The sequence below is a fragment of the Roseateles sp. genome (assembly GCF_039595295.1).
Taxonomy (GTDB): Bacteria; Pseudomonadota; Gammaproteobacteria; order Burkholderiales; family Burkholderiaceae_C; genus Roseateles.
Genome location: NZ_JBCNLU010000009.1, coordinates 54,451 through 110,020, shown reverse-complemented (window position 1 = coordinate 110,020; position 55,570 = coordinate 54,451). Strand labels below are relative to the sequence as shown.

The following is a 55,570-nucleotide window of genomic DNA, read 5'->3' as shown; positions in this document are numbered from 1 at the left end:
GCCCAGGTCGCAGCGGAACTCGGACTGTCCAATCTGCACGCGGAGCACTCGCGGGTCGAGAAGCTCAAGACGGCACCCTTTGACGTTGTCACCTCGCGGGCCTTCGCCTCGCTGGCCGACTTCACCGAGTGGACCCGGATGCACCTCAAACCGGGCGCCGTGTGGGCGGCCATGAAGGGCCAACATCCAGCGGAGGAGCTCGACGAGCTCGCCCAACGCGCCCCCGATCTGTCCGTGTTCCACGTGGAACAGCTGCAGGTTCCGGGTCTGGACGCACAACGCTGCCTGCTCTGGATTCGTCCTGCGCCTGCCATCGGTTAAGCTCCGCCCCTCTCCCGCGTCCCGTTTCCACCAGCCTCCCGACCCTTCATGGCCAAGATCTTTTGCGTTGCGAACCAAAAAGGCGGCGTCGGCAAGACGACGACCACGGTGAATCTGGCGGCCGGCTTGGCGAAGGTCGGGCAACGCGTCCTGGTGATCGACCTGGATCCGCAGGGCAACGCGACCATGGGATCGGGCATCGACAAACGCGCGCTGACCCTCACCGTCTATGACGTGCTTTTGGAATCCTCGACCATCGCCGAGGCCCGTCAGCGCAGCGAGAAGGCCGGCTATGACGTGCTGGGCGCCAACCGCGAGTTGGCCGGCGCGGAGGTGGAATTGGTCGAGCTGGACCGTCGTGAGCAGCGCCTGAAGAGCGCCTTGGCCGCGGCGGCCGCGGACTATGACTTCGTCCTGATCGATTGCCCGCCGTCGCTGTCGATGCTCACGCTGAACGGCTTGTGCTCGGCGCACGGCGTGGTGGTGCCGATGCAGTGCGAGTACTTTGCGCTCGAGGGCCTGACCGACCTGGTCAACACCATCAAGCAGATCCACGCCAACCTGAATCCGGACCTGCAGATCATCGGCCTGCTGCGCGTCATGTTTGACCCCCGCATCACGCTGCAGCAGCAGGTGAGCGAACAGCTCAAGGCGCACTTCGGCGACAAGGTCTTCGACACCGTCATCCCACGCAACGTCCGCCTCGCCGAGGCCCCCAGCTACGGCCTGCCGGGCGTCGTCTTCGACGGCAGCTCCAAGGGGGCGCAGGCCTTCGTCGACTTCGCCAAGGAGATGGTGAAGCGCGTCGGCGCCATGCGCTGAGCGTCGACAACACGTCCCGCCTCCATGACCCCGCCGCCGCCCGAGCTGGACGCCCTCGCCCGCCGGGCGGAGCTCGCCGGACTGAACGCCGCCTCGGCGCCACGTGAAGCGCGGGTGGACGGATGGCTGCTCAGGCTCTCACCCGGCAAGGCCAAGCGCTCCCGCTGCGTGAATGCGATCGAAGGCGGCACCCTGCCCCTCGATGAGATCCTGCGCCGCTGCCGCGCCAGCTTCGATCAGGCGCAGTTGCCGCTGATGCTGCGCCTCACCCCGTTCAGCCAGCCGGCCGACCTCGACGAGCGCCTCGCCGCCATGGGCTGGACCGCCTTCGATCCGGCGGACGTGATGGTGTTGCCGTCGCTCGACGGCTTCCGCGATGAGGCGGGACTGGCGCCACTCTCCCCTGCGGAATATGCCGAGCTCATCGGCGGGCTGCGCGGGTCGAGCGCCGTCGAGATCGACGCCCACGCTCGTCGGCTTGAACAAGCCAGCGTACGGCATCAAGCTTTCAAGCTGGAGCGCGACGGCGTGCTGCTCGCCTGTGGACAGGTCGCCATCGATCCTGGACCTGATGGCAGCAGCGCGGGCGGCATCGCCGGGCTGTTCGACATCTTCACGCCGGAGGACCAGCGCGGTCAGGGCCACGGCTTCCGCTTGTGCGCCGCATTGCTGGCCGTGGCACGCCGCCAGGGCGCCGCAAACGCCTATCTGCAGGTCGGGACAGCCAACGAGGCCGCGAAGCGCTTGTACGCCCGTCTGGGCTTTCTGCAGGCCTTCCGCTACCACTTCCGCAGCGACGACCCGCGCGCCTGGGCCTGAGGCCTCTGGGCCTTCGCCGTCAGTCGCGGGGCTGCCAGACCTTCAGCAAGGTGTGCCGGGTGAAGCCGGGCACGAAGTCGTGCACATGGCTGATGCAGGCGTAGCCGAGGTGCTCGTAGAGCTCGGCGGTCTCGTCCAGCAGGGTCTCGATCAGCGCATCCACGCAGCCGCGCTTGAGCGCCATCGCCTCGATCTGACGCAGGCAGTCGCCGCCCAGCCCCTGACCCCGGCGGTCCGCATGGACCCAGAGATAGCTCACGTAGAGCCGTTGGAATTCGGTCCGGCCGAAGGCGCCGGCGATCAGCTCGCCGCCGTCGTAGAGCGCGACCGCGATGTCCCGCGCGTCGCTGCCTTGGGTTTGCTGGCGGCCGTAGGCGACGACCGCGTCGCGGATGGCGTCCAGGTCCGAAGCCGGGACCGCGTCGTCCCGACGCCAGTCCCGTGGCGCGGCCTGAGACGCCTCGCTCATCAGATGTTGTTCACATCCGGGCCGGTCAGGCCCAGCGACTCGTCGACGCCCAGGTGCACGTTCATGCTCTGGACCGCCGCGCCGCTGGCGCCCTTGCCCAGGTTGTCCAGGCGGGCCATGACCAGGATCTGCTGATCGTTGCCGAAGACGAACAGGTCGACGTTGTTGGTGTCGTTGCAAGCCTGCACGTCGAAGAAGCCGCCGGCCAGCGTGTCGGCATCGCGCAGCGGTTTCACGTGGATAAAGCGCTCGCCCTCGTAATGCGCGGCCAGCGCATCGCGAACCTGCTGCGGCGTGGTGCCGGCGCGCAGTTGGCTCAGGTGCAGCGGCACCGTCACGCCCAGGCCCTTGTAGAACTTGGCCACGATGGGCATGAACACCGGCGCGTGCTTCAGGCCGGTGTGGGCCATCATTTCCGGGATGTGCTTGTGGGCCAGGCCCAGCGCATAGGGACGCGGCGAATCCAGCTTGGTGTTACCGCCCGCCTCGTACTCCGCGATCATGGATTTGCCGCCGCCGGAGTACCCGGTGATCGACGTCGCCGTAATAAGCGCATCGGGCGACAGCAGGCCGGCATCGACCAGCGGACGCACCGCCAGGATGAAGGCGCTGGCATGGCAGCCCGGGTTGGCGATGCGCTTGGACTCGCGGATCGCGGCACGCTGGCCCTTGCTCAGCTCCGGCAGACCGAAGGCCCAGCCCGCGACCGTGCGATGCGCCGTGCTGGCGTCAATCAGGCAGGTCTTGGGATTCGTGATCATCGCGGCCGCTTCGCGGGACGCGGCGTCCGGCAGGCACAGGAAGGCGACGTCGGAGGCGTTGAGCAGGCGGGCGCGCTCGGCGGCGTCCTTGCGCTTGTCGGCGTCGATGCGCAGCACCTCGATGTCGGCGCGTTGCGCCAGATACTCATTGATGCGCAGGCCGGTCGTGCCTTCCTGCCCGTCGACATACACCGCGTACTTCATCGCCGCTCCTGCAAAATCCGCTGCCGTCGGGGACCCTTCCCCACCGGTTCCAAGAAAGCGCGAAGCATAAGGCCATCCGATGTCAACACATGCCATTCCGTCGAATGACCTCGACGCCGCCGCCCTCGCGGATCCGCCCTCCGCGGTGCCCGCGTCGCCGGTCTATCTGCTGCCCGGCTGGCTGAACTCCGACCCCGATCACTGGCAGAGCGAATGGCAGCGTCTGCACGGCGATACCCGCGTCGATCAGAACGACTGGGAATGGCCGCGCCGCGGCGATTGGATGGCGCGTCTGGACGAGGTGCTGCAGCAAGATGGGCGTCTGGTCGAGCAGCCGGCCTTGCTGGTCGCGCACAGCCTGGGCTGCCAGCTGGTGGCGGCCTGGGCCGAGCACTCGGCCCAGACGCGGCGGGTGGCCGGCGCGCTGCTGGTCGCGCCGCCCGACACCGAGCGCGACGAGACCCCGCCCCAGCTGCACAACTGGCGTCCCATCCGGCGCGGCCGCCTGCCCTTCCGTTCGATCGTGGTCGCCTCCACCGACGACCCCTTCTGCGCCCCCGAACGCGCGGCCGGCATGGCGGCGGATTGGGGCGCGGAATTCGTGCTCGCCGGCGCGCTCGGCCACATCAACACGGCCACCGGTCTGGGCGCGTGGCCGGAGGGCCGCGAGATGCTGCGGCGAATCGCGGACAATCGCGCCCCATGGTGACGAAGAAACCCAAAGGCCTGGGCATGGGTCTGGAGGCCTTGCTGGGCCCCAAAGTGAGCGACGCGCCCGCCGCGCGCGAAGGTGAACCCGGGGTGCTGCCGCTGGCGCAGATGCAGGCCGGCAAGTACCAGCCGCGCACGCGCATGGACGAGGGCTCGCTGTACGAGCTCGCGGAGAGCATCAAGGCGCAAGGGATCATGCAGCCGATCCTGGTGCGCCCGATCGCCGCGAATGGTGCGGTGCGCTACGAAATCATCGCCGGCGAGCGCCGCTTCCGCGCCGCGCGCCTGGCAGGACTGGCCGAGGTGCCGGTGCTGGTCAAGGCGGTGCCGGACGAAGCCGCCGCCGCGATGGCGCTGATCGAGAACATCCAGCGCGAGGACCTCAACGCGCTGGAAGAGGCGCAGGGCCTGAAGCGCCTGGTCGACGAGTTCGGCCTGACCCATGACCAGGCCGCGCAGGCGGTGGGCCGCTCGCGCAGCGCCGCGTCGAATCTGCTGCGTCTGCTCAATCTGGCCGAGCCGGTGCAGAACATGCTGATGGCTGGCGACATCGACATGGGCCATGCGCGCGCGCTGCTGGCCTTGGACGGCGCGCATCAGATCACCAGCGCCACCGAGATCGCCGCCAAGAAGCTCAGCGTGCGCGAGGCCGAGAAGCTCGTGCAACGTCAGCAAGGCGCGGGCCGCCAGGCCCCGCTGCTGCGCGTGAAATCGGACAAGAGCCGCGACGTGCTGCGGCTGGAGGAAGAGCTCTCCGACCTGTTGACCGCGCCGGTGGAAATCCGCGTCAAGAAGAAGACGAAACGCGGCGAGCAGGGCGAGGTCTCGATCGGATTCGGCTCGCTCGACGAGTTGAATGGCTTGCTGCAAAAGCTGCGTCGGGAGACGCCCGAGGCCTGAACGCCAAGCGCTGATCGCGCATGAGCTTGCGCGATCGGCGACCTGTTCAACGGCAGGTCCAAGACGCAGGATGGCACGCCTCATGCATGCCTGTCTCCTGCGTATTTCCCACAGGCGAGTGAAAGGGCCCGACCTGCGGGGGAGCGTCAACTGCGCCGCTTCACAGACGTTGAACAAGGGAGTACAAGGGTCATGTCTTGCCACCTCGCCGCGTGCGACGGGCGTAGCATGACTGCTTCAAGCCCGCGCCGCCGACGGGGTTGTCCATCGCGAGGACACTCACCGGCAGGGCACCCGGACCGACATTGGGTCGGCCGTTTGCTGATGACACGCTGAGCCCGGAAAGCTCTGATGACGCCTTGAGTCATGGACGTCGCCAGAACTTCCTGGACGACGCGGGGCCCGTCCTTGCACGGCCCCGCATCGCCTCCCCACGAACTACTCTGGAGGTCAGCATGGATGTGATCAGCCATTTCGCGGCACGCTACGAACGCAGCAAGGTCGAGGAACTCACGTTGGAGGAGTACCTCGAGGAGTGCAAGCGCGATCCCCTCGCCTACGCCACCGCGCCCGAGCGCATGCTCAAGGCCATCGGCGAGCCGCAGATGCTGGACACGCGCAACGACCCGCGCCTGTCGCGCATCTTCCAGAACAAAGTCATCAAGATCTATCCCGCCTTCGCCGAGTTCTTCGGCATGGAGGACGCGATCGAGCAGGTGGTCAGCTACTTCCGCCACGCCGCGCAAGGGCTGGAGGAGAAGAAGCAGATCCTGTATCTGCTGGGCCCGGTGGGCGGCGGCAAGAGCTCCATCGCGGAGCGGCTCAAGCAGTTGATGGAGCACGTCCCCTTCTATGCGCTGAAGGACAGTCCGGTGAACGAGACGCCGCTGGGGCTCTTCGATCCGGTCGAGGACGGCCCGCTGCTGGAGCGCGAGTACGGCATCCCGCGCCGCTATCTCAATCGCATCCTGAGCCCGTGGGCGGTGAAGCGGCTCGACGAATACGGCGGCGACATCCGCAAGTTCAAGGTCATCAAGCGCCTGCCCAGCATGCTCAAGCAGGTGGGCGTGGCCAAGACCGAGCCCGGCGACGAGAACAACCAGGACATCAGCTCGCTGGTGGGCAAGGTCGACATTCGCAAGCTCGAGACCTATGCACAGGACGATCCGGATGCCTACAGCTATTCCGGCGGCCTGTGCCTGGCCAACCAGGGCCTGCTGGAGTTCGTCGAGATGTTCAAGGCGCCGATCAAGGTGCTGCACCCGCTGCTGACGGCGACGCAGGAAGGCAACTTCAAGGGCACCGAGGGCTTCGGCGCGATTCCCTTCGACGGCATCGTGCTGGCGCACAGCAACGAGAGCGAGTGGAAGACCTTCCGCAACAACAAGAACAACGAGGCCTTCCTCGATCGCATCTACATCGTGAAGGTCCCGTACTGCCTGCGCGTCAGCGAAGAGGTGAAGATCTACGAGAAGCTGATCCGCAACTCCTCGCTGGCCGAGGCCGCCTGCGCGCCGGGGACGCTGAAGATGATGGCGCAGTTCGCGGTGCTCACGCGGCTGAAAGATCCGGAGAACTCCAGCGTCTTCAGCAAGATGCAGATCTATGACGGCGAGAACCTGAAGGACACCGACCCCAAGGCCAAGTCGCTGCAGGAGTACCGCGACTACGCCGGCGTCGACGAGGGCATGGCCGGCATCTCCACCCGCTTCGCCTACAAGATCCTGTCCAAGGTCTTCAACTTCGACTCGACCGAGGTCGCGGCCAATCCGGTCCACCTGATGTACGTGCTGGAGCAGCAGATCGAGCGCGAGCAGTTCCCGCAGGAGGCCGAACAGAAGTACGTCGGCTTCATCAAGGAGGTGCTGTCCCCGCGCTATGCCGAGTTCATCGGCAAGGAGATCCAGACCGCGTATCTGGAGAGCTACAGCGAGTACGGCCAGAACATCTTCGATCGCTACGTCACGTATGCCGATTACTGGATCCAGGACCAGGAGTACCGCGACACCGACACCGGCGAGGTCTTCGATCGCTCGTCGCTGAACGCGGAGCTGGAGAAGATCGAGAAGCCCGCGGGCATCAGCAATCCCAAGGACTTCCGCAACGAGATCGTGAACTTCGTGCTGCGCGCGCGCGCCAACAACGCCGGCAAGAACCCGGCGTGGACCAGCTACGAGAAGCTGCGCACGGTGATCGAGAAGAAGATGTTCTCCAACACCGAGGAACTGCTCCCGGTGATCAGCTTCAACGCCAAGGCCAGCGCCGACGAGGCCAAGAAGCACGAGAACTTCGTGCAGCGCATGGTGGACAAGGGCTACACGCCCAAGCAGGTTCGGCTGCTCTGCGAGTGGTATCTGCGCGTGAGGAAGTCGAGCTGACCGGGTGACCGGTCGGGTCCCGCGCCGGCGCCAGGCAACAGCGTCGACGCGGGGCACACGTTGGGACCAGGCCCGGCAGTCCGGGCGGACGGAACAGAACCAGCGGGGTCCACATGACCAGCCTTCAACAGATCATCGATAGACGGCTGTCGGGCAAGAACAAATCGATCGGCAATCGTGAGCGCTTCCTGCGTCGCTACCGCGACCAGATCCGGGATGCGGTGCGCCGCGCGGTGGACAAGCGTGGCATCCGGGACATGGAGCGCGGCGAAGATGTCCACATCCCCAAGCGCGATCTGAGCGAGCCCGTCTTCAGCCACGGCGACGGCGGCACGCGCGAGGTCGTGCGGCCGGGCAACACCGAGCACATCCGCGGCGATCGCGTCGCCAAGCCGCAAGGCGGCCAGGGCGGCGGCGGTGGATCGCAGGCCAGCGACTCCGGCGAGGGCGAGGACGACTTCGTCTTCCACCTCAGCAAGGAGGAGTTCATGCAGGTCTTCTTCGAGGACTTGGCGCTTCCGAACCTGGCGCGCACCACGCTCGCCGAGACGCCCGAGTACAAGACCGTGCGCGCCGGCTATGTCACCGACGGCACGCCGACGAATCTCCACGTGGTGCGCTCGATGCGCGGCGCGCTGGGGCGGCGCATCGCGCTGGGCATGGAGAAGCGGCGCGAGCTGCATGAGCTCGAGACCCGGCTGCAGACCTTGAAGCAGGAAGAAGACGGCCGGCGCCCCGAGATCCAGGCGCTGATCGCCGAGACCGAGGCCCGCATCGTGCTGCTCAAGCAGCGCCTGAACGCGATCCCCTTCCTCGATCCCATCGACCTGCGCTTCCGCAACCGGATCAAGGTGCCGCAGCCGACGACGCGGGCGGTGATGTTCTGCCTGATGGACGTGTCGGGCTCGATGGACGAGAGCCGCAAGGACCTGGCCAAGCGCTTCTTCATCCTGCTCTATCTCTTCCTGACCCGGCATTACGAGAAGATCGACGTGGTCTTCATCCGCCATCACACGCAGGCGCAGGAAGTCGACGAACAGAACTTCTTCCACGCCACCGAAACGGGCGGCACGGTGGTGTCCTCGGCGCTGGTGCTGATGGAAGAGATCATCCGCGCCCGTTACCCGGCCGGCGACTGGAACATCTACGGCGCCCAGGCCAGCGACGGCGACAACTGGCATCACGACAGCGGCCGCTGCCGCGAGCTGCTGGCCGACAAGATCCTCCCGCTGTGCCGCTATTACGCCTACGTGCAGGTGGCCGAGGCCGAGCAGAACCTGTGGGAGGAATACGCCAAGCTGCAGGACGAAGTGCGCCACTTCGCGATGCGCAAGGCGGTGGAGGTCGCGCAGATCTATCCGGTGTTTCGCGACCTGTTCAAGAAGGAAGGGGCGAGCGCATGAGCGCCGGCCCGGAGGGTGACACGATGAGCAGCCTGGAAAACCGCCGCAACGTCGGCATCGGCATCGGTCAGAACGAGTACGGGGGCCGCCGCGTGCGGGCGCCGCTCACCAAGATGCGGCCGCTGGAGAAGCGCCCCGAGCGGCCGCTGCCCTCCCCCAGCGACTGGACCTTCGAGCTGATCGAGGAGTACCACGAAGTCATCCGCGCGACCGCCGAGCGCTATGGGCTGGACACCTATCCGAATCAGCTCGAGGTCATCACCGCCGAGCAGATGATGGATGCCTACGCGTCGGTCGGCATGCCGGTGAACTATCGGCACTGGAGCTACGGGAAGGAGTTCATCTCGACGGAGCGCCATTACAAGCGCGGCCAGATGGGCCTGGCCTACGAGATCGTCATCAACTCCGATCCCTGCATCGCCTACCTGATGGAGGAGAACACGATGGCGATGCAGGCGCTGGTCATCGCGCATGCCTGCTACGGTCACAACAGCTTCTTCAAGAACAACTACCTGTTCCGGATGTGGACCGATGCCTCGTCCATCATCGATTACCTGGTCTACGCCAAGCATTACATCGCCGACTGCGAGCAGCGCTACGGACTGGACACCGTGGAGGCAACGCTCGATTCCTGCCATGCGCTGATGAACCACGGCGTGGACCGCTATCGGCGGCCGGCCAAGCTCTCGCTGGCGCAGGAGCAGGCCATGCGCAAGGAGCGCGAGGCTTATGCACAACGACAGGTCAACGACATGTGGCGCACGCTGCCGCGCCGCCCCGAAGACGAAGCCAAGGCCGAAGAACGGCGCCGCTTCCCCGACGAGCCGCAGGAGAACCTGCTGTACTTCATCGAGAAGAACGCCCCGCTGCTCGAGCCCTGGCAGCGAGAGGTCGTGCGCATCGTCCGCAAGATCGCGCAGTACTTTTATCCACAGCGCCAGACGCAGGTGATGAACGAAGGCTGGGCGACCTTCTGGCATCACAAGCTGCTCAACACCATGTACGACGACGGCTACCTGTCGGACGGGATGATGATCGAGTGGCTGAAGTCGCACACCAACGTCGTCGCGCAGCAGCCGATGGCGCAGCTCAACCCGTACGCGCTGGGCTTCGCGATGTACACCGACATCAAGCGCATCTGCGAGGCGCCCACCGCCGAGGACCGCGAGTGGTTCCCCGCGATCGCCGGCAGCGACTGGCTACCGACGCTGGATCACGCGATGCGCAACTTCAAGGACGAGAGCTTCATCGCGCAGTACCTGAGCCCCAAGCTGATGCGGGACTTCCGGCTGTTCTCCATCCTCGACGAGGAGCATCAGGCCGAGTACGAGATCTCGGCGATCCACGACGAGCAGGGTTATCAACATGTCCGCGAGGCGCTGTCACGCCAGTACGACTTGTCCACACGCGAGCCCAACATCCAGGTGTGGAACGTGAACCTGCGCGGCGACCGCTCGCTGACGCTGCGCCATCAGCAGCACCAGGACCGGCCGCTGCATGACGACGCCCAGGAGGTGCTCAAGCATGTGGCGCGGCTGTGGGGCTTCGGCGTGCAGATGGAGAGCGTCAACGCCCGCGGCGACGTGACACGCAAGTGGAGCGTGCCGGCGCCGCAGCATTGAGGCGCCGGGACGGGGGACGGGTCAGACGAAGATCTTCCCCGGATTCATGATGTCGTTCGGATCGAGCGCGCGCTTGATCGCGCGCATCTGATCGATGGCGCCCTGCCCCGCTTCCTGCACCAGGAAGTCCTGCTTGTGCAGGCCGATCCCGTGCTCGCCGGTGCAGGTCCCCTCGAGCGCGATCGCCCGGGCCACCATCTGGGCGCTCAGGCGCTCGGCGGTCTCGCGCTCCTGCGGCAGATCCGGATCGATCAGGTAGCCCATGTGGAAGTTGCCGTCGCCCACATGGCCGACGATGAAGTACGGCAGCCCGCTGGCCTCGACCTCGGCCACCGACGCATTGATGGACTCCGCCAGCCGAGAGATCGGCACGCAGGTGTCCGTCGTCACCGCGCGGCAACCCGGCTTCATCTGCAGCGCCGACAGGTAGGCGTGATGCCGAGCGGTCCACAGGCGGGTGCGGTCCTCCGGCGTGGTCGCCCATTCGAAGTCGGTACCGCCGTGCTCGGCGGCGATCTCCTGCACCAGGGCCGCCTGCTCGGCGACGCCAGCCTCGGAGCCATGGAACTCCATCAGCAGCATGGGCGCCTCGCGCAGCGTCAGCTTGTCGTGGCGATTGACGGCGCGGACCGCGTGCGCGTCCAGCAGCTCGCAGCGCGCGATGGGCACGCCCATCTGGATGATTGCGATCGTCGTGCGGACCGCCGCATCGATGCTCTCGAAGGAGCACACCGCTGCCGACACCGCCTCGGGCAGTGGATAAAGCCGCAGCGTGATCTCGCAGATCGCGCCGAGCGTGCCTTCGCTGCCGACGTACAGTCGCGTCAGGTCGTAGCCGGCGCTGCTCTTGCGCGCCCGCGACCCGGTGTGGATCACCTGTCCCTGCGGCGTCGCGACGGTCAGACCGAGCACGTTCTCCTTCATCGTCCCGTAGCGGACCGCGTTGGTCCCGCTCGCCCGCGTAGCCGACATGCCGCCGATCGAAGCATCCGCGCCCGGATCGATGGGGAAGAACAGGCCTTGATGGCGGATCTCCGCGTTCAGCTGATGGCGCGTCACGCCGGCCTGCACGGTGACGGTCAGGTCCTCGGCGTTGATGCGCAGGATCTTGTTCATCCGCGACAGGTCCAGGCTGACGCCGCCCTGCACCGCCAGCAGATGGCCCTCCAGCGAGGTTCCGGCGCCGTAGGGAATCACCGGCACGCGATGGGCGTCGGCGAGCGCCAGCACCGCGGCGACCTCTTCATTGCTCTCGGCGAAGACGACCGCCTCCGGCGGCGGTACGTCGAAAACCGATTCATCCCGGCCATGCTGCTGGCGCAGCGCCAGCGCCGTGCTGCAGCGCGCGCCGAAACGCTCCTGGAGTGTGGACAACATCGCGGCCGGCATCGGCCGCGGCGCGTAGTCCGGTTGGCCCGGGGCCGGCTGAGCCGAAGGGGCCTCGGCGGCGCTGAGATCTCGTGGCGCGTTCATCGTTGTCTCCTGATGGTCTTGTCGCCTGTGGATATCTCATCGATTCTAGGAAGCGGGATCGCCCCATTTCCTGACGGCCCCGCGCTTGCGCCGTGGCCCGCACAGTGACAGCATGATCGCTATCGCGCCTTGGCGCGTGAACAGGAGACCCTCATGTCCCACCTGTGGTTATGGGCCGTCTGGGCGGCCTTGTTGGTCCTGCTGATGATCGTCAGCCTGCGCATGGACTGGCTCAAGGTCTGGTGGATGGACCAGCTGCGTCGCATGCCCGGCGACACCGCGGCCAACGACATCGATCCCGGCTCACCCGCCGACGACGCCGCGAGCCGACCGATGCCGCATCACGCGCCACGCCCGATCGGCATTCCCCGCCCGGTCGTGCATGACGTGCATGGCCATGCCGCCACGCTGACGCATCACCATCGGCCAGCCTTCCACCGCACGGGTCGCCGGCACGGGACCTGAAGTCCCTCTCGCCGCGGCTCAGCGGTCGATGAACTTGTCCACAGGCGTGGGCGAGGACGGCGGTCGGCTCAGCGGTCGAGCGCTTCCACCGCGCTGGTGAGCCGTTTCGCGAAGGCCTCGCGCAGCGCGGGCGGCGAGACGACTTCGACCTGCCCGGCGTGCCGCAACAGGTCCATCAAGAGCTCGGTCGCGTCGACGAAGGGCAGCTCCAAGCGCCAGCGTCCATCGGCCAGCCATTCGCTGCGCTGCGACGGATGCCATTCCTCGCTCGAGACCCAGGCCGCGATGCCCGCGCCGAAGATCACCGTCGCCCATTGCGGATCGCCGCCGGCAAAGATGCCGTAGCCCTGATCCAGCTCCCCTTCCAGCTCCTTCAAGGGCAGGCTGCGCGCGGCCTGGCCGTCGAGCAACTCGGCCGCTTCCATCGCATCGAGCGCGAAACGCCGCAGCCCGTCACTGGCATGGCACCAGGCGTCCAGGTACCAGGTGTTGCGGTAATGGACCAGACGCTGTGGAGAAACCTCCCGCTCGCTGACGGAGCCACCGCCCGCGCCCCGTTTCCGATACCGCAGCTTCAGACGCCGCCGCTTCACGACGGCGCTGCCGATGGTCTCGAAATGCTCGGACGGCACGCGACGCCGGGCTGTGGATATCAGCTTGATGCGGCGCGTCATCTCCTGAGCCTCGACCTCGTCCCCGCCCAGCATGCCGGTGAGCTTGTCCAGCATCGGCTGCAGATGGCGGCTGAGCAGACCGTTCTCGTCCAGGCCGGCCATCATCTGATGCATGGTCAGCAGCGCGTGCAGCTCCTTCTCGCTGAACCAGATGCCGGGCAGCTCATGCCGCTGGCCGCGCCACTGCTGACCGAAGCGATAGCCGTTCTCCGCGGCGTCGTACTCGATGGGCGCGTCCATGCGCTCGCGCAGGTACTGCAGGTCGCGCTTGAGCGTGGCGGGCGACACCTCCAGCTGCTCGCGCATCTCGGCAAAGCTCACGCAGCCGCGGCTGCGGATCAGCATCTCGATCTTGTAGAAGCGCTCGGTGCGGTCCACGGCGGGGCCTCCTGACAGATTTGGGTCGGTCGACCACAGATTTCAGCCGACTGATGAATGGTGGCTCATTCTATGAGCCACCTGACCCAAATACTTGATCCCAAGCCTGAACCCACAGGTGCCAACGGTTGGCACCGACGGATTCGGAGGACCTCAAGGAGAGTCTCATGGTCGCTTCCCTCCACCGCCACGCCGCCGACAACGCCGCCCTGCAACTCGCCCTGCCCATGGGCGGGCAAGAGGCACTGGACGCCGAATCGCGCATCGCCCGTCGCAGCGAGCGCCTGGAGGAGCGGCTCGCCGAGCGCCGCGCCGACCGCGAGGATCAAGCGGCCTCCAGCCATGAGCGCGTGGGCTTCGAACTGGGCTGGGACTATGCGCATCACGGCATGACGCCGCCGGTGGATCAGCTCTTCCACCAGTCGCCGCTGCAGCAGGGCTGGCAGCTGGGGCGGTCAACCTTCGGTGCGCGCACGCTGAAGTCGCATCGGCACACGCAGCTGTGGCTCTCGCTGCGCCTGCACGCCTGGCAGCGCGGCCGCAGCTTCGAGACGCTGCTGGTCACGCCCAACTATCTGCAGCAACTGGATGCCAGCCACTGCCCGATCAGCCGGCTCGAACTCAACGACGACGCCGATCATCCGCAGCGCCGCTCCATCGATCGCGTCCGCGACGACGCCGGCTATGCGGCCGGCAACTTGTCGGTGATGAGCCATGCCGCCAACTTTGCGAAATCGGATCGCGGCTGGCAGCAATGCTGGGCGATGGGCCAGAGCCTGCGCCAGGGACCGATGACCATGGCCGGCGGCCTGAACGCCGAGGCCTGGGAACGCATGGCCATCCTGACGAGCTTCGTGACACCGATGGCGCATGAGCTGGCCGCGACGCTGCCGTTGCTGGTGCTGCCGTCCAACCGCATGCGGCTGCTCAATCCGGTTCAGGCGCTGCAGGCCCTCGTCACGCGTCAACTGGCCACGCCGGGCTGGAGCCAGCGTCTGACGCGCCTGGAAGCGCTGATGGCGACGCAGCAGCGCGCCGATTTTTCGCGCTTCGTTCTGGCGCTGGTACCGCGCGTGCTGCGCTGCCAGTCGCTGACCGATCCGATGGAAATCCGTTGGGCGCTTGAGGACGCTTGGCACGATCCGCTGCTGCAAAAGCGCTGGACGCGCTTCGCGATGCAGCTGACGGCGGATCAGGCGGAGCAACTCGTGCAACGCGCCGCGAGCAAGCGCCTGAGCAACGTCCATGTGCAGAGCCACGGCAGCGCCGGCACGGACGGATGGGCGCTGGAGCGTCAGGGCTTCCGCAGCGCGGCCTGAGGGGATCGAAAGAATGCGGCGTGAAGAAAGGGCCGCTCGAGGTCGACGTCGCGGCGGGGACGGACCTCAGCCGGGGATGCCGGGGTACATTTTTTCCATGCCGCCGTTCTGGTCCTGCAGAGCGACGTGATAGCCGCGTTCCTTGAACCAGTCAGCCCAGTTCTTGGCCAACTGCTTCTCCGGCAACCAGGGTCCGGTGCGGTCCTGATGAACACGATTGCCGCGGCGTTCGAAGAACACCACGCGCCACATGTTGCTGGGGATTCGGTCGTGAAAGCTGCCCATAAGAGAGCGCGGAATTTAGCAAAGCACCGCGTCTCTCCGGGAGGGGGGCAACACCTGGAACCATGCCGACATCGCACGGACCGTGCAGAGTTGCCGGGCGGCCTGGCTGCGACTGTTTGTGGACCAGTCCGAAAGCACCATGTCGTCGCTCAGCAGCACCGTCGCATCGCCTTGGAGCGCGAGCTCGACGAGCATCTGATGCGCGAGCGGTGCGCCCGTTGCGCGCGACGCCCGCGCGCTCGCCACGGGCTTCACGACTTCGACGAAAGGCAGGAAATCGGCGAGCAGCTCCTGCTGTTCCTCCTCCGACAAGCGAAGTGCCGGATAGGCCAGCGCACGCATCAGCGTCGCCGCGAGATCGGGACTGACCAATGGCCGAAGCAGCCCCTGCTGCCAGGCGCGGCGCAGACCGCGAGACTCGTCGTCCGACAGCGTCAGCGCACGCAGGATCAATGAGGGATCGATCACCGCGCGCTGCGGCACGGTGAGAGCACGCGGGCGACGGCTCATGCGGCCGGAGCGTTCTTCTGGCGAATGGATTTGGCTGGCGCCTTGCGCGTCGACTTGCTGGCGGTCTTCACCGCGCTGCTCACCCCACGCGTGGCCACGGCCTTCTTGCCGGCAGGGCCGGCAGCCGCAGACTTCGTGGCGGATTTATCCACCTGCTTGTCCACCGCCTTGCCCACACGCTTCCCCACAGAGTTATCCACAGCCGCGACGCCGGCTTTCGCCGGCGGGGTCTTGATGGGGGAGCTCTTCTTCGGCGCCGCGGCGGCTTTCTTCGCCGGCTTGCGCGCGGCGTCCAGCGCGCGCTGGATCACCTCATCGCCCAGTTCCAGTTCCGCCAGCTTGGCGCGCACGGCGTCGCCGCGCTGGATCCGCACCGGGGTGAGCAAGACCTGACCCGCCTGCAGCTGAACCTCGAAGTACTGCACCGGACCGAGCCGGTCGGTGACGCTTTTCGGAAGGGTCAGCTGGTTCTTGGACGTGAGCTTCGCCAGCACGAATCAGACCAGCGAACGCTGCATGCGCAGTTGCTCGAGCGGCTTGCCCTCGACGTCCACGGCCTTCACGCTGTCGTTTTCCGGACGGAAACCGGCCAGCTCGAAGAAACGCATCGCACGCGAGTTGTTTTTGTAGGTCCACAGGGTCACGCGGGTGCAACCCTCTTCATGCAGACCTTCCTGAGCGGCTTCGACCAGCGCCTGGCCCACGCCCTTGTCCCAATGGGACGGCGCGGCGTACATGGCCCAGATTTCACCCGTCGTCGACGGGGTGCCCTTGTCGCGCGAACGATCGAAACCGACGAAGCCCATCACCTCGTTGTCCAGATGGGCGACCAGCACTTGCGGCTCGCACATGTTGATGGCTTCACGCCAGTAGGCCTGACGCTGAGCGATGGACAGGCCATTCAGGGCAGTGTCGGGCCAGAACTCCCTGTACGCATCCTGAGCGGAAGTCACCTGGATCTGGGCGATAGCCTTGGCATCACGCAGCGTGGCCGGGCGGACTTGAATACTCGACATACCTGAGAACAAACGCAAAACGGGAAAGCGCAAGATTGTCCCAGCCAATGCGGCCGATTGGGCATCTTGACAGTAAATGATTTGCTGACCTGCTTTTGGGCGGGCCAGCTCGGAGCGGGCGGCGACACGCGCCGCGACGGCGATCAGACCAGCGAGGCCTGCAAATGACGGCGCAGATCGCGGGCGTATCCGGTCGCGGCCTTGTGCCACTGGGGACGCGCCACCGCCTGCAAACGCAGCAGCAACTCGTGTTCGACGCTCAGTTCGCCCAAAAATTCGGCAAGTTCAACACCGATGTCGCGCTGCATGCGCTGCACCAGTTGAGCGGTCGTCAAGGCATCGGCGAGCGCCCGGTGCGCCCGGCCGTTGTCCGGCAGACGGTGATAGCGCGCCAGCGTGCCGAGCTTGCAGTTGGGCGATTCCGGATACAGCCGCCGCGCGAGCTTCACCGTGCAGGCGAATTCCGGAGCGACACGCGGTGCCACATCGGCGCGGCCCAGCTCGTGCAACCAGAAACCGCGATCGAAGGCGGCGTTGTGCGCGACGAATCCGCAATCCCCTGTGAAGTCCGCGACTTCGCGCATGACCTGCGCCGCGTCGGGTGCGTTCTCGACCATCTCGTTGCTGATGCCGGTGAGCTGCTGAATCATCGGCGGGATCCAGGCGCCGCTGTTCATGAGGCTCTGGTACTGGCCGACGATCTCGCCGTCGCGCAGGAGAACGGCGGCAATCTCGGTGGCGCGGCCGCCGCCTTGGGGCGAGTGACCGGTGGTCTCGAAGTCGATGACGGCGATGGTGCGCTTCATGCGGTGGGTTCGGGGTACTTCTTCGCGTTCATCATGAGCTTGCGTTCGACCGCGAACGGGACGTCGACGCCCGCGCGGTCGGCGATCTGCAGCAGATACATCAGGACATCGGCGATCTCCTCGCCCAGATGCTGACGGGTGGGTTCGTCCAAGTGCAGCGACTCCTCGGCGGTCTGCCACTGGAAGATCTCCACAAGCTCCGCCGCCTCCACGACCAGCGCCATGGCCAGGTTTTTCGGCGTGAGGTACGGATCCCAATGCCGTGCCGCGGCGAATCGGCGCAGGCGGAGTTGCAACTCTTCGATGTCCATGGGACCGCAGTGTGCAAGCGGCGTGGCCCAGGCTCAAGCTGCGCGTGTTGCTTTCGGGTGTTGCAGCAACGCGCAGGATTTTTTTCGCGCCTCTCTTTTCAACATCAAGGTTTTATATATCTCTCTGGTCATGTTGGTAGAGGACGCCGTTTTTTGTGGACAAGTCTAAATTTCTCAACGACGACAGCGACTTGCATCCATGAAAACGCTGTGCGCGGACGGCCTTGAAACGCCGGGATGAGATGACAACAACGCACCGGTGGCTGACGCCGCTGTGGAAAAGCGGGGCCTTGTCAAAAAGTTCTCCACAGCTTTGTTGGCTTTACAGCGCGGCCCGCCTTCGCTTAGAGCCCCTGTGGCGGGGACAAGCCTGTGGACGAACGCGGCGCACGGCGCCTCGTTCCGGGCGCGCTTCAATCGATGCCGACGACCTTGTGCATCTGGATCGACAGCTTCCAGCGCGGGTGGTCCATGCAATACGCGACGGCCGCCCGGGTGTTCTGCTTTTGCAGCACCGAGTCCATGGGCTGGAGGAAGAAGTGCTCGAAGTCCAGATCCTGGAAGCGCTCAGGCATGGCCAGAGGCTGTGGATAAACCAGCTTCAGCTCGTTGCCCTTCTTCAGGACGATCTCCGCATCCGCCTTGGGGCTGACGCAGATCCAGTCCAGACCTTCAGGTGCGGATTGCGTGCCGTTGGTCTCGACCGCGATCTCGAAGCCCAGCGACTTGAGCGCGGTGATCAGCGGACCGTCCAGCTGCAGCAGCGGCTCGCCGCCGGTACAGACGACGTAAGGCGTGCCGAGCTTGCGACCGTGTCCGTCCTTGGGCCACTTCGCGTCGATGGCCTCCGCGAGCGCGTCGGCCGAGGCGAACTTGCCGCCGCCCTGCCCATCCGTCCCGACGAAATCCGTGTCGCAGAAGCTGCAGACCGCGGTGGCACGGTCTTGCTCACGACCGCTCCATAGGTTGCAGCCGGCAAAGCGGCAGAACACCGCCGCGCGGCCAGCTTGTGCGCCCTCGCCTTGCAGCGTGTAGAACATTTCCTTGACGGCGTAAGTCATACCGGGATCAGCTCCTCAATCGCGCCGTGGCTGACGATTGCCCCGCTCCCGCGGGTTTCGTACAGGTCGACGCGCTCCAGCGGCTCGAGCTGGGCCTTCGCATGCTGGAGCACCCAGGCGGCCAGGGTGGCCGTGTCGGCGTCCGGCAGACCGGCCAGCTCATGCAACGGGTGGTGGTCCATGGCCTTGAAGATCGGATCGAACAGCATCTTCACGTCGCTGAAGTCCATCGCCCAGCCGTAGACCTGGTCCAGCGGCGCGCTCAGGTGCAGGCGCAGCGTGAAGGTGTGACCGTGGATCCCGGCGAGTGGGTGACCCGCCGGCGCGCGGCCGAGCTTCACCGCGCTGTCCAGGGTGAACTCCTTCCAGATCCGATAGCGCTCGCCGTCGAAGTTGGCGCCGCTGGAGCCCGTCTCGTAGACGGTGACCCAGCTCAGCTCCGGCAGCTGCGGCTTGAGCTTGCTCCACAGCCAGGACGAAATCAGCTCGCTGGTCGGATTCGACAAGCCCTCGATGTCGTTGAGGCACTGGTAGTTGAGCAGCGCGTGAAACGGCGCCCAGAGTTCGTCGAGGTGGTCGTAATCGATGCTCAGGTCGCGTTCGCCCAGGTCCTGGTTGGCATGCAGGATCAGTTCGAAGCCGTGTCCGTGCATGCGACCGCACTTGTGGCCCATCGGGACGTTGGGCAACTGGTGTGCGGCCTGGAAGCGATAGCGACGCCAGACATGCGCGTGGCCGTTGGCGTCCAGGTCCACACCGGAGTTCGCCGTGCTCTGGATGCCGACCTGCGTGATGCCGGGGACCTTGAACTCGGTTTCGAGCCGGTTCCGGATCCAGCGGGCGATGTTTTCGTCGGTGGGCTGCGTGATGTGCTGGTTGAGCAGCGCATGGTCCAGCGGCGCGATGCAGCGTTCGAGGCAGTCTCGCAGCGCGTGGACTTCGGAGCCGGGAAACGGCGCCCAGCCTGTGGGCAACTCGGCGCGAACGGTGGCCAGATAGCTGTGGCCATGCAGTCCGCGACTGCGGTGTCCGGGCGGCAGCGCATCGATCTGGCAAGCCGACTCGAACCCCGCCGAAGCGGTGAAGAGAGGAGAGGGAGAAGCAGACATCCCGGAAGTGTGACACGCCCGCTTTTCTTATTCCTTTATGTTGAATATCTCTCTGGTCGTATTAGTAGGTGTTTGGCACTTCCTGTGGACAAGTGCCATTTTCATTTTCAATTCAAGCACTTGTGATCATCTCAACCCTGTGCGCCGGACCCCGGGCAACACGGGGACGGATCAACAACAACTTCTGGCGGCGTCGTTGCGCTGTGGATAAGCCGGCGGTTGTTCAAGCCGCCTCCACAGCTCTTTGCACAGGGTGCGGGAGGGTTCAAAAACGGCGTCTGGATGAGCCGGAGAGGGCTTGTGACGGCCTCGCCGGGTGCTTTGGACGAAAAAAAGCCCCGCATTTGCGGGGCGCTCAGGCGTCGTCTGGAGGCTTACTTCTTGTCCGGCCAGATGGTCTCCAGCAACTGCGCCAGTCGGGCGCCGCCCTTGATGACGTTCAGCCGGGTCTGCTCCAGGCTGCGGGCGTCGTAGTTGGCCGGCGGCGTGGCCAGCCAGCGCGGTCCGCGCAGGCTCTGCTGGCGGGCGCCGAAGCTCATGCCCTCGAATGCGTCGCGGGCGCCGAGCAACGACTCGCTCGCCCATTGCACCGGCCAGTCGTCCGGGTTGCCGGTCGCCGGCGGCACGTCCTTGGCCAGGGCCGGCATCGCGGCGAGCTGGGCTTGGCTCAGGCGACCCGGCATGCCGTCCCAGTAGCTGTGCAGATTGCCGCCCGGCGTGCCGTCCGGCTTGGGCAGCGTGATGGCGTTCGCGCCGACGGTGTGGGTCTGTGCGTCGTTGCCTTGGGTGTCGGGGTCGTAGGCCTTGCCGTCCGCGTCCAGATACAGCGAGCCCATGTGCAGCGGCTGGTGCATGTCGCCCAGCGCGTGAACGACCAGGGCCAGCGCGTCGCGCTCATTGAAATTCATCGGCGGCGTCTGTTTGCCGGTCTTGAGCACCAGCACGGCAGCCTTCAGCGCGGCGACGATGTCGTGATCGCTGGTGCCGATCGCGCCGGCCACGTAACGGCCGCGCTGGATGGCGACGTTCGAGTAGTGGTACTGCTTGTTGCAGGACTCCTCGCCCGGCTTGGGCTCGCACTGCTCGAAGTTGCGCTGCACGTAATCGCGCATCCGGGCTTCTTCTTCCGGATCGTTCTCGAAGACGGCGCACTCGTGGAAGCGGCCGGTTGCCGCGTACTTGAAGCCGTTGCCGGTGTCGATGCCCTTGACGCAGTCGTCCCAGACCGCGATGTCCCGCAGCGAGACCTTGCCCAGGATGCGCTTGACCTCGACCTCGGCCCGATGGCCCTGGATGAGCTGGGCGGCGATCTCGCCCACGGTGTTGTGGCCGACGGCGCCGAAACCGAAGGCTTGGCCGCAGCAGGCGACCAGGAGCGACAGCGCGGCGACGCCGCGCGCAAACGATTTGTTCATGACTTTTGAACCCGAGCTAGACGTGCGCCGGCGGTCCGCCGGCCTGGGGATCGCGCATTGTGCATGGGGCTCGATGACAGCCAGCAACGGGCAATCCCGGCCGCCGGGCGGCTGCCGGACCGGTTTACCGGAGCTTTACCGAGGGACGGCCCGCGCGCACCCTTATGCCGTGCGCGCATGTGGATGGGCGCAGCCCTTCGTTCGCCAGATGAGGGCCGCTGCCTAAGCTGGCCGCCACATCTTCTCGGAGCCCCCGCATGACCATCACCGCCATCAACGTTCGCAACCAGTTCCGCGGCACGATCAAGGAGATCATCGAAGGCCCGGTCGTGTCCGAGGTCGACGTCCAGACCGCCGGCGGGCTGGTGGTCACGTCGGTGATCACGACGCGCTCGGTCAAGGAACTGCAGCTGACGGTCGGCAAGGAAGTCGTCGCCCTGGTCAAGTCGACCGAGGTGTCGATCGCCACCCTCTGACGTCCTCGAGGAGACCGCCATGGCGCTCTACCCGCACCGCGCCGCACGGCGCAACGGCGACGCCGAGCCGCGCCTGCTGATCATCCCCGGCCTGCACGACAGCGGCCCGGCGCATTGGCAGACCTGGCTCGAGCAGCAGTACCGCGACGCCCACCGGGTCCGCCAGCGCGACTTCAGCCATCCGGAACTGGAGCGCTGGTCCGACCGCATCCAGTCGCGGCTGGAGAGTGCCGGCCCTGGCGAGTGGATCGCCGTGGCGCACAGCTTCGGCTGCCTGGCGCTGGCACATCACCTGCACAAGTGTCCGGATTCGCCGGTGCGCGAGGCCTTGTTCGTCGCCCCGGCCGAGCCCGACAAGTTCGGCCTGGCCGAGAGCCTGCCCCACCAGCGCCTGGGCCGGCCGACCGCCCTCATCGCAAGCCAGAACGATCCTTGGATGAGCGCCGCGAGCGCGCTGCGTTGGGCCACGCGCTGGGGCAGCAGCTACAGCAACATCGGCCTGGTCGGCCACATCAACAGCGAATCGGGCTTCGGCCCCTTCCCGCTGGCCAAGCGCTGGGTCGAATCCGCCCGGGCCCGCGCCGCGCGTGAGCGCCGGCCGACCCGCGCCAGCATCCTCGAGTGGTCGTTCTCCATCTGACGGGCGCCGTCGGCGACCCTTCCGGCGGCTCCGGCCGGACTTTCAAGCGTCCCTTGAAATAAGTGAAAACGTAAAAGCGTTCCTCGTTTCTCCCTACTGCGGAAGACTGACGCCCTTTGCAGTATGGCCATGAGAGCCGAACGAGGAACATCCGATGAACGCCCTCCCCTTCCCGGCCAAGCGCGCGCCCTGGCGTCGCTGGGCTCGCCTGACGCTGCTCACCATCGCCGCCGCCGTGGTCCAACAAGCGCACGCGGCGAAACTCGGTGATGTGGAGGTCGTCGCGGAGCTGCCGATCCGCCCCGGAAACGTAACAGCGGCCCCTTCGGGTCGCGTCTTTGCAACAGTCCATCCGCTCGGTGCGCCCGCCGATGCGCAGCTGATCGAGGTCACCGGCCCGAACTCCTACAAACCCTGGCCCAGCGCCGAGGTTCAACGCGGCACCCGGGCGGCCAGCGACGACCGCATCGACACGCCGCTGGGCGTCGCGCTCGACGACCGCGGCCGCTTGTGGATCGTCGACATGGGCTTGAACCTGGGCAAGACCCGGATCTGGGGCTTCGACGTGGCCCAGGGCAAACGCACGCACCTCATCGAACTGCCCCAGGACATCGCTCCGAAAGGCAGCTTCGTCCAGGATCTGGTCGTCGACGAGCGCAACGGCTGGATCTATCTGGCCGACATCGCCAACCCCGGTCTGATCGCGGTCGAGATATCCACAGGCAAGGCGCGCCGCTTCAGCGGGCACCCGTCGCTGCTCGCGGAGCCGGAAGCCACGATGGTGATCGGCGGCAAGGCCATCCAGTTCCAGGGCAAGCCGGCGCGGGTGGGCGTCAATCCGATCTCGCTGTCGACCGACGACGAAACGCTGTTCTTCGGCGCGATGAACGGCCGCACTTGGTACTCGGTGCCCGCCAAGCTGCTGCGCGAAGGCGCCAGCGACGCGCGCATCGGCGAAGCCATTCGGCGTGTGGGCGCCAAGCCCGTGTCCGACGGCGCCGCCACCGATGGCCGCGGCCGCCACTTCTTCACCAACCTGAACGAAGGCGGCATCGACCAGATGAATCCGGACGGCCGACTCGCGCCCCTGGTCCGTGACCCGCGCATGGACTGGCCCGACAGCGTGCAGGTCGGCAAGTCGCCGTGGCTCTATGTCTCGGTGAATCAGCTCCACAAGACGCCGGCCTTCACCGGCGGCGCGGACGAGGGCAAGCCGCCTTATCTCGTCATGCGCGTCTACGTCGGCGAAACCTCTCGCTGATCGACGACCGGCGCCGATCCGGCGCGCGCTCGCGCGTCCGGATGGCGTCGGTGGAATCCCTGTCAGGGGCGCGGAGACTCGCGCCCGACACGATCCCGGACTATGGTGGGTCTCCCGTCCGCGCCTCGCGCGGGCCCATGAACAGGAGACTTCCGATGCCTTTCACGATCCGTCTGCATCGTGTGATCAAGGCGCCGCCGGAGCGCATCTATCGCGCCTTCACCGACCCGGCGGCCATGTGCAAATGGCTGCCGCCGCACGGCTTCACCGGGACCATGCATCACATGGAGCCAAAGGTCGGCGGCACTTGGCGCATGTCCTTCACCAACTTCGCGGCTGGCGCGCAGCACAGCTTCGGGGGTGAATATCTCGAGCTGAAACCGGGCAGCCTGCTCCGCTACACCAGCCGCTTCGACGACGCCAACCTGCCCGGGGAAATGGTCACCACCATCGAGCTCAAGCCGGTCTTCTGCGGAACGGAACTGCACGCGACCCAGGAAGGCATTCCGGATGTGATCCCCGAAGCGGGCTGCTACCTCGGCTGGCAGGAATCGCTGATGCTGCTTGCGCAATTGGTCGAGCCGGATATCCCCAACGGCTGAAGCGTCTCCGCCTATCAGAGGCTGTCAGGGGCTGTCAGCCCCTGCGCATTTTTTCGAGCTGAGAGACGCCGCGGAAGACGGCGCCCCAGGTGATCCCCACACCGGTTTTTGGGTCTCCCCGTTTTTCCGAGGCGATTCCGATCTCGCCGCCCGGTTCGGGTTGTCAGGGGCTGACAGGCTCTCCCCATTCTTCGCAGGCCGTCACGGGCCATATCGGGCCCTTGGCTGGAGGTCGTGCCTCCCCGATGTTTTCCACAGCCTGGTTTTGGAGCGACTTTTCCACAAGCTCGACGTCTGGCCGGATCAATGCCTGGTCTCGCGAATGAACGAGATATCGCCGCGCTGATCGTCGATTCAAGGAGACCGCGATTCAAGGACATCGGCGGTCCGTGAGAGAGGATTTCCTTTCGGTAAGGAAACAAGGAATGTCTTGCGAGCGTCGACGGCCACGACCTAGCATCGCGCCCATGCAGATTCCGTCGATCTTCGCCGCTGCCGCTGCTGCCGCGGCCATGAGCTTCAGCGCCGTCGCGATCGCGCAGTCCACGCCGTCCGCTTCGTCCGCGCCGACTGATCGATCGGCCACGGACGAAGTCCAGGTGCGGTTGATCAGCGCCTCCTCGCGCGTGGCTCCGGGCCAAACTTTGCTGGTCGCACTGGAACAGCGCATCGCGCCGCACTGGCACACCTACTGGCGCAATCCCGGCGATTCGGGACAGCCCACCAGCATCGAGTGGAAGTTGCCCACAGGCACCACCGCGGGCGAGATCCTCTGGCCCGCGCCCAAGCGCTTCGACGTCGGGCCGATCACGAACTACGGCTACGAGGATCGGGTGTTGCTGCTCACCGAGATCCGTTTGCCGCAAGACCTGACCCCGGGATCCACGGCTCGCCTGACCGCGGATGCGACCTGGCTGGTTTGCCGAGAGGAATGCATTCCGCAACAGGCGACCTTGGCGCTTGCGCTGCCTGTGGGCAAGTCGGCGCAGACCTCGCCCGAATCGAGCGAGCTGCTGCGCGCCCGTGCTGCGTTGCCGATGGCGGCCGGATTCCCGGTGGACGCGCGCATCGCGGGTTCGGAGATGACGGTGAGCTGGCCGGTCGATGCGTCCGGGACAGCGAGCGCGAAGCAAGCCCTCTTCATGCCGAATGACTGGGGCCGGATCCAGCATGCCGGCAAGCCGGTGCTGGAACGCCAAGGCAAGAACTGGAACCTGCGCATGCCGGTTGGCGAGCAGCCGGCGCAGGCGGGCAAGCCGCTCGACGGTTTGCTGCTGGTGGATGGACAAGCTTGGAGCGTCAGCGCCACCGTCGCCGGCGCACCGCAGATATCCACAGGAGTTGCGACGGCCAGCTTGCCCTCGAAATCAGGCAGCGTCGCTGGAATCTCCGCTGGTTCACAAGCCGCGCTCGGCGCCTCGGGGGATGTGGACAACTTCAGCCTCTGGGCTGCGATGGGACTCGCGCTCATCGGCGGGCTCATCCTCAACCTGATGCCGTGCGTCTTTCCGGTGCTGGCGATCAAGGCGCTCGGCTTCCTGCACGGGCAAGCGGGCGAGCATCGCCGGCAGGGACTGGCCTACACCGCCGGCGTGTTGGTCGCCTTCGCCGCGCTGGCCGCGGTCTTGCTCGCGCTGCGCGCGGCGGGCGGCACGGTCGGTTGGGGCTTCCAGTTCCAGTCGCCGATCTTCGTGTTGCTGCTGGCCTGGCTGATGTTCGTGCTCGGCTTGTCGCTGGCGGGCGCGCTTGAGATCGGCGCCGGCCTCGCTGGTGTCGGCGATGGACTGGCCAGCCGCTCCGGCTTGAGCGGCAGCTTCTTCACCGGCGTTCTCGCCACCGTCGTCGCGACGCCCTGCACCGCGCCCTTCATGGGCGCGGCCATGGCCTATGCGCTGGCGCAATCGCCCCTGCCGCTGTTCGCCGTGTTCCTGTCGCTGGGCCTGGGGCTCGCCTTGCCCTATCTGGCGTTGTCATGGTGGCCGGCGCTGCAGCGGCGCATGCCGAGGCCGGGACGCTGGATGGAGGTGCTCAAGCAGGGTCTGGCCTTTCCGATGTTCGCCGCCGCGATCTGGCTGGTATGGGTGCTGGCGCAGCAGGCGGGCCCGCTGGGCGTGCTGCTGGCGTTGGTCGGGATGGGCTTGCTTGCCTTGGCCGCTTGGCTCTGGCGTGTGAGCCGCCATGCTTCCGCTTCGCTGCGCTGGACCGGCGCCGGTGGAGCGATCGCCGCGGTGCTCGCGGCTGCCGCGCTGCTGCCAATGGCAATGACCGACGAAGCGCCGATCGATGCGGCCACCGAAGCCAGCGCCGTCACCGCATCTGCCGGCGGAACCGGGCCGAGTGCGCCGCCCCGCCTGCAGTCGGAGTTCGAGCCCTACTCGCCCGAGCGTCTCTCCGCGCTGCGCGCACAAGGCAAACCGGTGTTCGTGAACCTGACCGCGTCGTGGTGCATCACCTGCCTGGTCAACGAGCGCGTCGCGTTATCCACAGGCGAGGTGAAGAACGCTTTCGCCGCCCAAGGCGTGACCTATCTGAAAGGCGACTGGACGCGCCAGGATCCGCGCATCACCGCCTTGCTCAAGCAGCACCAGCGCAGCGGCGTGCCGCTCTACCTGTTCTATCCCGCCGGCACCGGCAGCGAGCCGCGCATCCTGCCGCAGCTGCTGACGCCCGGCATCGTCGTCTCGGCGCTGCAAGCCGGTGCCGGCTGATCCACCGATCCGCCGGCCAGCCCGCTCGTCATTTCACTGGAACCCGCCGGCCCGTCACCGGGCCTTCACTGGAGCCCACCGTCATGAAGACCGCATCGACTATTGCCTCGCTTGTTTCCATCGCCGCGGAGGGACGCTCGTCCTCGATCACGCGACGCACCGTGATCGCCGGCGTGGCGCTGGCCGCGACGATGAGCGCCGGGATCGCGCGGGCACAAGCCCAACTCGATCAGCCCGCGCCCGCCTTCAGCGCCAAGACGGCCGATGGCAAGACGCTCACGCTGGACAGCCTCAAGGGCAAGACCGTCGTGCTGGAGTGGACCAATCACGATTGCCCCTACGTCCGCAAGCATTACGGCAGCGGCAACATCCCCGCCCTGCAGAAGGACGCGACCGCGCAGGGCGTGGTCTGGTTGCAGGTGATTTCGTCGGCGCCGGGTCAGCAGGGCTTCGTCGACGGCCCCACCGCGATCAAGCTGAATCTGGAGCGCGGTGCCGCGCCGACCGCCACGCTGCTCGATCCGAGCGGCCAGATCGGCAAGGCCTACGGCGCGCAGACCTCGCCGCATCTGTTCATCGTGAATCCGCAGGGGGTGCTGGTCTACAAGGGCGGCATCGACAGCATCGCCACCGCCAAGGTCGACGACATCGCCAAGGCCGATCCGTATGTGAAGACCGCGCTGGGCGAGCTCGCGGCGGGAAAGAAGGTCAGCCAGGCCAGCACGCGGCCCTACGGCTGCTCGATCAAGTACGGTACCTGACGTGAGAGCGGCGGCTCGGGAACCCCGGCCGCCGCTGCAGGCAAACGCTCCGAGGCCGCGGGTTCAGCGGTCCTCTTGCCACCAGTAGCCGCGGCTGCGCATGCAGGAATCCTGCGCGCGCGATCGCCGGTTCTCATTGGCATCCGAGGTGGACGAGTAGGCCGGCGTGGAGGTCGTCTTGCAGTCGAGGACGTCTCCCTTCTTCGTGCACTTGGTGTTCTCGGACGACCGCCCGCCGTAGCGCTGCTCGGTGACCAGCGCGGGCGGATACATCCGCGCGGCCTCGCGCTCGCAATCGAAGAGATCGCGCTCGGTGTCGGTCGGCGACGCGCCGTCGCGCAGCCAACGGCCCGACGAACAGGCGCTCAGCAGGGCGACGCCGAGCAGCGCGATCAGGGCCATGCGGCCTCGGCTGAAAGAGACCTGGGAAGGGGAAAGGCGCTTCATCGCAGCAGATCCAAAAAAAGTGAAAGGCTGCGACTGTGGGACGCCCGGTGTCGGCCATCAATGACTGGAGTTGGTTGATTTCATGCAGGTTCTGGTCATTGAGGTTCGCCAGCGGGAAGTCCTTCACCACGCGAGGCCATCACCGCAGCGCGCCCCCGAGCGCCCTTCACCCGGGGACAATCGCGCCTTTGCTTGGTCTTCGCATGAGTTCGCCTCCGTCCGCCGCGCCTGCCGCGTCCGCCTCCGCATCGACCACCCCCACTGCGCCCTCCCCCACAGCGCAGGTCGCGCCGATGTCGCGCGCGCTGGTGCTGCTGCTGGCTGTCGGCGCCGGCCTGTCGGTCGCGCCGCTCTACTACGCGCAGCCCATGCTGGGTCTGCTGTCGACCGAGTTCGGCGCCAGCGCCTCGCAGATCGGCTTGATCCCGACGCTCACGCAACTCGGCTACGCGGCGGCGATCCTGCTGCTCGCGCCGCTGGGCGATCGCATCGAGCGCCGCCGCCTCATCGCCTACAAGAGCGCCGCCCTGCTGCTGGCGCTGATCGTCGCGGCCGTGTCGCCCAACCTCGTCGCGCTGTGGCTGGCCAGCGTGCTGATCGGCATCACCGCCTCGCTCGCCCAAGACCTGCTGCCCGCGGCCGCGACGCTCGCGCCCGACGCGCAGCGCGGGCAGACCGTGGGCACGGTCATGACGGGGCTGCTGCTGGGCATCCTGCTGTCGCGCGTGGTCAGCGGCACTTTGGCGCAGCAGTTCGGTTGGCGCTGGGTCTTCGGCATCGCGGCGCTGAGCATCCTCGGTCTCGGCCTGATGCTGCAACGCGGTCTGCCCAAGATGCCGCCCGCCAGTCCCATGCCCTATGGCGAGCTGCTTCGATCGATGCTCACGCTGACGCGCCGCTATCCGGCGCTGCGTACCGCGGCCGCCACGCAAGCGCTGCTGGCCGTCGGCTTCAGCGCGTTCTGGTCGACGCTGGCGGTGATGCTGCACCAGACGCTGAACCTGGGCAGCGCCGCCGCCGGCGCCTTCGGTCTGGCGGGAGCCGCGGGTGCGCTCGCGGCACCGCTCGCCGGACGCGTCGCCGACAAGCGCGGCGCACGCTCGGTGATCCGACTGGGCGCGACCCTGGTGCTGCTGTCCTTCCTGGCCATGGGCCTGTTGCCGAGCAACCTGTGGATCTTGATCGCCGGCACTGTGCTCTTCGACCTGGGCGTGCAGTCCTGCCTGGTCGCGCATCAGAGCATCGTCTACGGCCTGGAGCCGCCGGCGCGCAGCCGGCTCAACGCGGTGCTGATCGGCGCGATGTTCATCGGCATGGCGACCGGCGCCTGGCTGGGCTCGGTGTCGCTGCAGGCGCTGGGCTGGCGCGGGGTCTGCGGCCTGGCCGTGCTGACCTCCGCGGCCGCGCTGCTGTTGCGCATCCGCGCCGACCGCGCCGGGGATCGCGCCAAGACCGCCTCGACCTGATCGCCTCGATCTGATCGCCCTTCCCGCCCGCTGACGCCAAGGTGACACGATCGACCGACCGGTCGGCGTGTGCCGCCAACGCCACGGTGGCCGGTGGACTGTCACTTTCTCCCGCTTCCTGGCCGGTTTGAGCCGGTGCTTCACGGCGCTTTGACGCAAAGCGGCCATTCCCAGCCGTTACATTCACCGATCAACAAAGAGCGGATGGGATGACGGACAGACGAGTGTGGGAGGCGGCGGCCGCCGGAGCCTGGCAAGCGGAGCGCACGCTCCACCAGGGGCGGCGCAGCGAAGTCGTCCGCGTCGTCGACGGACAAGGCGGCACCGCCTTGCTCAAGCGCCTGCGCGACGCCCGCGCCGATCCCGCCGCCGTGGCGCGCCTGCGCCGGGAGTTCGAGCTGGCGCGCCGGCTGGATCCGGCGCTGATCCTCTGCCCCCAAGCCCTCATCGAACATGAACGCCGGCCCGCGCTGGTGCTGCCGGACTTCGGCGGCGAGACGCTGCGCCATCGCATCACCCGCGGCACGCTGGACAACGAAGAGCTGCTGCGCATCGCGTTGGACTTGATCGCGGGCTTGCAGCACCTGCACGGCCACGGACTTATCCACAGGAACCTGGGACCCGGCAAGATCTTGCTGCTGCCGGGCGCCGGCCGCGACGCCGGCCGTGTCCTGATCGCGGATCTGGGCCTGGCCGCGGAGATCGAGCGCGAGCGTCCGCTGGTGCAGCGGGCCGAGCTGATCGAGGCCTCGCTCGCCACGCTGGCGCCGGAGCTCACCGGTCGCATGAGCCGCGATGTCGACTACCGCGCGGATTTCTACAGCCTGGGCGCGACGCTGCTGGAAGCGCTGACCGGCGCGCCTCCCTTCAGCATCGACGATCCGGCCCGCGCGGTGCATGCGCACCTGGCGCTGGTCGCGCCGATGGCGACGGCGCGCAACCATGAGGTTTTCGCGCCGCTGGCGCAGGTCGTCGCGCACTGCCTGCACAAGGAGCCCGAGGCTCGCTACCAAAGCCACCAGGCGCTGCGCCAGGATCTGCAGATCTGCCTGGCCGCGCTGGAGCAAGGCCGCGGCCTGCCGGGCTTCGAGCCCGGCCGCGGCGATGCGGCAGTGCGCTTCCAACCGAGCGGCCGTCTCTATGGCCGCGAGATCGCCCAGGCGCAAATCGCGCAAGCCTTCGACGACGCCGCGCAAGGCTTCCCCACCGGCGCGGGCCTGGTCGCCGTCGCGGGCTTCTCCGGCATCGGCAAGACCGCGCTGGTGCTGGCGGCGCAGCGCAGCCTGCTCGCGCAGCGCGGACATTTCGCCGCCGCCAAGTTCAACCAGTACGGACAGGATCGCCCCTACGGTCCGCTGCTGCATCTGCTGGCGCAGCGTGCCGCGCAGGTGCTGACCCTGCCGGACGGACAACAACTCGTCTGGCGCGAGCGCCTGCATGAGCGGCTGGGCGCCAACGCGGGGCTGCTCGCGCAGGCCTTGCCGGAACTGGCGCCGCTGCTGGGCGACATCGCGCCGCTGGTGGCGGTGGGGCCGGCCGAGGCCGAGAACCGATTCCTGCGCAGCGTCAGCCAGAGCTTCGCCGCGTTGGCGCGCGAGGGCGAGCCGCAGACGCTGTTCCTCGACGACTGGCAATGGGCCGATCGCGCTTCGCGCCGGCTGCTGCGTGAATGCCTGAGCGACGCGACGCTGCGTCAGACGCTGTTCGTCATCGCCTATCGCGACAACGAAGTGCCGCCCGGCCACCCGATCGCGCAGGAGCTGGTGGAGCTGCGCCATCAACTGGGCGATCGCTTCAGCGCGCTGCGCGTCGGTCCGCTGGGGCTGGACGACACGCGCCGGCTGCTCGCCGACAGCCTGCATCGGGATGCGGAGGCGGAGGATGCAGGGCTCGATGAGCTCGCGCGGCTTTGCCAGACGCGCACAGCGGGCAACCCCTTCTTCCTGCGCCGCTTGCTGGAGGACCTGGTCCGCCGCGGCCTGATCCATTACGACGCCGCCGCGCAGCGCTGGGATCACGCGCTGGAGCGCATCGCGGCGACGCGCACGGCGGACAACGTCGTCGCGCTGATGCTGCAGCAGCTCGAGCGTCTGCCCGATGCGACGCGCCAGGCGCTGAGCGTCGCGGCGCTGTTGGGCGCGGGCTTCGGACTGGACAGCCTGGCGATGGCGCTGGATGCGCCGGCCGACCAGCTCGCCACCGACCTGCTGCCCGCGCTGCAAGCGCAGCTGCTGGTGCCGGCGAGCGCGCTTTATCGCTACGCACCGCAGCTGCAAGGCCAGGCGAGCGAGGCAGTCCGCTACGCTTTCGCGCACGACCGTGTGCAGGAGGCGGCCTTGCAGCGCATCGCCGCCGACCAGCGGCCCGCGCTGCAACTGCGCATCGGCCGGCTGCTGCGCGACGGCCATCTGGCCGCGCATCCGGCGACACCGCTGCCCTACGCGGTGCTGCATCACCTGAACGCCGCACGCATGCTGCTGCGCGAAGGCAGGGATGACGCCGAGCGCATCGCGCTGGCCGACTTCAACGCCGAGGCCTCGCGCCTGGCGATGGACGCCGCCGCCTTCGAGCCGGCCGCCGATTACGCCGAGCTGGCGCTGGAACTGGGCCCTCGTTCAGAGCGGCGCGGTGCCTGGCTGCACCACGCGGCGCGCATGGCCTACCTTGCCGGACGTCCCGCGCGCATGGACGCGCTGCTGGAGTCCGCGCTCGCCGACGCTGTGGACAACGCCGAGCGGGCCCGTCTGCTCGAGGTCCGCATGGAGGCGTTTTATGCACAGGGTCGCCTCGCCGACACGGTGGATCTGGGGCTCGAGCTCCTCCTGCTGCTGAACGCGCAGCTGCCGCAGCTCACCGGCCCGAATGCGATGGCGGATGTGGCGCGGCTGCTCGGCGAGCTCCAGCAGGAGGTCGCCGCGATCGGCCTGGACACGCTGGCCGCGCGAGAGCCGATGCGCGACGAGGCCCGGCTGTTGCTGATGTCCATCGCCGCGAAGATGACGGCCGCCGCCTACATCGTGCGACCGGCGCTGCTGCCCTTGCTGACGCTGTTCCAGGTCCGGCTGATGGTCGATCACGGCCATGTGCCGCAGGCGCTGTCGGCTTACTCGGTGCTCGGCCTGATGTGCGCGGAGTTCCTCGGCGATTACCGCTTCGCCCACGACATCGGCCGCATGTCGATGGCGCTGGTCGAGCGCCATGGCTGGATGCAGGTGCTGGCGCATGCGGGCTTCTCGTATCACGCCTTCCTGAGCCACTGGGGCGACGGTCTGCGCGTGAGCATGGACGGCCTGATGCGCACGCATCGCAACGGGCTGGAGTTCGGCAACCTCCGGCATGCGGGGCTGGGGCTCTACGTCCACGATGTGCACGCCTTCCTGGCCGGCACGCCGCTGACGGCCTTGCAGGAGCAGCTCCAGACACATGCGCAGCGGCTGCGCGCGATGCGCCAACCGGTCGCCGCCGATTACGAGGACGCGCTGCTCGCGCTGGTGAAGTCGCTGCAACGACCGCAGCTGCCGGAGCAGAGCTTCAAGGGGACCGAGACCTTCACCCGCACTTATGCCGAGCGCCAGGATCAGACTGGTCTGATGTTCCTGCACGGCTGGCAGGCGCTGCTGCATTTCGTGGCCGATCGGCCGGAGCCGGCGCTGCGCGAGGCGCTCGCGGCACGCGGACTTTTCGCTGCGGGACGCGGCATGCATGCGCAGTCGCTGTTCCTGTTCATCGCGGCCTGGGCGTCGCAGCGTCTGGCGCTGTCCGGCGGCACGCGCGATGTGGCGCTCGAGGACGACGCCCTGCAGCGCCTGCAGCGCTGGCAGGACGCGGGTCCGGGCCATCTGCAGGAGCGTGTGGCGCTGCTGCGGGCGCAGCAGGCGATGCTCGCAGGCGAGGCGGACGAGGAAGTGGAGCGGCTGCTGGAGCGCGCGCTTGAGGCGGCCGAGGGCCCGCACGGCACCGCGCTGGACACCGCCGCCGTGTGGCGCGCGCAGGCCGAGTGGTGGCAGGACCGCGAGCCGGTCCGCGCCGCGCATGCGCGGCTGCATGCGCAGCAGGCGTGGAAGCGCTGGGGCGTGATCGCGCTCGGCGGCGCGGGTGTGCCGGCGCTGCCCTCGCTGGCGGCGAGTGCCTTCGATGATTCCGCGCTGGGCGCGCTCGCGGACGGCCACGAAGCTGGTTCGGGCGGAGACGGCGCGCGTGCGGACGTGGCCGACCTGAGCAGCCTGACCAAGGCGGTGCAGGCGATCAGCAGCCAGCCGGATCTGCCGCGGCTCTTGCGCCGTCTGCTGGAGGTGGTGGCCGAGAACGCCGGCGCGCAGCGCGCCGCGATCGTGCTGGCCAGCGGACCGGCGGGCGCGTCGCGCTGGGTGCTGCAGGCCGAGGCGACGCTGGGCGATCAGCCGAAGCTGCATCTGCTGGAGCAGTTGCCGCTGGAACGCGCCGGCGCGCAGCTGCCGCTCGCGCTGATGACACGCGTGCTGCGCGATGGCCGACGCGAGTTGATCGTCGATGCGCGCGGCCTCGCGACCATGGAGGACTACTTCCAGCGCCACACCGCGCCGCCGCGCTCGGTGCTGGCGCTGCCGCTGCTCAAGCAGGGGCAGACGGTGGGCGCGCTGTATCTGGAAAACGCCGCCGCCGCGGGCGTGTTCACCGAGGCGCGCGTCAGCTTCCTGGAGCTGCTCTGCGCCAACGTGGTCAACGCTGTGGACAACGCGCGCCTGGTGGCGGAGCTGCAGGAGCTCAACGCCAGCCTGGAGCGTCGCGTCACGCAGCGCACCCGCGAGCTCGCCGACAGCGAGGAGCGGTTGCGCGCCGTGCTGGGCAACGCGCCGATTCCGATGGTCGTGACGCGCGAGCGCGATGCGCTGATCGTTTATGCCAACGGCCCATCGGCGGAGATCGTCGGTCGACCGCTGGACGACCTGGTCGGCAAGCCGGCGATCAGCTTCTATCGCGATCCGGCGGACCGCGACCGCATGCAGCAGAAGTTCCGCGACGAAGGCCGGCTGCAGGGCGAGGAAGTCTGCCTGCTGGCCGCCGACGGCAGCGAGCTGTGGATGCTGCTGTCCATGGTGCCGGTGGTCTACGACGGCGCGGCCTCAGTGCTGAGCACGCTGGTCGACTTCACCGAGCGCAAGCGGCTGGAGCTGGAGTTGCAGCGTCTGGCGACGACCGATGCGCTCACCGGCGCGGCCAATCGGCGCTGCTTCCTGGAGCACGCCGAGGGGGAGCTGGCGCGCAGCCGACGCTACGGCTTGCCGCTGTCGCTGGTGATGATGGACGTCGACCACTTCAAGCGCATCAACGACACGCTGGGCCATGCGCGCGGCGACGCGGCGCTGTGCCGGCTGGTGCAGCTGTGCGCGCAGATCGTGCGCAAACAGGATCTGCTCGGCCGGCTGGGCGGCGAGGAATTCGCGCTGCTGCTGCCGCAGACCTCGCTAGAGGATGCGGCCCACCTGGTGGAGCGGCTGCGTCAGCACATCGAGGCGAGCGGGCTGGAGCTGCAGGCGGGATCGCCGCCGGTGGCGCTGACGGCGAGCTTCGGCGTCACCGCGCTGCGGGTCGAGGATCTGCGCGTGGAGGAGCTGCTCGGTCGGGCCGACCAGGCGCTGTACCGCGCCAAGGACGGCGGTCGCAACCGCGTCGAGCGGCAGGATTGAAGCGGCGCTGAAACGGACTTCGGCGCCGATGCCGATGCCGAGGTTGACGCTGGATGGGCGTCTCAGGGATCGATGCGGGAGGGCTTGGCGCGTTCGCGATAGAAGGCGTCGAAGCGGGCGGCGTAGTGGGCCTTGGTCTCCGGCGTGAGCCAGCGCATCAGGCCTTCGCGCAGGCTGGCGGCGCCTTCGGGCCGGCCATAGGCGCGGTCGATGCCGCGGATTGCGGCGAGTCCCCACGGCGTGCGCGGGCAGGCGATGCCGGCCATCACCAGATCGCTCGCGCCCTGGATGGGGACGGTGACGAGGTCCTTGGGATTGCCCGCCATCACCAGCGCCATGTCCTGGTCGATCGAGTAATCGGCGCGGCCCAGGCTGATCATCTGCAGGATGCGGGCGCCGAAGTCCTTGGGCGAGTACAGCGCGACGGCGTTGTTGGCGGGTCGCGCGGCGATGCGCTCGTCCAGTGCCGGGCCGTAGCTGCGGCCATCGATCAGCGCGCCGCGCAGGCTGGTGTCGGCGAACAGACGCGGGAGCGGCACTTCGCCGGCGGCATTGCGGGGCAGCTTGGCGAGCTTGTCGCGCCGCACCACGAGCTGCGGCGGCGGCGTGAGCTGCGTGTTGATGAAGTAGGCGACCTTCTCGCGCTCGGGCGTGCGGACCATGTTGGCGCGGCAGACCTCGTCGCCGCTTTCGATCATCTGCCAGCTGCGCTTGGCGTTGGCGAAGACGATCTCATGCTGAACCTGCGGCCATTGCTTGCCCAGATACGCGACTACCCGGCTGGTCACGCCGCTGGCGTCGACACCGCTCATCGCCGGCGCGTGGTCGGAGGCCAGCCAGGTGATCTTGGTGACCGCGGGTTCGGCCGGGCTCTGCGCGTGCGCGCAGGGCATCGCGGCGACCAGGCTGAAGGCCAGGGTCGCCAGGACAAAACGCGAGGAGTGGACGCGGCGAGCGCGGGTCGGACGGCGGCGGATCACGGGGGCAGCATAAGGGGCCGGCGTTGCCCGGCGAGACGTTTGAATTTATTCACAGCGGCGTTTAGCGGTAGTTGGTCACTGCCCGAGCGCCCTCGATAGACGATACGGCGTACGGAACGCAAAGTCCCCACGACTTGCCCAGCGCTGAGATTTCCATAAAAATGGAATGATGGAAGAGAACGAAGTCGTCAAAGCCCTCGGGGCGCTGGCGCAGCCGCTGCGGCTGCAGGTTTTTCGCGCGCTGGTCGTGGTCGGCGAATCGGGCCTCACGCCTGGCGCGATCCAGGAGGGACTCGGTGTTCCCGCCGCGACCTTGTCCTTCCACCTGAAGGAGCTGGTCGCCTCCGGTCTGGTCACGCAGGAGCGCGCCAGCCGCAACCTCATCTACCGCGCCGCCTACGACCGGATGAATGCGCTGCTCGGCTATCTGACCGAGAACTGCTGCCAAGGCGAGTCCTGCGCCGTCGATGGCGCGACCGCGAAGACCTGCTGCTGATGCCCATGCCCATGCCCACGAACATCCTCATCCTGTGCACCCACAACTCTGCCCGCAGCGCGCTGGCGGAAGCGATGCTGAATCACTGGGCCGGGCGGCTCGGCAAGGATGTTCGCGCCTTCAGCGCCGGCAGCGCGCCGAGTGGCCGTATCCATCCCCATGCGCTCGACGTGTTGCGACAAGCCGGCGTCGATGTCTCGGGCCTGAGCAGCAAAAGCTGGGATGTCTTCTCCGGCGCCGACGCGCCCCAGATGCGCGTCGTCATTACCGTCTGCGACAGCGCCGCGGCCGAGCAGTGTCCGTACTGGCCAGGCGGTCCAGTGAAGGTGCATTGGGGCTATCCGGATCCGTCGAACGCGCCCGAGGACGAGCGCCCCCGTGCATTCGAGCTCACCCGCCAGGCCATCGGCTACCGGATGCTGCAGCTCGCGCAACTGCCGCTCGATGCGATGAGCGACGCCGAGCTGCGCCAGGCCTTGCTCGAGATCGAGAGGTCCTGAGATGAGCGCCCTTCCTTCCCGCGATCCGTCGAGCGAATCGAACCGGGATACCGACGGCGCCGCGTGCGCCCCCGCCATCGGCTTCTTCGAGCGCTACCTCAGCCTGTGGGTGGCGCTGTGCATCGCCGTCGGCATTGCGATCGGACAGCTGCTGCCTGGCGTCGCGTCAACGGTCGGCGGCTGGGAGATCGCGCAGGTCAACCTGCCGGTCGGACTGCTGATCTGGATCATGATCGTCCCGATGCTGCTGAAGATCGACTTCGCGGCGCTCGGCCAAGTGAAATCCCAGGCGCGCGGCATCGGCGTCACGCTCTTCATCAACTGGGCGGTGAAGCCCTTCTCGATGGCGCTGCTGGGGTGGGTCTTCGTGCGCCACGTCTTCGCGCCGTGGCTGCCGGCGGACCAGATCGACGGCTACATCGCCGGCCTCATCCTGCTGGCTGCCGCGCCGTGCACCGCGATGGTCTTCGTCTGGAGCCGGCTTTGCCGCGGCGATCCCTACTTCACCCTGTCCCAGGTGGCGCTCAACGACGCGATCATGCTCGTCGCCTTCGCGCCCATCGTCGCGCTGCTGCTGGGGCTGTCCTCGATTGTGGTGCCCTGGGGCACGCTGGCGATCTCGGTGCTGCTCTACATCGTGATCCCGGTGCTGCTCTCGCAGATGTGGCGGCATTGGTTGCTCAAGCGCGGCGCCGACCAGTTGCAGGCGGTGGTCGATCGTCTGGGGCCGTTCTCCATCGCGGCGCTGCTGCTGACGCTGGTGCTGCTGTTCGCTTTCCAGGGCGAGCGCGTGCTCGCGCAGCCGCTGGTCATCGCGCTGCTTGCCGTTCCCATCTTGCTGCAGGTCGCTTTCAACTCGACGCTCGCCTATCTGCTGAACCGCGCTCTGGGCGTGCGGCATGCCGTGGCCGGTCCGTCCGCGCTGATCGGCGCGAGCAACTTCTTCGAGCTCGCCGTGGCGACGGCCATCGGCCTCTTCGGCCTGCGCTCCGGCGCCGCGTTGGCCACCGTCGTGGGCGTGCTCGTGGAGGTGCCGGTGATGCTGGCGGTCGTCGCCCTCGTGAACCGCACGCAATCCTGGTACGAAAAGGGAGTCCGCCATGTCTGACCCGACCACCACCTTCCCCGCGCTCGCTGCCGAGCACTTCGACGTGCCGACGCCGGACCGGCTCACGCCGCGCGATCCCGCGACGCACCGGCCGCGCTTCCTGCTGCTCTACGGCTCGCTGCGCGCGCGGTCCTACAGCCGACTGCTGACGCAGGAAGCCGCGCGGCTGCTGGAGGCGATGGGCGGCGAGGTCCGCCTCTACGACCCCTCCGGTCTGCCGCTGCCCGACGACGCCGCCGACACGCATCCCAAGGTCCGCGAACTGCGCGATCTGGCCGCTTGGTCCGAGGGCATGGTCTGGTGCTCGCCGGAGCGCCACGGCGCGATGACCGGCGTGATGAAGGCGCAGATCGACTGGATCCCGCTGAGCTCCGGCGCGATCCGTCCGACGCAGGGCAAGACGCTCGCGGTGATGCAGGTCAGCGGCGGATCGCAGAGCTTCAACGCGGTCAACCAGATGCGCGTGCTCGGGCGATGGATGCGGATGCTGACCATCCCGAATCAGTCCTCCGTCGCCAAGGCCTACGACGAATTCACCGAAGCGGGCCGTATGAAGCCCTCGTCCTATTACGACCGCGTCGTCGACGTGATGGAGGAGCTCTTCAAGTTCACGTTGCTCACGCGCGACCTCGGGCCTTACCTCGTCGATCGCTACAGCGAGCGCAAGGAGGCCGCCGCGAAAGCCGCTGTGGACAACTCTGTCCACAGGCCCGTTTCGGCCCCGGCTGTGGATAACGGCGTGCCGCCGCCGGTGGTGTCCGCGCCGCTGAGCAGCGTCGGCTCTGCGGCCGCGTGCGGCACGGCGGGCCGTGCTGGCGCCCGGTGCTGCGGCTGAAGCCCTGCGACGCCCGCCCACCTCCGGACGAAAAAAAGCCCCGCCAGGACTGGCCTGGCAGGGCTGCTCGCGGGAGCGAACGGTCAGGTTGCCTTTGACGCCGCGCAGGCGGCGTCCGAGATCGACCGAGGAGACAAACAGGAAATCGGAGAGATCAGCAGGGATCAGCGCGCGGCGCTGATCTGGTCGAAGACGCCGCCATCGTCGAAGTGCGTCTTCTGCGCGTTGCGCCAGCCGCCGAAGACCTCGTCGATGGTCACCAGCTTCACCGGCGCGAACTGCTTGGCGTACTTCGCCGCGACCTTCGCGTCACGCGGACGGTAGTAGTTCTTCGCGGCGATCTCCTGGCCTTCCGGCGAGTACAGGTACTCGAGATAAGCCTGGGCGACCTTGCGCGTGCCCTTCTTGTCCACGGTCTTGTCGACCACCGACACCGGCGGCTCGGCCAGGATGGACAGGCTCGGGGTCACGATCTGGAACTTGTCCGGCCCCAGCTCCTTCACCGCCAGATAGGCCTCGTTCTCCCACGCGATCAGTACGTCGCCGATGCCGCGCTCGACGAAGGTCGTGGTCGCGCCGCGGGCGCCGGAGTCCAGCACCTTGGTGTTGGCATAGATGCGCTTGACGAAGGCCTTCGCGGAGTCCGCGTTGCCGCCCGGCTGCTTGAGCGAATAGGCCCAGGCCGCCAGATAGTTCCAGCGCGCGCCGCCCGAGGTCTTCGGGTTGGGCGTGATCACGTCGATGCCGCTGCGCGCCAGATCCGGCCAGTCGTTGATGTGCTTCGGGTTGCCCTTGCGCACCAGGAACACGATGGTCGAGGTGTAGGGCGACGCGTTGTTGGGCAGGCGCTTCTGCCAGTCCGACGGGACCAGCTTGCCGTGGTCGTACAGCGCGTCGATGTCGTAGGCCAGCGCCAGCGTGACGACGTCGGCATCCAGCCCGTCGATCACCGAGCGCGCCTGCTTGCCCGAGCCGCCGTGCGAGTTCTTCACCGTGACGGTCTCGCCGGTCTTGGCCTTCCAGTACTTGGCGAAGGCGGTGTTGAAGTCCTGGTACAGCTCCCGCGTCGGGTCGTAGGAGACGTTGAGCAGCGTGACCGAGCCCTGCGCATGGGCCAGGGGCATCATCGCGCCACCGAGCAGGGCGGCGGTGGCGAGCAGCGAGACGGTGCGGCGGAGAGCGTTCACAGGGATCTTCTCGTTCGGTTGAGGGAGCGCCCAATGTAGGCAAGCGCACCTTCGAAGTGAACCAAGAAGATCTGCTTTGCTTTGCAGCCTCACCCCCCGAAGCTGTGTTCCAGCTCGATCCAGCCTTGTCGGCCGTGCGGCAAGTAGTAGCCGACCGGGTAATACGGCCAGGTCGCGCTGGGGTCGCGGCGCACCTTGTCGAAGACGTTGTTGACGATCACGCTCACCCGCGTGCGCTTGGCCAGCTGCCAGGACGTGCTCGCGTTCACGTTCCAGTACGGGCCGACCCAGGCGCCGGGCTCCTCGCCGGGAATGCGGCCGTTGCGCTGCGTCGCGATGGTGTGGGACCAGTCGCCGATCCTCCAGTTCAGGCTGGCGTTGAGCCTGCTCGGCCAGTCGCCGAAGTCGCGGGTGCCGACCACGTTGTTGTCCGTGTCGCCGGCGAACTGCTTGTAGCGGAAGCTCTTGACCTTGGTGTACTTCGCGTTCGCGGTCCAGCGGCCCCAGCCCTCGGCGGACCAGCTGTAGCGCGTGCCGATGTCGATGCCCCAGGTGGACTCGCTCGCCGCGTTGATCGGATTGACGCGGATCTCCGCCACCTCGCCCGGCCGCACCAGCGCATTGGGCGGATTGCGACGCACGCGGGCGATCGCGTCCTGGCAGGTCGGCGAATTCACATCCTTGGCGCCGATGCGGCAGTCCGCCTCGGTGCGCAGCACGCCGTCGGCGCTCAGGTCGGTGACCAGGTCACGGATCGCGATCTTCCACAGGTCCACCGACAGGTCGAAGGACTGCGCCGGCTGCCACACCGCGCCCAGACCCCAGGAGCGGCCGCGTTCCGACTTCAGATCCGCGGAGCCCGTGCGCACGTAGTTGAAGCCCGGCGAGACGCCGGCGTACTCGCAGTTGGACAGCGGCTGGCCCGTGGAGACGCAGCGGTAGTAGTCCGTCGACGACGAGTAATAGCCTTTGGTCTGCTGCGCGAAGATGTAATTCATGTCCGGCGCGCGGAAGCTGGTCGCGTGCTGCGCGCGCAGCAGCAGCGAGCTCAGGGGCCGGAACTCCAGACCCGCGTTGTAGGTCGTGCTGCCGTCGTTGCGGCCGGCGAAGTCGTAGCGGTCATGGCGTGCGGCCAGGGTCGCGGTGATCTGCTTGGTGAGGGGGGCGTTGAGCTCGCCCCCGAGCGCCAGCCGATCACGCGTGCCGCGCACCGGCGCCGAGGCGCTGGTGTTGTAGAACACCGGCGTTCCGAGCCGCGGATCGACCTCGTTGCGGAAGCCTTGCGTCCCCGCCTCGGCCACGACCGCGGCCTTCACCGGACCGCCCGGCAGATCGAAGAGCTCGCCGTTGGCGCTGGCGCTCAGCTGCTGGCTCCAGCTCGCGTTGCGGGTCCAGCTGCGGCCGGTGACGCTGTCGATCTCCTGCGGCGTCAGCGGGCGGAACAGCCGCGCCGGATCGGCCGCGTAGATCACCGTGCCGTCGGCCTCGGTGCCCAGCTTCGGACCCAGCAACAGCTGGTCGATGCCCGACAGCAGGCGCGGCGTGGTCGTGCGGTTCAGGTAGTAGGCGCTGTTGAAGGCGACCTCATAGCTCCAGCTGCCGCGCAGATCGCCGCGCGCGCCGACGGCGATGTTGTGGGTCGAGTCCTGCCACTTGCGATTGAAGCGCTCGGCGCCGCCCAGCTCCTCGGGCGCGAAGCGCCGCGTCCAGGTCTCGAGCAAGCCGGTCGTCTGATTGCGGAAGTAGCTGTTGCCGGTGACCTCCGAGGTCCAGCTCGGACCGCGGGTGTTGTTCTGGGTGCGCGCCCAGCCGAACTGGCCTTCGGCGAAGAGCTCCAGCCCCGGATGCAGCTGCCAGGTCAGCTGGCCGGCGGCCTGCGCGCTGCGGTTGCCGGTCTGCGTGGTCCAGTAGGTCGGCGAGGCGCGACCGCTGCCGCAGTAGGTGCCCGTTCTGCCGGTGTAGGCGGAGGTCGAGCCCTCGAAGAGCGTGCCCCCCGCGGCGCAGCCGTCGGTGGGTGTGAGATAGCGGCCGGTCGTCGCGTTGCGGCGGCCGATGACGACGGTCGGAGCCCCGCCCTGCAGCGTGGTGTCGGCCATGAAGTCGCGCTGGCGGCTCCAGATCGGCTCGCGTCCGCTGAGCTCCACGCCCCACACGCCCTGGATCGCGCCGGCATCGAAGCCGCCGGTGATCTGCGCCCGGGCGTTCTCGCCGCCGCCGTGCTGCGTGCCGCCGGCACGCAGGTTGATGCTGATCTCGTCCACATGCTTCTTGAGCACGATGTTGACCACGCCGGCGATCGCGTCCGAGCCGTAGATGGACGAGGCGCCGCCGCTCAGCACCTCGATGCGATCGATCAGCGCCGACGGGATGTTGGCGATGTTGACGAAGTTGACCGAGCCCTCGTAGGCGGTCGGGTAGTCGGCCACGCGGCGGCCGTTGACCAGCACCAGCGTGTGGTTGGGCCCCAGGCCGCGCAGGCTGATGGCGTTGGCCGCCGGCGTGAAGGTGTTGCCGAAGTCCTCGCCCTGGGTGAAGCCGGTGTTCTCGGTCAGGCTGGACAGCGCGTCGGAGACGTTCTTGTAGCCCAGGCGATCGATGTCCTCGGCCTTGATGACGGTGACCGGGCTGGGACCTTCGCTGCTCACGCGCGAGATGCGCGAGCCCGTCACCACCACCGACGGCAGCGGCGCATCCTTGGCGACGTCCTTGCCGGCCTCCTTGGCGGCGTCCTTCTGCGCGGGCTTCGCGGCTTCGCCCGTGGGCGGCGGCGCGTCCTGCGCGAAGGCGATCGATGCGGGGAACGCGGCGGCCAGGGCGGCCACCAGCGTGGCGGCCGAGCCGGTAAGGCGGGCCGCTTGCTTGACGTTGGGCTTCAAGAGTCTTTCCTCGTGGGACTGAACAGCCCGTCACTCTAGAAAGCAGACTCCTCTCACCCAACCAAGCGTTTCAGCTTTGCAAAGTCGTGCGCGGTGGATGTGCTCATGCGGAAAAACTTTCGGCACGGCCCTTTCGCGCTACCCGCACAGCTCGCACCGCGCCGCTCGCCGCGCTTCAATCCGCTCCGCCCGGCGCCACGCGCGCCTGCTCGACCAGCTCCCGCGTCAGCGGCGGCGCGAAGGTCTCGATGAAGGCATAGACGTAATCGCGCAGATACGCGTCGCGCCGCACCGCCAGCCGCGTCAGGTTGTCGGCGAAGAGATGGCGCGCATCGATCGCGCGCAGATGGCGGTCGCGCTCCTCGTCGTAGGCGATCGCCGCGACGATGCCCACGCCCAGGCCCAGCTCGACGTAGGTCTTGATCACGTCGGCGTCCATCGCCACCAGCACCACGTTCAGATCCAGCCCCGCGCTGGCGAAGGCGTCGTCGATGTGCGAGCGGCCGGTGTAGCCGGTCTCGTAGGTGATGACGGGGAACTGCGCCAGCCGCTCCAGCGTCAGCGGCTTGCCGTCGGCGGCCTCCTGCTCCAGCGGATGTCCCGGCGGCACCAGCACCGTGTGGGTCCAGCGATAGCAGGGCAGCGTCAGCAGCTGCGGATGCAGCGCGAGCGCCTCGGTGGCGATGCCCACGTCGGCCTCGCCGTCGATGAGCAGGCGCGCGATCTGCTGCGGCGAGCCCTGCGTGAACTGCAGGCTGACCTCGGGATGCGAGTCGCGGAAGTCCCGCACCGCCGGCGGCAGCGCGTAGCGCGCCTGGCTGTGGGTGGCGGCGATGCGCAGGTGGCCGCTGTCGGCGCGGGCGAAGTCCTCGCCGGCGCGGCGCAGGTTCTCGGCCTCGCGCAGCAGGCGCTCGACGATGGGCATCACGTTGCGGCCGGGCTCGGTCAGGCCCGTCAGCCGTTTGCCCGCGCGGACGAAGATGTCGATGCCCAGCTCGTCCTCGAGCTCACGGATCTGGCGGCTGACGCCGGGCTGCGAGGTGTGCAGGGCCTGCGCCACCTCGGTCAGGTTGAAACCGCGGCGCTGGGCCTCGCGGACGGAACGGAGCTGTTGGAAGTTCATCGTCGTGGGCGCTGTGAGGACAGCGCGGGGGCAGGCTCTGAGGAATGACGGCCGGAGCCATCGGCCGGCTTCCGGCGACGAACGTGAGGGAAACGTCGGGAAAGCGGCTTGCTTATGCGGATTGATTATTCGAATCCGCGCCTGTGCTGTCCTCCAACAAAAACCGATAAGCAATTTCGCGATCGGTGCAAGAGCTTGGAAGCTCTATGCTGCGCAGCTTGTGGCCATGAAGAAGTCTTTCGTCCTCCCCTCGTTGCTGCTGCCCGTCGCGCTTGCGATGTGCGCGATGCCGGCTGCCGCCCAGCCCTCGGCGGAACGCTTCACCTGGTTGATGCCCGAGGTCGACGCGGCGCTGTCCGCGCCGGGATCCAACGGGACGGCGGCGACCGCCGCGTCGGCGCCCGCGCGGCGCGGCCTGGGCCAGCCGGTGGCGGACTACCTGATCGCCAACTGGGGCACCCAGGCGCGGCACGAGGTGCTGATCGCCAACGTCAAGCGCTCGTGGCGAATGATCGAGGCGGGCGATCGTGCCTGCCATCTCGGCGTGCTGCGCACCCCTGAGCGCGAGGCCGTCGCCTACTTCATCGACACGCACCTGGTGCCGCCTCATCAGCTGATCGCGCGCCGCGCGGTGCTGCCCAAGCTCGCGCGCAATGCCGCCGGCGAGGTGGAGCTGGAGCGCGTCTGGACGGAGAAGCAGCTGCGCGGCGCCGTCGTCGCCGGCCGCAGCTACGGCCGCTCGCTCGACGCGATGCTGGCCAAGCGGCCGTCCGGCGTGGTCGATGAATACACGACGCCGGACTTCGGCGGGAACATGCTGTCCATGATCGCGATCGGCCGCGCCGACTACACGATCGAGTACGACTTCGTGCTGGCCAGCCAGCAGGAACAGCGCGCCCTGTCCAGCGCGCAAGCCGGCAGCACGACCAGCGCGGCGGCGCCGGGACGGGTCTCCACGGCGGATCTGGTCAGCGTGCCCATCGCGGGCTACAGCGATCCGGTCGTGTCCGGCATCGCCTGTCCGAAGACGGCCTGGGGACGCCGCGCCATCGAGCATCTGGAGCGGGTCCTCGGCTCCGCGGCGGGCCGGCAGTTCCTGCGCGACGAGTTCCTCAGCCACCTCAGCGTCGAGGCCAAGGCGCGCTACGGCGCGCGCGTGGACGCGTTCTACGCCAAGCCGTTGAACGTCAGCACGCGCTGAGCACCGGGCGATGAGCACCGAGCGCGGACAGCGCTCGGCTCAAGCTCAAGCCGCGTTCGGCTCCATCGCCTCGCGCACCACGTCCTCGGTCAGCTCGGCCACGCACTCCTGAACGAAGCGATAGGCGAAGCCGCGCAGGTAGTGACCGCGCTTGAGCGCGATGCGCGTGGTGTTGGCGGGGAACAGGTGGCTCGCGTCCAGCAGCTGCAGGCCGGAGTCGCGCGTCGGCTCGAAGGCCATCGCGGCGATCACGCCGACGCCCAGTCCCACCTGCACGTAGGTCTTGATCACGTCCGCGTCCAGCGCCGACATCACCAGGTCCGGCGCCAGGCCCGCCGCCGCGAAGCTCGCATCGATGCGGGCGCGTCCGGTGTAGCCCTCGTGATAAGTGATCAGCGGCTGCTCGGCCAGGGTCTCCAGCGTGAGCGGGCGCGTGGTCAGCGGATGCCCTTCCGGCACGACGACCGCGTGACGCCACTCGTAGAACGGGAAGGTGACGAAGGCGTCGTCCTTGCCCAGCGCCTCCGTGGCGATGCCGATGTCGGCCTCGCCCGATTGCAGCAGCGAAACGATCTCCGACGGACTGCCCTGATGCAGCACCAGGTGCACCCGCGGATAGGCCTGCTTGAAGCGCGCCACCACCTGCGGCAGCGCGTAGCGCGCCTGCGTGTGCGTGGTCGCGATCGTCAGCTGGCCCTGATCGGCGCTGCTGAACTGCTGCGCCAGGCGCTTGATGTTGCGCACGTCCTGCAGCATGCGGTCGACGACGACCGCCAGCTCCTTGCCCGGCTCGGTCAGCCCGAGCAGCCGCTTGCCGCGCCGCTGGAAGAGCTCGACGCCGAGCTCGTCCTCCAGGTCCTTGATGTGCTTGCTGACGCCGGACTGCGAGGTGAACAGCGCGGCCGCCACCTCGGTCAGGTTGAAGTTCTGCTGCACCGCCTCCCGGACGATGCGCAACTGCTGGAGATTCATGGTCGAGACGGCCCGCTCTGCGGCTTGCTTGTCGGATGGCCGGTCGGAGGATCAGGCGGCCTGGTCGATGCCGAACAGGCTCAGGCGCGACGCCTGCAGCCGCACCTGCTGACCCGAGACCAGCTGCAGCGCCTCGGCCTGCTCGCGGCTGAGCTCGGCTTCCAGATGCTCGCCCTGCGCGCCGCGCAGCTCGACGCGCGCGGCGGCGCCGAAGGCCAGCACGCGCTCGACGGTGGCGGGCAGACCCGGCGCGTCCTGCGTCGGGATGATCACCAGCTCATGCGGACGCGCGTAGGCCTGCACCAGACCTTGCTGCGCGCCCTCGATCGCGGCGCCGGCGCCTTGCGCCAAGGTCTGGTCGCCGACGCGGACGATGCCGCTGTCCACGCGGCCCTCGAAGCGGTTGACCGCGCCGAGGAAGCCGTAGACGAAAGGCGTTGCCGGGCGCTGATAGACCTCGGTCGGCGAGCCGACCTGCTCCACGCGGCCATGGTCCATGAGGACGACGCGATCCGCGACTTCCAGCGCCTCTTCCTGGTCGTGCGTGACGAAGATGCTGGTGATGTGCAGCTCGTCATGCAGCCGGCGCAGCCAGCGACGCAGCTCCTTGCGGACCTTGGCGTCCAGCGCGCCGAAGGGCTCGTCCAGCAACAGCACGCGCGGCTCGACCGCCAGCGCGCGGGCCAGCGCGATACGCTGACGCTGACCGCCGGACAGCTGCGGCGGATAGCGGTCCGCCAGCCAGTCCAGCTGCACCAGTTGCAGCAGCTCATGCACCTTGCGCTTGATCTCCGACTCGGAGGGCCGCTGCTTGCGCGGCTTCACGCGCAGGCCGAAGGCGACGTTGTCGAAGACCGTCATGTGACGGAACAGCGCGTAATGCTGGAACACGAAACCGACCTCGCGCTCGCGCACATGGGTGTCGGAGGCGTCGGCCCCATCGAGCAAGACCTGGCCCCGATCGGCCGTCTCCAGTCCCGCGATGATGCGCAGCAGCGTGGTTTTGCCGCAGCCCGAGGGGCCCAGCAGCGCGGTCAGCTCGCCGGTGGGGAAGTCCAGGCTGACGTCGCCCAGCGCGGTGAAGCTGCCGAAGGACTTGTGGATGTTGCGGACCTGGATGCTCATGCTTCTTCCTTCACGACGTTGCGGGAGGCTTGCCACTCGACGAACTGCTTGAGTCCGAGCGTGACCAGCGCCAGCAAGGCCAGCAGCGACGCGACGGCGAAGGCCGCGGCGAATTGATATTCGTTGTAGAGGATCTCGACCTGCAGCGGCAGCGTGTTGGTCTGGCCGCGGATGTGGCCCGAGACCACCGACACCGCGCCGAACTCGCCGAAGGCGCGCGCGTTGCACAGGATCACCCCGTAGAGCAGACCCCACTTGATGTTGGGCAGCGTGACATGCCAGAAGGTCTTGAAGCCGCTGGCGCCCAGCACCGTGGCCGCCTCTTCCTCGTCGCGGCCTTGCGCTTGCATCAGCGGGATCAGCTCGCGCGCGACGAAGGGGAAGGTCACGAACACCGTCGCCAGCACGATGCCGGGCACGGCGAAGATGACCTTGATGTCGTGGTCCGCCAGCCAGGGACCGAACCAGCCCTGCGCGCCGAAGATCAGCACGTAGATCAGGCCCGCGACGACCGGCGACACCGAGAACGGCAGGTCGATCAGCGTGATCAGGAGCTGCTTGCCGCGGAAGTCGTGCTTGGTGATGGCCCAGGCGGCGCAGACGCCGAAGATCACGTTCAGCGGCACCGAGATGGCCGCCGCCAGCAGCGTCAGCTTGATGGCGGAGACGGCGTCGGGCTCGATCAGGGAGGCCAGGTAGGTGTCCCAGCCCTTGCGCAGCGCCTCGGTGAAGACGGCGGCCAGCGGCAGCAGCAGGAAGAGCGCGAAGAAGCCCAGGCCCAGCGTCAGCAGGGTCCAGCGGACCCAGCGCTTTTCGCGCGTGGCGGGGTTGCTCTGGAAGTGGCCGGCGGCGGTGGCGCGGCCCAGGGTTGCGGCGGATCCGGCCATGTCAGCGCTTCCCGTCCAGTCCGTTGCGACGCAGGCTCCAGGCCTGCAGTCCGTTGATGCCCAGCAGCAGCAGGAAGCTGAACACGAGCATCACCACGGCGATCGCGGTGGCGCCGACGTAGTCGTACTGCTCGAGCTTGGTGATGATCATCAGCGGCGTGATCTCGCTGACCATGGGCATGTTGCCGGCGATGAAGATCACCGAGCCGTACTCGCCCACCGCGCGTGCGAAGGCCATCGCGAAGCCGGTCAGCAGCGCCGGCGTGAGCATCGGCAGCACCACCAGGCGGAAGGCCTGCCAGCGATGCGCGCCCAGCGAGGCGGCGGCTTCCTCGAGCTCCGTGTCCAGGTCCTCGAGCACCGGCTGCACCGTGCGCACGACGAAGGGCAGCCCGATGAAGATCAGCGCGATCAGCACGCCCAGCGGCGTGAAGGCCACCTTGACGCCCAGCGGCTCCAGCCACTGGCCCATCCAGCCGTTGGGTGCGTACAGCGCGGTCAGCGCGATGCCCGCGACGGCGGTCGGCAGCGCGAAGGGCAGATCGATCAGCGCGTCCACCAGCTTCTTGCCGAAGAAGTCGTAGCGCACCAGCGACCAGGCCAGGAGGAAGCCGAAGACGACGTTGATGCCCGCCGCCAGCAGCGAGGCGCCGAAGCTCAGCCGGTAGGACGCCAGCACTCGCGGCGACGTGGCCGCGTTCCAGAAGGCCTCGGCGCCGTGGCCGGCGGACTTCAGGAACACCGCGCACAGCGGGATCAGCACCAGCAGCGACAGGTAGAAGAGCGTGAAGCCCAGCGTCGGCGCGAAGCCGGGCAGGACGCGGCGGCGCTTGCGGGGCGTCGCGGGGACGGCCTGCGACGCGGGGAGCACGGCGGTGTTCATCGGATCAGCGGATCAAGCGGGATCGGGATCGAGGCGACGCAGGGGCGGGCGCTCGGGGCCAGGTCTTGCGGGAGGTCAGCGGCGCGCGGCCATGATCTGGTCGTAGGTGCCGCCGTCGGCGAAGTGCGTCTTGCCGACCTTGGCCCAGCCGCCCAGCGTCTGCTCAACGGTGAACAGCTTGATCGGCGCGAAGCGCTTCTCATGCTTCTTGAAGATGGCCGGATCGCGCGGACGGAAGTTGTTCTGGGCAATGATTTCCTGGCCCTCGGGCGTCCACAGGAAGTCCAGGTAGGCCTTGGCCAGCGCGGCCGAGCCACGCTTCTGGGCGACCTTGTCCACCACCGCGACCGGGGCGTCGGCCTCGATCGAGATGCTGGGATAGACGACCTCGAAGTTGCCCTTGCCGAATTCGTTCTCGATGAGTTCGGCTTCGGATTCGAAGGTCAGCAGCACGTCGCCGATGCCGCGCTGGGTGAAGGTGGTGGTGGCGCCGCGGCCGCCGCCGTCGAGTACCGGCACGTTGGCCAGCACCTTGGAGACGAAGTCCTTGGCTTGCGCCTCGGTGCCGCCCTTGGCGACGACGCTGCCCCAGGCGGCCAGATAGCCGTAGCGACCGTTGCCCGTGACCTTGGGGTTGGGGATGATCACCGACACGCCCTGGCGGGCCAGGTCGCCCCAGTCCTTGATGCCCTTGGGGTTGCCCTTGCGGACCAGGAACAGCATGGTCGAGCTGTAGGGCGCGGCGGCGTTGGGGAACTTGTTGCGCCAGTCGGCGCTGGTCAGGCCCTTCTCGGCCAAGGTGTCGACGTCCGTGGCCTGGTTCATGGTGACCACGTCGGCTTCCAGGCCGCCGATGACCGAGCCGATCTGCTTGGACGAGCCGCCGTGCGACTGGTTCACCGTGACGGTCTGGCCGGTCTTGGCCTTGTAGGCGGCGATGAAGGCGGGGTTGACCTGCTTGTAGAGCTCGCGCGCCACGTCGTACGAGACGTTCAGCAGCGTGGTCGGGGCCTGTGCCTGCTGCGCCTGAGCCAGCGAAGAGGCGCCCATCAGCGCCGTCGCGGCGGCCAGCATCAGCGCATGGCGGCGGCTGACCGCGGTCAGGGCGGACAGCGACGGGCGGGACTTCGAGGCGTTGGCGTGGGTCATGGCAAGCGGACTCTTGGAATCGTGTGATCGGGCCGCGAAGCTTGCCAAACTGTCCTTATTCCAGGAACGATTGTTTGAGCATTTGCTTATCTCGAATATGAAATAAGCAGGCGCACGAGGGCGCCGGACCACGGACGTGGCCGGCGCGGAGCCGGGCGGAGACAGCGCCGAGCGCCGCTCCGGGTGGCCGCAGGGGCGGCCGGTCGATGCGAGGACGAGCCTCGTGGCGAACTGAAAGGCACCAGGACCGTGAGCGCGAACCACCGGAAGCGCCTCCCCCAAGACCCCGAGGGCGGCCCGCGGTCACGACCTGGGCTTTCACCATGCCTTTCCGGTGGCAGGTCATCCGCCCCCGGCGGAGGCGACATGGGCGCCTCCGTGCTGCGCAGTCTGCGGGGGCCGGCGATGCCGCGCCAATACGCATTCGGCGCATCCACGTGCGGGCCGCTCATAAGCCAGGGGCCGGCCGGCCTCGGGAACGTTCGTCGCCCCGTCATCGCCTGCTCGATGGACGCGGCGGTGGCGGGGCGATGGCTTCTCCGATAGGCTGGGGCCCTCGCCGGCAGCAAAGGGGCGCCACAGCCCCGCCGCGATGCAAGGAGGATCCGCGTCCCATGATGACCGCCCCGATTCCCGACAACGAAGCCGATCGGCTCCAGGCGCTGCGAGAGCTGCTCATCCTGGACACGCCGCCCGAGGAACGCTTCGATCGCATCGTCCAGTTCGCCGCCGAGGAGTTCGGCGTCCCCATCGCGCTGATCAGCCTGATCGACACCAACCGCCAGTGGTTCAAGGCCCGCTTCGGCCTGGCGGTGTGCGAGACCAGCCGGGATGTGTCCTTCTGCGGCCACGCGATCCACGCGACCGAGGTCATGGTGGTGAGCGACGCGACCCAGGATCCGCGTTTCGCCGACAACCCCATGGTGCTGGGTCCGCCCAACATCCGTTTCTATGCGGGTGCGCCGCTGGAGCTCTCGCCCGGGGTGCGCATCGGCACGCTGTGCCTGATCGACCGGCGCCGGCGCAGCTTGGACGACACCGACCTGGCCATCCTGATGAGCTTGCGCGATCTCGCGGTCGCGGAACTGTTGGGGCGGTCCCTGGTGGAGGCGTCGACCTGATGCCCAACGCCCAACGTCAGCTGCTGCTGGTCGATCCGCACTCGCTGTTCCGGCGCACCGTCGCGCTGGTGGCGCGCCAGATGCAGATCGCTGACGTGCACGAGTGCAGCAGCCACGAAGCCGCGCAGCGGCTGCTCGAGCATCAGCCCATGGACGCCCTGCTGCTGGACATCGGCCAGGGGCTGGACGCGTTGGCCCTGCTGCAGAGCGTGCGCGCGGGCGCGCTGCGCTGCCCGCCCTCGACGCCGGTGGCGCTGACCGCGGAGGCCTGCGACCTGTCGACGGCGCAGCTCTACAAGGAGCTGGGCGCGCGCCGCATCATGCTCAAGCCCTTCAAGGTGAAGACCGCGCTGGAGGTGATCCAGGACCTGGCGTTCACTCCACCCAGTGCTGGGCCAGCCACGGCGTCGGACGCACGTAGCGGCGCAGGTGGCGCCAGCGGTGGGTGACGCCCGAGGCGAAGGTCGCCTTGATGTGCTGCCACGGCGACTCGTGCGCCGGATCCTGCTGGGTCCAGCGGCCCACCAGCACGTCGCTGGGGTTCGGACCGCCGGGGAAGGTCACGATGCGTGCGCCCCGCGGCAGACGCGCCGGCATGAAGTAGCGCAGCGGGAATGGCGGCAGGCAGTGCAGCCGGAAATGGCGCGTCCACAGGTGTGGCCAGAACTTGATCCCGCCCGGCACCGAGGCGGTCACGAAGTGCTGCTCGAAATGGTGCTGGTCGGCGACGGCCTGCGGGTCCGCGCGGAAGTTGCGGATGATGTGCGGGTACTTGCCGACCGGGAAGCGGAACACCGAGGTCTGCCCCAGCTTCTGCAGCGGCTTGGCCCAGTTGCGCGCCAGCACCACATCGTCTGGATGGCCGTGGGTGAAGTAACCGTCGATGTTGTCGACGATCACCGAGTCCAGGTCGATGAACAGCACCGGGCCGGACAGACCGGTGGTCGTGCCTAGATCCTCGCTCCACAGCACCAGCTTGCGCCACTTGCCGATGGAGCGCTTGGGCCATTCGCAGCCCAGCTCGGGCAGGGCGTAGGCGTCGACCTCGGGGCGGATGCCGGTGGCGTGGTCGGTCAGGCAGACCAGACGGAACTCGCCGGTCACGTGCCGGCGCAGCATCCCGTACAGGCGGTTGACGTAGTCGGCGCCGTAGGCGCTGCCCCACTTCACGCAGATCACTTGTTTCATGGGGCTCCCTGCTGATTCGTTCTGGTTGGGCGATGGCTCGCCGGGTAACGAACCAGTCTAGGAAGTGCCCCTTGCTGCTTGACCGATCAAGGTAAAGATAGATTGCCCCTTCTCGGCATTCGCCCCCCAAGCGTGACAAGACGTTCCCCAATGTGCGGTGGGCAACGTTGATCGGCGTGGTCGTGATGCAGCGTGCAGCGCACGGCACCGCCATCCGGACGACGCTTATGCATTCCGCGCGCTTGAACATGCCGCGAGCTTCGTTCGCCGATGAAGGACGGATGCCTAGAGTCGGCGGCCATGACTGCCACCGCCACGCCCCTCGCCGCCCGGACCGCCGCGTCCTTCATCGACCGCGCCGGCTATCCGTCCGCCCTGTCTCGGGACGAGACGCTGGAGGAGTCCGATCAAGGCTTCGACATCCGCGCCTTCGACGCCCCGCTGGGCGCGGAGGTCCTGGGACTGGACCTCTCGCAGCCGCTGAGCGACGCCGACTTCGCCCGCCTGCATCGCGCGCATCTGGACCATCACGTGCTGGTCTTCCGCGACCAGCGCATCACGCCGGCCCAGCACATCGCGTTCAGCCGGCGCTGGGGCCCGCTGCAGATCCACGTGCTGCGCAATTTCCAGCTGGCCGGTCATCCGGAAATCCTGCAAGTCTCCAACCTGCGCGACGCCGACGGCCAGCCGCTGGGTCTGGGCGACGCGGGCCAGTACTGGCACTCGGACCTGTCCTACAAGGAGCGCCCCAGCCTGGGTTCGCTGCTGCATGCGCAGGAGCTGCCCAGCGAGGGCGGCGACACGCTTTTCGCCAATCAGCACCTGGCCTATGACGGGCTGCCGCTGGCGCTGAAGTCCGCCATCGCCGGCCTGCGCGCCGAGCACAGCTACCTCGCTCGCTACGAGGAGCTGCGCGCGAAGAATCCGTGGCGTCCCAAGCTCACGCCGGAACAGATCGCCGAGGTCAAGCCGGTCGCTCAGCCGGTGGTGCGCACGCACCCCGAGACCGGCCGCCGCGCGCTCTTCGTCAGCGAGCATTTCACGACCCGCATCCTCGACGTCCCCGAGGACGAGAGCCGCGACCTGCTCGCGCAGCTTTTCGAGCACAGCAGCCGCAAGAGCATCGTCTACCGCCATCACTGGCAGGCGCACGACCTGGTGTTCTGGGACAACCGCTCGCTGCTGCATCTGGCGGCCGGCTGCCCGGACCACCTGCGCCGACACCTCTACCGCACCACCATCGAAGGCGACGTTCCCGTATGACAGCCGACCGCATCCTCCCGTTCACGCGTTTTGCCTCGACGGCATCGTCAGAGCCCTCGACATCGACATCGACATCGAGCTCGCGTGCGCCGCGCGGCGTGCTGCGTCGCGTGCTTGCCGGCGCGATCGCCGGCGCGCTGGCCCTGGGCGCGCTGCCGGCCCACGCCGAAGGCCAGATCCGCATCGCCGAGCAGTTCGGCATCGTCTATCTGCTGCTGAACGTCGCCCAGGACCAGAAGCTGATCGAGAAGCACGGCAAGGCGGCCGGCGTCGACATCCAGGTGCAGCGCGTGCAGCTGTCCGGCGGACCGGCGATCAACGAGGCGCTGCTGTCGGGCAGCATCGACATCGCGGGCGCGGGCGTCGGACCGCTGCTGACGCTGTGGGACAAGACCAAGGGCCGGCAGAACGTGCGCGGCATCGCGTCGCTGGGCAACTTCCCGTACTACCTGACCAGCAGCAACCCGGCGGTCAAGACGCTGGACGACTTCAGCGACAAGGACCGCATCGCGCTGCCGGCGGTGGGCGTGTCGGTGCAGTCGCGGGTGCTGCAGCTGGCCTCGGCCAAGCGCTGGGGCGACGCGCAGTACAACAAGCTGGATCGCCTGCAGGTCGCGATCCCGCATCCGGAGGCGACCGCCGCGCTGATCAAGGGCGGCACCGAGATCAACGCCCACTTCGGCAACCCGCCCTTCCAGGAGCAAGGCCTGGCGGGCAATCCGAACGTGCACATCGTGCTGAACAGCTACGACGTGCTGGGCGGGCCGGCCTCGGCGACGGTGCTGTACACGACGGAGAAATTCCGCCGCGACAACCCGAAGACCTACAAGGCCTTCGTCGGCGCGCTCGCCGAGGCGGCCGACTTCATCGCCAAGAACCCGGAGCGCGCGGCGGACATCTACATCCGCAATGAAAACTCCAAGGTCTCGCGGGAGCTGCTGCTCAAGGTGATCAAGAACCCCGAGGTGCAGTTCAAGATCACGCCGCAGAACACCTACGGCCTGGCGGCCTTCATGCATCGCGTGGGCGCGATCAAGAACAAGCCGGCCTCGGCGCAGGAATACTTCTTCGACGATCCGCACAACGCGGACGGGAGCTGAGCATGAGCGCGGTGCTGGATCGGATCGACGCCGGCCTCGACAGCGCGGTCGACAGCGCGCTGGACACGGTGGCGGCCGAGCCCGGCGCCGCGGCCTTGGACGCGCGGCTTCGCGTGGAGGGTGTGAGCCTGGACTACCGCGGCGAGCGCGGCCTGGTGCGCGCCACGCATCGCGTGGATTTCGACGTGCTGCCCGCGGAGCGCTTCGTGCTGCTGGGCGCGTCGGGCTGCGGCAAGTCCTCGCTGCTGAAGGCGGTGGGCGGCTTCGTCGCGCCCTCCGAGGGCCGCATCCTGATCGACGGCAAGCCCGTCGCCGGA

The 55,570-nt window shown here is 67.9% G+C and carries 52 protein-coding genes (2 of these 52 running past the window's edge); 28 read left to right on the top strand and 24 right to left on the bottom strand.

Annotation, left to right across the window (positions count from 1 at the left end; translation table 11 throughout):
• The 3 genes in view from rsmG to ABDW59_RS09425 are tightly spaced (at most 48 nt apart) and all read left to right on the top strand, a layout consistent with a single transcriptional unit that may run on beyond the window.
• Window positions 1–321, top strand: the end of a protein-coding gene (gene rsmG, locus ABDW59_RS09435) for a 16S rRNA (guanine(527)-N(7))-methyltransferase RsmG (protein WP_343629442.1). It extends 348 nt beyond the left edge of the window; 321 of the gene's 669 nt are visible here — the last part of the coding sequence; its start codon lies beyond the left edge, outside the window; the stop codon is at window positions 319–321.
• A 48-nt stretch (window positions 322–369) separates the two neighbouring features.
• Window positions 370–1,143: an AAA family ATPase gene (locus tag ABDW59_RS09430; protein WP_343629441.1), complete on the top strand. Its 774-nt coding sequence runs from the start codon at window positions 370–372 to the stop codon at window positions 1,141–1,143.
• Window positions 1,144–1,167: 24 nt separating this feature from the next.
• A complete protein-coding gene (locus tag ABDW59_RS09425; protein ID WP_343629440.1) occupies window positions 1,168–1,962 on the top strand; it encodes a GNAT family N-acetyltransferase in 795 nt (264 codons plus the stop codon).
• Window positions 1,963–1,981: 19 nt separating this feature from the next.
• Here the strand turns inward: ABDW59_RS09425 and ABDW59_RS09420 are convergent, their stop codons facing one another.
• Together ABDW59_RS09420 and argC are read right to left on the bottom strand one after the other, a co-directional pair.
• Window positions 1,982–2,431 carry a GNAT family N-acetyltransferase gene (locus ABDW59_RS09420; RefSeq protein WP_343629439.1) on the bottom strand — a complete coding sequence of 150 codons (450 nt, stop codon included), beginning with the start codon at window positions 2,429–2,431 and terminating at the stop codon, window positions 1,982–1,984.
• Window positions 2,431–3,396, bottom strand: a complete 966-nt coding sequence (gene argC, locus ABDW59_RS09415) for an N-acetyl-gamma-glutamyl-phosphate reductase (protein WP_343629438.1) — start codon at window positions 3,394–3,396, stop codon at window positions 2,431–2,433. The genes ABDW59_RS09420 and argC overlap by 1 nt, the downstream gene beginning before the upstream one ends.
• 79 nt (window positions 3,397–3,475) lie before the next feature.
• Between argC and ABDW59_RS09410 the strand changes: the two genes are divergently transcribed.
• The 5 genes from ABDW59_RS09410 to ABDW59_RS09390 all read left to right on the top strand — a co-directional run bounded on the left by ABDW59_RS09410 (window position 3,476) and on the right by ABDW59_RS09390 (window position 10,410).
• Entirely contained in the window at window positions 3,476–4,105 is a 630-nt protein-coding gene (locus ABDW59_RS09410) for an alpha/beta hydrolase (protein ID WP_343629437.1), read from the top strand.
• Window positions 4,099–5,007, top strand: a complete 909-nt coding sequence (locus ABDW59_RS09405) for a ParB/RepB/Spo0J family partition protein (RefSeq protein WP_343629436.1) — start codon at window positions 4,099–4,101, stop codon at window positions 5,005–5,007. Before ABDW59_RS09410 ends, ABDW59_RS09405 begins: the two co-directional genes overlap by 7 nt.
• A gap of 455 nt (window positions 5,008–5,462) precedes the next feature.
• Window positions 5,463–7,385, top strand: a complete 1,923-nt coding sequence (locus ABDW59_RS09400) for a PrkA family serine protein kinase (protein WP_343629435.1) — start codon at window positions 5,463–5,465, stop codon at window positions 7,383–7,385.
• Between the two features lie 113 nt (window positions 7,386–7,498).
• A complete protein-coding gene (locus ABDW59_RS09395; RefSeq protein ID WP_343629434.1) occupies window positions 7,499–8,788 on the top strand; it encodes a YeaH/YhbH family protein in 1,290 nt (429 codons plus the stop codon).
• A 113-nt stretch (window positions 8,789–8,901) separates the two neighbouring features.
• Complete coding sequence (locus ABDW59_RS09390) at window positions 8,902–10,410, top strand: SpoVR family protein (RefSeq protein WP_343629517.1); 1,509 nt, start codon at window positions 8,902–8,904, stop codon at window positions 10,408–10,410.
• Window positions 10,411–10,431: 21 nt separating this feature from the next.
• On the opposite strand, the gene ABDW59_RS09385 is transcribed toward ABDW59_RS09390, so the two are convergent.
• Complete coding sequence (locus tag ABDW59_RS09385; protein ID WP_343629516.1) at window positions 10,432–11,799, bottom strand: FAD-linked oxidase C-terminal domain-containing protein; 1,368 nt, start codon at window positions 11,797–11,799, stop codon at window positions 10,432–10,434.
• A gap of 237 nt (window positions 11,800–12,036) precedes the next feature.
• On the opposite strand from ABDW59_RS09385, the gene ABDW59_RS09380 reads away from it, so the two are divergent.
• Window positions 12,037–12,348, top strand: a complete 312-nt coding sequence (locus ABDW59_RS09380) for a hypothetical protein (RefSeq protein ID WP_343629433.1) — start codon at window positions 12,037–12,039, stop codon at window positions 12,346–12,348.
• Window positions 12,349–12,416: 68 nt separating this feature from the next.
• On the opposite strand, the gene ABDW59_RS09375 is transcribed toward ABDW59_RS09380, so the two are convergent.
• Window positions 12,417–13,400 carry a WYL domain-containing protein gene (locus ABDW59_RS09375; RefSeq protein WP_343629432.1) on the bottom strand — a complete coding sequence of 328 codons (984 nt, stop codon included), beginning with the start codon at window positions 13,398–13,400 and terminating at the stop codon, window positions 12,417–12,419.
• A 167-nt stretch (window positions 13,401–13,567) separates the two neighbouring features.
• On the opposite strand from ABDW59_RS09375, the gene ABDW59_RS09370 reads away from it, so the two are divergent.
• A complete protein-coding gene (locus ABDW59_RS09370; RefSeq protein ID WP_343629431.1) occupies window positions 13,568–14,719 on the top strand; it encodes a hypothetical protein in 1,152 nt (383 codons plus the stop codon).
• Window positions 14,720–14,785: 66 nt separating this feature from the next.
• Here the strand turns inward: ABDW59_RS09370 and ABDW59_RS09365 are convergent, their stop codons facing one another.
• The 9 genes from ABDW59_RS09365 to ABDW59_RS09325 form a co-directional block, all read right to left on the bottom strand.
• On the bottom strand, window positions 14,786–15,004 hold the full coding sequence (locus ABDW59_RS09365) for a hypothetical protein (protein WP_343629430.1): 219 nt from the start codon (window positions 15,002–15,004) through the stop codon (window positions 14,786–14,788).
• A gap of 15 nt (window positions 15,005–15,019) precedes the next feature.
• On the bottom strand, window positions 15,020–15,514 hold the full coding sequence (locus ABDW59_RS09360) for a PIN domain-containing protein (protein ID WP_343629429.1): 495 nt from the start codon (window positions 15,512–15,514) through the stop codon (window positions 15,020–15,022).
• A complete protein-coding gene (locus ABDW59_RS09355; RefSeq protein WP_343629428.1) occupies window positions 15,511–16,008 on the bottom strand; it encodes a hypothetical protein in 498 nt (165 codons plus the stop codon). The genes ABDW59_RS09360 and ABDW59_RS09355 overlap by 4 nt, the downstream gene beginning before the upstream one ends.
• 3 nt (window positions 16,009–16,011) lie before the next feature.
• On the bottom strand, window positions 16,012–16,563 hold the full coding sequence (locus tag ABDW59_RS09350; protein WP_343629426.1) for a GNAT family N-acetyltransferase: 552 nt from the start codon (window positions 16,561–16,563) through the stop codon (window positions 16,012–16,014).
• Between the two features lie 110 nt (window positions 16,564–16,673).
• Window positions 16,674–17,336: a 3'-5' exonuclease gene (locus ABDW59_RS09345; RefSeq protein WP_343629425.1), complete on the bottom strand. Its 663-nt coding sequence runs from the start codon at window positions 17,334–17,336 to the stop codon at window positions 16,674–16,676.
• Complete coding sequence (locus ABDW59_RS09340) at window positions 17,333–17,647, bottom strand: nucleotide pyrophosphohydrolase (RefSeq protein ID WP_343629424.1); 315 nt, start codon at window positions 17,645–17,647, stop codon at window positions 17,333–17,335. Before ABDW59_RS09340 ends, ABDW59_RS09345 begins: the two co-directional genes overlap by 4 nt.
• Window positions 17,648–18,060: 413 nt before the next feature.
• Window positions 18,061–18,708 (bottom strand): 7-carboxy-7-deazaguanine synthase, encoded by a 648-nt coding sequence (gene queE / locus ABDW59_RS09335; protein ID WP_343629423.1) that lies wholly within the window; start codon window positions 18,706–18,708, stop codon window positions 18,061–18,063.
• Window positions 18,705–19,817 carry a 6-carboxytetrahydropterin synthase gene (locus tag ABDW59_RS09330; protein ID WP_343629422.1) on the bottom strand — a complete coding sequence of 371 codons (1,113 nt, stop codon included), beginning with the start codon at window positions 19,815–19,817 and terminating at the stop codon, window positions 18,705–18,707. Before ABDW59_RS09330 ends, queE begins: the two co-directional genes overlap by 4 nt.
• Window positions 19,818–20,191: 374 nt before the next feature.
• A complete protein-coding gene (locus ABDW59_RS09325) occupies window positions 20,192–21,232 on the bottom strand; it encodes a S1/P1 nuclease (RefSeq protein ID WP_343629421.1) in 1,041 nt (346 codons plus the stop codon).
• Between the two features lie 257 nt (window positions 21,233–21,489).
• Between ABDW59_RS09325 and ABDW59_RS09320 the strand changes: the two genes are divergently transcribed.
• The 6 genes from ABDW59_RS09320 to ABDW59_RS09295 all read left to right on the top strand — a co-directional run bounded on the left by ABDW59_RS09320 (window position 21,490) and on the right by ABDW59_RS09295 (window position 27,680).
• Window positions 21,490–21,708 (top strand): molybdopterin-binding protein, encoded by a 219-nt coding sequence (locus ABDW59_RS09320; protein WP_343629420.1) that lies wholly within the window; start codon window positions 21,490–21,492, stop codon window positions 21,706–21,708.
• 19 nt (window positions 21,709–21,727) lie between these two features.
• Window positions 21,728–22,348 carry an alpha/beta hydrolase gene (locus ABDW59_RS09315; protein ID WP_343629419.1) on the top strand — a complete coding sequence of 207 codons (621 nt, stop codon included), beginning with the start codon at window positions 21,728–21,730 and terminating at the stop codon, window positions 22,346–22,348.
• A gap of 154 nt (window positions 22,349–22,502) precedes the next feature.
• Window positions 22,503–23,609: an L-dopachrome tautomerase-related protein gene (locus tag ABDW59_RS09310; protein ID WP_343629417.1), complete on the top strand. Its 1,107-nt coding sequence runs from the start codon at window positions 22,503–22,505 to the stop codon at window positions 23,607–23,609.
• A gap of 155 nt (window positions 23,610–23,764) precedes the next feature.
• Window positions 23,765–24,211, top strand: coding sequence for an SRPBCC family protein (locus tag ABDW59_RS09305; protein WP_343629416.1), 447 nt, complete (start codon window positions 23,765–23,767; stop codon window positions 24,209–24,211).
• A gap of 467 nt (window positions 24,212–24,678) precedes the next feature.
• A complete protein-coding gene (locus ABDW59_RS09300) occupies window positions 24,679–26,919 on the top strand; it encodes a protein-disulfide reductase DsbD domain-containing protein (protein ID WP_343629415.1) in 2,241 nt (746 codons plus the stop codon).
• An 83-nt stretch (window positions 26,920–27,002) separates the two neighbouring features.
• Entirely contained in the window at window positions 27,003–27,680 is a 678-nt protein-coding gene (locus tag ABDW59_RS09295) for a redoxin domain-containing protein (RefSeq protein WP_343629414.1), read from the top strand.
• 63 nt (window positions 27,681–27,743) lie between these two features.
• Here the strand turns inward: ABDW59_RS09295 and ABDW59_RS09290 are convergent, their stop codons facing one another.
• Complete coding sequence (locus ABDW59_RS09290) at window positions 27,744–28,127, bottom strand: hypothetical protein (RefSeq protein WP_343629413.1); 384 nt, start codon at window positions 28,125–28,127, stop codon at window positions 27,744–27,746.
• A gap of 293 nt (window positions 28,128–28,420) precedes the next feature.
• Between ABDW59_RS09290 and ABDW59_RS09285 the strand changes: the two genes are divergently transcribed.
• Together ABDW59_RS09285 and ABDW59_RS09280 are read left to right on the top strand one after the other, a co-directional pair.
• Entirely contained in the window at window positions 28,421–29,593 is a 1,173-nt protein-coding gene (locus ABDW59_RS09285) for an MFS transporter (RefSeq protein WP_343629515.1), read from the top strand.
• A gap of 209 nt (window positions 29,594–29,802) precedes the next feature.
• Entirely contained in the window at window positions 29,803–35,259 is a 5,457-nt protein-coding gene (locus ABDW59_RS09280) for a diguanylate cyclase (protein WP_343629412.1), read from the top strand.
• A 62-nt stretch (window positions 35,260–35,321) separates the two neighbouring features.
• Here the strand turns inward: ABDW59_RS09280 and ABDW59_RS09275 are convergent, their stop codons facing one another.
• Window positions 35,322–36,239, bottom strand: coding sequence for a TIGR02285 family protein (locus tag ABDW59_RS09275; protein ID WP_343629411.1), 918 nt, complete (start codon window positions 36,237–36,239; stop codon window positions 35,322–35,324).
• 169 nt (window positions 36,240–36,408) lie between these two features.
• On the opposite strand from ABDW59_RS09275, the gene ABDW59_RS09270 reads away from it, so the two are divergent.
• Genes ABDW59_RS09270 through arsH form a run of 4 tightly spaced genes read left to right on the top strand, consistent with a single transcriptional unit; the run spans window position 36,409 to window position 39,178 of the window.
• Window positions 36,409–36,735, top strand: a complete 327-nt coding sequence (locus tag ABDW59_RS09270) for a metalloregulator ArsR/SmtB family transcription factor (protein ID WP_343629409.1) — start codon at window positions 36,409–36,411, stop codon at window positions 36,733–36,735.
• An 11-nt stretch (window positions 36,736–36,746) separates the two neighbouring features.
• Window positions 36,747–37,235 carry an arsenate reductase ArsC gene (locus ABDW59_RS09265; RefSeq protein WP_343629408.1) on the top strand — a complete coding sequence of 163 codons (489 nt, stop codon included), beginning with the start codon at window positions 36,747–36,749 and terminating at the stop codon, window positions 37,233–37,235.
• A gap of 1 nt (window position 37,236) precedes the next feature.
• On the top strand, window positions 37,237–38,343 hold the full coding sequence (arsB, locus tag ABDW59_RS09260; protein ID WP_343629407.1) for an ACR3 family arsenite efflux transporter: 1,107 nt from the start codon (window positions 37,237–37,239) through the stop codon (window positions 38,341–38,343).
• Window positions 38,336–39,178 carry an arsenical resistance protein ArsH gene (arsH, locus tag ABDW59_RS09255; RefSeq protein ID WP_343629406.1) on the top strand — a complete coding sequence of 281 codons (843 nt, stop codon included), beginning with the start codon at window positions 38,336–38,338 and terminating at the stop codon, window positions 39,176–39,178. The genes arsB and arsH overlap by 8 nt, the downstream gene beginning before the upstream one ends.
• 164 nt (window positions 39,179–39,342) lie before the next feature.
• Here arsH and ABDW59_RS09250 read toward each other — a convergent pair whose 3' ends face one another.
• The 3 genes from ABDW59_RS09250 to ABDW59_RS09240 all read right to left on the bottom strand — a co-directional run bounded on the left by ABDW59_RS09250 (window position 39,343) and on the right by ABDW59_RS09240 (window position 44,364).
• Entirely contained in the window at window positions 39,343–40,305 is a 963-nt protein-coding gene (locus ABDW59_RS09250) for a sulfate ABC transporter substrate-binding protein (RefSeq protein WP_343629513.1), read from the bottom strand.
• Between the two features lie 149 nt (window positions 40,306–40,454).
• Window positions 40,455–43,241, bottom strand: a complete 2,787-nt coding sequence (locus tag ABDW59_RS09245; RefSeq protein WP_343629405.1) for a TonB-dependent receptor — start codon at window positions 43,239–43,241, stop codon at window positions 40,455–40,457.
• Between the two features lie 175 nt (window positions 43,242–43,416).
• Window positions 43,417–44,364, bottom strand: a complete 948-nt coding sequence (locus tag ABDW59_RS09240; RefSeq protein ID WP_343629404.1) for a CysB family HTH-type transcriptional regulator — start codon at window positions 44,362–44,364, stop codon at window positions 43,417–43,419.
• A 226-nt stretch (window positions 44,365–44,590) separates the two neighbouring features.
• On the opposite strand from ABDW59_RS09240, the gene ABDW59_RS09235 reads away from it, so the two are divergent.
• Window positions 44,591–45,565, top strand: coding sequence for a hypothetical protein (locus tag ABDW59_RS09235; RefSeq protein ID WP_343629403.1), 975 nt, complete (start codon window positions 44,591–44,593; stop codon window positions 45,563–45,565).
• A gap of 45 nt (window positions 45,566–45,610) precedes the next feature.
• On the opposite strand, the gene ABDW59_RS09230 is transcribed toward ABDW59_RS09235, so the two are convergent.
• From ABDW59_RS09230 to ABDW59_RS09210, 5 genes are all read right to left on the bottom strand, one after another.
• Window positions 45,611–46,537: a CysB family HTH-type transcriptional regulator gene (locus ABDW59_RS09230; RefSeq protein ID WP_067066020.1), complete on the bottom strand. Its 927-nt coding sequence runs from the start codon at window positions 46,535–46,537 to the stop codon at window positions 45,611–45,613.
• A gap of 51 nt (window positions 46,538–46,588) precedes the next feature.
• The gene (locus ABDW59_RS09225) at window positions 46,589–47,662 is read right to left on the bottom strand and encodes a sulfate ABC transporter ATP-binding protein (protein WP_343629402.1); all 1,074 of its coding nucleotides are present in this window, start codon (window positions 47,660–47,662) and stop codon (window positions 46,589–46,591) included.
• Entirely contained in the window at window positions 47,659–48,549 is an 891-nt protein-coding gene (gene cysW, locus ABDW59_RS09220) for a sulfate ABC transporter permease subunit CysW (RefSeq protein WP_343629401.1), read from the bottom strand. Before cysW ends, ABDW59_RS09225 begins: the two co-directional genes overlap by 4 nt.
• Before the next feature lies 1 nt (window position 48,550).
• Entirely contained in the window at window positions 48,551–49,432 is an 882-nt protein-coding gene (gene cysT, locus ABDW59_RS09215) for a sulfate ABC transporter permease subunit CysT (RefSeq protein WP_343629400.1), read from the bottom strand.
• Between the two features lie 75 nt (window positions 49,433–49,507).
• The gene (locus ABDW59_RS09210; protein ID WP_343629511.1) at window positions 49,508–50,482 is read right to left on the bottom strand and encodes a sulfate ABC transporter substrate-binding protein; all 975 of its coding nucleotides are present in this window, start codon (window positions 50,480–50,482) and stop codon (window positions 49,508–49,510) included.
• A gap of 713 nt (window positions 50,483–51,195) precedes the next feature.
• Between ABDW59_RS09210 and ABDW59_RS09205 the strand changes: the two genes are divergently transcribed.
• Entirely contained in the window at window positions 51,196–51,702 is a 507-nt protein-coding gene (locus ABDW59_RS09205; RefSeq protein WP_343629399.1) for a GAF domain-containing protein, read from the top strand.
• Window positions 51,702–52,151, top strand: a complete 450-nt coding sequence (locus ABDW59_RS09200) for a response regulator (RefSeq protein WP_343629398.1) — start codon at window positions 51,702–51,704, stop codon at window positions 52,149–52,151. Before ABDW59_RS09205 ends, ABDW59_RS09200 begins: the two co-directional genes overlap by 1 nt.
• Here ABDW59_RS09200 and ABDW59_RS09195 read toward each other — a convergent pair.
• A complete protein-coding gene (locus tag ABDW59_RS09195) occupies window positions 52,078–52,890 on the bottom strand; it encodes a glycosyl transferase (protein WP_343629397.1) in 813 nt (270 codons plus the stop codon). The genes ABDW59_RS09200 and ABDW59_RS09195 overlap by 74 nt on opposite strands.
• 300 nt (window positions 52,891–53,190) lie before the next feature.
• Between ABDW59_RS09195 and ABDW59_RS09190 the strand changes: the two genes are divergently transcribed.
• The 3 genes in view from ABDW59_RS09190 to ABDW59_RS09180 are tightly spaced (at most 2 nt apart) and all read left to right on the top strand, a layout consistent with a single transcriptional unit that may run on beyond the window.
• Window positions 53,191–54,153, top strand: a complete 963-nt coding sequence (locus ABDW59_RS09190) for a TauD/TfdA family dioxygenase (protein WP_343629396.1) — start codon at window positions 53,191–53,193, stop codon at window positions 54,151–54,153.
• Window positions 54,150–55,253, top strand: coding sequence for an ABC transporter substrate-binding protein (locus ABDW59_RS09185; RefSeq protein ID WP_343629395.1), 1,104 nt, complete (start codon window positions 54,150–54,152; stop codon window positions 55,251–55,253). The genes ABDW59_RS09190 and ABDW59_RS09185 overlap by 4 nt, the downstream gene beginning before the upstream one ends.
• 2 nt (window positions 55,254–55,255) lie before the next feature.
• On the top strand, window positions 55,256–55,570 hold the beginning of the coding sequence (locus tag ABDW59_RS09180; protein WP_343629394.1) for an ABC transporter ATP-binding protein. The gene runs 540 nt beyond the window's last position; the window shows 315 of its 855 coding nt (coding positions 1–315); the start codon lies at window positions 55,256–55,258; its stop codon lies beyond the right edge, outside the window.

Bases quoted from the DNA above. Each gene is read 5' to 3' on its own strand.
- ABDW59_RS09430 (WP_343629441.1), top strand. From the start codon at position 370: ATGGCCAAGATCTTTTGCGTTGCGAACCAAAAAGGCGGCGTCGGCAAG.
- ABDW59_RS09425 (WP_343629440.1), top strand. From the start codon at position 1,168: ATGACCCCGCCGCCGCCCGAGCTGGACGCCCTCGCCCGCCGGGCGGAG.
- ABDW59_RS09420 (WP_343629439.1), bottom strand. From the start codon at position 2,431: ATGAGCGAGGCGTCTCAGGCCGCGCCACGGGACTGGCGTCGGGACGAC.
- argC (WP_343629438.1), bottom strand. From the start codon at position 3,396: ATGAAGTACGCGGTGTATGTCGACGGGCAGGAAGGCACGACCGGCCTG.
- ABDW59_RS09410 (WP_343629437.1), top strand. From the start codon at position 3,476: ATGTCAACACATGCCATTCCGTCGAATGACCTCGACGCCGCCGCCCTC.
- ABDW59_RS09405 (WP_343629436.1), top strand. From the start codon at position 4,099: ATGGTGACGAAGAAACCCAAAGGCCTGGGCATGGGTCTGGAGGCCTTG.
- ABDW59_RS09400 (WP_343629435.1), top strand. From the start codon at position 5,463: ATGGATGTGATCAGCCATTTCGCGGCACGCTACGAACGCAGCAAGGTC.
- ABDW59_RS09395 (WP_343629434.1), top strand. From the start codon at position 7,499: ATGACCAGCCTTCAACAGATCATCGATAGACGGCTGTCGGGCAAGAAC.
- ABDW59_RS09390 (WP_343629517.1), top strand. From the start codon at position 8,902: ATGCGGCCGCTGGAGAAGCGCCCCGAGCGGCCGCTGCCCTCCCCCAGC.
- ABDW59_RS09385 (WP_343629516.1), bottom strand. From the start codon at position 11,799: ATGCCGGCCGCGATGTTGTCCACACTCCAGGAGCGTTTCGGCGCGCGC.
- ABDW59_RS09380 (WP_343629433.1), top strand. From the start codon at position 12,037: ATGTCCCACCTGTGGTTATGGGCCGTCTGGGCGGCCTTGTTGGTCCTG.
- ABDW59_RS09370 (WP_343629431.1), top strand. From the start codon at position 13,568: ATGGTCGCTTCCCTCCACCGCCACGCCGCCGACAACGCCGCCCTGCAA.
- ABDW59_RS09365 (WP_343629430.1), bottom strand. From the start codon at position 15,004: ATGGGCAGCTTTCACGACCGAATCCCCAGCAACATGTGGCGCGTGGTG.
- ABDW59_RS09360 (WP_343629429.1), bottom strand. From the start codon at position 15,514: ATGAGCCGTCGCCCGCGTGCTCTCACCGTGCCGCAGCGCGCGGTGATC.
- ABDW59_RS09345 (WP_343629425.1), bottom strand. From the start codon at position 17,336: ATGAAGCGCACCATCGCCGTCATCGACTTCGAGACCACCGGTCACTCG.
- ABDW59_RS09340 (WP_343629424.1), bottom strand. From the start codon at position 17,647: ATGGACATCGAAGAGTTGCAACTCCGCCTGCGCCGATTCGCCGCGGCA.
- queE (WP_343629423.1), bottom strand. From the start codon at position 18,708: ATGACTTACGCCGTCAAGGAAATGTTCTACACGCTGCAAGGCGAGGGC.
- ABDW59_RS09330 (WP_343629422.1), bottom strand. From the start codon at position 19,817: ATGTCTGCTTCTCCCTCTCCTCTCTTCACCGCTTCGGCGGGGTTCGAG.
- ABDW59_RS09325 (WP_343629421.1), bottom strand. From the start codon at position 21,232: ATGAACAAATCGTTTGCGCGCGGCGTCGCCGCGCTGTCGCTCCTGGTC.
- ABDW59_RS09320 (WP_343629420.1), top strand. From the start codon at position 21,490: ATGACCATCACCGCCATCAACGTTCGCAACCAGTTCCGCGGCACGATC.
- ABDW59_RS09315 (WP_343629419.1), top strand. From the start codon at position 21,728: ATGGCGCTCTACCCGCACCGCGCCGCACGGCGCAACGGCGACGCCGAG.
- ABDW59_RS09310 (WP_343629417.1), top strand. From the start codon at position 22,503: ATGAACGCCCTCCCCTTCCCGGCCAAGCGCGCGCCCTGGCGTCGCTGG.
- ABDW59_RS09305 (WP_343629416.1), top strand. From the start codon at position 23,765: ATGCCTTTCACGATCCGTCTGCATCGTGTGATCAAGGCGCCGCCGGAG.
- ABDW59_RS09300 (WP_343629415.1), top strand. From the start codon at position 24,679: ATGCAGATTCCGTCGATCTTCGCCGCTGCCGCTGCTGCCGCGGCCATG.
- ABDW59_RS09295 (WP_343629414.1), top strand. From the start codon at position 27,003: ATGAAGACCGCATCGACTATTGCCTCGCTTGTTTCCATCGCCGCGGAG.
- ABDW59_RS09290 (WP_343629413.1), bottom strand. From the start codon at position 28,127: ATGAAGCGCCTTTCCCCTTCCCAGGTCTCTTTCAGCCGAGGCCGCATG.
- ABDW59_RS09285 (WP_343629515.1), top strand. From the start codon at position 28,421: ATGTCGCGCGCGCTGGTGCTGCTGCTGGCTGTCGGCGCCGGCCTGTCG.
- ABDW59_RS09280 (WP_343629412.1), top strand. From the start codon at position 29,803: ATGACGGACAGACGAGTGTGGGAGGCGGCGGCCGCCGGAGCCTGGCAA.
- ABDW59_RS09270 (WP_343629409.1), top strand. From the start codon at position 36,409: ATGGAAGAGAACGAAGTCGTCAAAGCCCTCGGGGCGCTGGCGCAGCCG.
- ABDW59_RS09265 (WP_343629408.1), top strand. From the start codon at position 36,747: ATGCCCACGAACATCCTCATCCTGTGCACCCACAACTCTGCCCGCAGC.
- arsB (WP_343629407.1), top strand. From the start codon at position 37,237: ATGAGCGCCCTTCCTTCCCGCGATCCGTCGAGCGAATCGAACCGGGAT.
- arsH (WP_343629406.1), top strand. From the start codon at position 38,336: ATGTCTGACCCGACCACCACCTTCCCCGCGCTCGCTGCCGAGCACTTC.
- ABDW59_RS09250 (WP_343629513.1), bottom strand. From the start codon at position 40,305: ATGATGCCCCTGGCCCATGCGCAGGGCTCGGTCACGCTGCTCAACGTC.
- ABDW59_RS09240 (WP_343629404.1), bottom strand. From the start codon at position 44,364: ATGAACTTCCAACAGCTCCGTTCCGTCCGCGAGGCCCAGCGCCGCGGT.
- ABDW59_RS09235 (WP_343629403.1), top strand. From the start codon at position 44,591: ATGAAGAAGTCTTTCGTCCTCCCCTCGTTGCTGCTGCCCGTCGCGCTT.
- ABDW59_RS09230 (WP_067066020.1), bottom strand. From the start codon at position 46,537: ATGAATCTCCAGCAGTTGCGCATCGTCCGGGAGGCGGTGCAGCAGAAC.
- ABDW59_RS09225 (WP_343629402.1), bottom strand. From the start codon at position 47,662: ATGAGCATCCAGGTCCGCAACATCCACAAGTCCTTCGGCAGCTTCACC.
- cysW (WP_343629401.1), bottom strand. From the start codon at position 48,549: ATGGCCGGATCCGCCGCAACCCTGGGCCGCGCCACCGCCGCCGGCCAC.
- cysT (WP_343629400.1), bottom strand. From the start codon at position 49,432: ATGAACACCGCCGTGCTCCCCGCGTCGCAGGCCGTCCCCGCGACGCCC.
- ABDW59_RS09210 (WP_343629511.1), bottom strand. From the start codon at position 50,482: ATGGGCGCCTCTTCGCTGGCTCAGGCGCAGCAGGCACAGGCCCCGACC.
- ABDW59_RS09205 (WP_343629399.1), top strand. From the start codon at position 51,196: ATGATGACCGCCCCGATTCCCGACAACGAAGCCGATCGGCTCCAGGCG.
- ABDW59_RS09200 (WP_343629398.1), top strand. From the start codon at position 51,702: ATGCCCAACGCCCAACGTCAGCTGCTGCTGGTCGATCCGCACTCGCTG.
- ABDW59_RS09195 (WP_343629397.1), bottom strand. From the start codon at position 52,890: ATGAAACAAGTGATCTGCGTGAAGTGGGGCAGCGCCTACGGCGCCGAC.
- ABDW59_RS09190 (WP_343629396.1), top strand. From the start codon at position 53,191: ATGACTGCCACCGCCACGCCCCTCGCCGCCCGGACCGCCGCGTCCTTC.
- ABDW59_RS09185 (WP_343629395.1), top strand. From the start codon at position 54,150: ATGACAGCCGACCGCATCCTCCCGTTCACGCGTTTTGCCTCGACGGCA.